Origin of the sequence: Laspinema olomoucense D3b (genome assembly GCF_025370785.1) — a bacterium.
GTDB lineage: Bacteria > Cyanobacteriota > Cyanobacteriia > Cyanobacteriales > Laspinemataceae > Laspinema > Laspinema olomoucense.
Window position 1 is genome coordinate 1 of sequence record NZ_JAMXFA010000014.1, and the last position, 42547, is coordinate 42547.

Genomic DNA, 42547 nt, shown 5'->3' on the forward strand with positions numbered 1-42547 from the left:
GCCCGGGGGGAGATTGGGAAGAATAATCTTCCCCACCTTCCCCATCCTCCCCATCCTCCCCACCTTCCCCACCTTCCCCACCTTCCCCATCCTCCCCACCTTCCCCACCTTCCCAGCTATCCAAGAGGCGTCAAACAGTCTCCTCACTCAAGAGTAAGGCTAAGGCCTCCTTCATTTCCCCTTGAGTGGTGGTGGCGGTGCCAAATTGCCGGACGACAATACTGGCGGCCAAATTGCCGAGAACGGCTGCCTCCCAGTAGGAACCCCCGGCACAGAGTCCTAGGGTGAGTGCAGAGACCACCGTATCCCCGGCACCTGTTACGTCAAAGACATCGGTGCGATTGAACGGGGGAATGTGATGTTCCATCCCGGCGCGATCGCATAATGTCATGCCTTCATCCCCTCGGGTAATTAGCATTTGTTGTGCCTGGGTGAGGGTCAGCAGGTCCTGTGAAGCTTGGGTGACGGATGGGGGGGTAGTAATGGCGTATCCCACCGCTTGCTCGGCTTCGGGGACATTGGGGGTAAAGATTGTGGCACCGGCATAGCGATGGAGAGCCGTTTGAGCATCGACTACGGTCAGTCCATGTCCTAATGCCGCTTCAATCACTAGGGGAGTTAGGACGCCATCGCCATAGTCGGAACAGACGACGGCATCCACTGTGGGGAGTTGAGCGCGGATGTAGTCGGCGAGTTGTTGCTGTAAGTCTAAGCTGGGTAACTCATCGGATTTGCGATCGACTCGGACAACCTGCTGAGTCACCGACTGACGCGCATGGCCGGAAATCCGGGTTTTGGTGACCGTGGGCCGATCGCGATCGATGAAAATTCCCCCAGTATCGATTCCTGCTGCTGCAAAAATACTGCACAGGGCTTTTCCTTGTTCATCTTGGCCAACTAAACCCGCGACTTTAACGTTAGCCCCCATTTTTGCCAGATTGTAAACCGCATTCGCTCCCCCTCCGGGGACTTGACGGGTGCTTTCATGGCGCAGAATTAACACGGGTGCTTCTCGGGAAATACGCTCCACCTGACCCGTGAGAAATTCATCCAAGGTCAAATCGCCAATCACGAGGACTCGCGCGCTTGAAAAGCGGTCGATCAACTCTAGTGAGCGCCGTGCTCCTTCCCGGAGGCGATCGGCAAAGTGGGACTCAATAGCCATTTCGGTCAACTCTCTGTTAAAAGTTCAGACATAAGAATTCTGGACCACAGGGACGAGATCGGCAATAAGAGCGAGCGCACCGGAAACAGAGCGATCGCCTGAGCAAATCTCTCCACAGAGGTCCTGGGGTCATCAAACCCCGGATTCAACCCACAGCAATTCCCCGTCAGGTCAGACAGAAACAAGACGGTGGGATATCCGTGAGTTTATTAACGCCATCCCTGGGCCTAGGGACTACTTCAACTTGGTTTTGATCAGGGTCACCACTTGAGTCATCTGTTTCTTTAAAGCATTAATTTCAGCCTGCATCTTAACGATCTGCTGTTTGAGGGCCTGAATTTCCGCAGCACTGGCTCCGCCACCGGCTCCCCCAGGGGCGGGTTGAGGTACTGGAGCACCTTCCGGGTGCCATTTTTTGGCCTTCGCCATGGAAGTTTTAATCGCTTCAATCAGGGATTTCTTCTCAAATGGCTTTTCGATAAACTCAAAATACTCAAACGGTTCGGCAATTTTTTCCGCAACTTCCTCCTTGCGTCCTGACATCAAAACGAGTGGAGTCATCTTTCCTTCAGTTTTGGAGATCTTATCCAACTGCTGAAACACCTCCCAACCGCTGACCTTTGGCAATAGGAAGTCCAACATAATCAGGTTCGGGCGTTCTTCACGGATCTGTTTGAGTCCTTGTTCGCCGTCTTTTGCTTCTAATACTTCAAAGTTACCGGCAGGCAGCATATCTCTGACCATGCGCCGGATCACTGCACTATCATCGATAACTAGGATCTTGTGACTTGCCACGACTGACTCCTCTGGGGGTGAGTGAAAGCTGTAATTCTAACAAGAGAGTTTTTTCATTATGCCAGCCCCTGGGATGCTGATGCACCCCCGCCAAAACTAGACGGTGGTCCAGGCAGATCCCAAAAATGACAGCTTTCTTGATTGTATTGGGCTTTGGGACCGGGTTGATCTCCCTCTTGGTTCTTTTTACACAAACCCGGTCTGTGCTAACCTCATCATGATTGCAATTCCCTCCCCAGAGAGTGTCTCGGGTTACAGATCAAGGGGCAAAGGCTTAGAGTAGAATAGGTTCGCACCGCTTCAGTCCGGGACTGGAATGGAGCAGTTTTACCCCCCTTCACCCTTTTAACGCCATGTCTGCTCAAAGTAACCCCACGAATCCGACTGCTGCAACTCCGTTGCGGAATGAAATTGAGGCGATGCCGGACTGGTTGCGACGCCGAGGCATTGGCAAGGCGAGTGAGTTGTCCGAGGTGCAACGGATTATCAAGCAGCGGCAGATCCATACGATTTGTGAAGAGGGCCGCTGTCCGAATCGGGGGGAATGTTATGGGAATAAGACGGCTACGTTTTTATTGATGGGTCCGACTTGTACCCGCTCTTGTGGTTTCTGTCAGGTGGATAAGGGTCATGCGCCGATGCCGTTGGACCCCCAGGAACCGCAAAAGGTGGCGGAGGCGGTGCAGTTGTTGGGGTTGCGGTATGTGGTGCTGACTTCGGTGGCGCGAGATGATTTGGCCGATGGCGGTGCGGGATGGTTTGTGGCAACGATGAATGCAATTCGCGATCGCACTCCAGAAACTCAAATAGAGGTGCTCACGGCAGATTTCTGGGGGGGACAGGGGGCTCAGTTGGAACGGTTGCAACGGGAGAGAATTGCAACGGTTGTGGCGGCAAAACCGGCTTGTTATAACCATAATATTGAGACAGTGCGACGGTTACAAGGGCGGGTGCGTCGAGGGGCCAAGTTTGAGCGCTCTTTGGCGGTGTTGAGGATAGTCAAGGAACTGGATTCCAGGATTCCTACAAAGTCGGGTTTGATGTTGGGACATGGGGAAACCCAGGATGAGATTATTGAGGCAATGGCAGAGTTGAGGGTGGTGGATTGCGATCGCCTGACTTTGGGGCAGTATATGCGGCCCTCGTTAGAACATTTGCCGGTGCAAAAGTATTGGACGCCGGAGGAGTTTGAGGAGTTAGGGGCCCTCGCTCGGGATATGGGGTTTTCTCATGTGCGATCGGGTCCCCTGGTCCGCAGTTCCTATCATGCGGGGGAAGAGGGATAAACCCGGCGATCGGCCCCATCGTGTTCCCCCGGACAAGGTGACCACAATGGGGCCATCGGGTTTGCTACCAATCAATCCCTTTTGGTTCTTCCTTCACATCTACCCGCAGGCGGAGAGGATAACCCTGACCCTCTTATGTGAGCCAGATACAAGCCTGTCTAAAGAGAGCCAAGGGAGCAAGATGGAAAGCCAGTAGGTATAGCGAGGGATGTGCGGCATTTACAGATTCTCGGGCTGGGAGATCTTGCCAAAATGATACACAATCCCGTTGATAACAGTCGGCAACAAATCCTCAAGATGTTAATCCGTGATAAGTGGTCAAATTCCTGATTTCGGTTGGCATATTGTTTGGGACAAAACCGCAGCAATCACCTAAGACTTTTTCCAAGTCGTCTAAGGTTTCACAATAGACTTCTTGCCAAATTCTTTAAAGCCGATTGGCGTTTTAAAGGGGGGACAGGGGGATCAATCCTTTTTTTGCAAGAGGTCTAATAAGTATTGACTAATGGCTCATTCCCCAATTTCCATAACCGATCGGCTGGTTGTAACTCGGGAGAATAAAGCGGAATATTTTCAGCTTTTATCCCTAGAGGCAGAGCAACTTTATCGCTTCTATGCGATCGGTGTGCGCCTCGAAAATTAAAATAAGTTTATCTTCAAGAGTTCCAACTTTTTTGGCAAAAGTCTCACTCACTCAATTCACCTATCGAACCTAAACTGGGGGGATTAAATAACTGTGAATAGCAGTGAAGTCCCCCAGTTTTGGGGTTGACAAATCCCTAAAGGTATAATCCCTCGTATCTATAAAAATTAAATAAGAGTTAACCCCCCTTTTGGCGACTTGAGGTCCAGCCCAGACTCGCCCATGTACGGGTCTTTTTTTTCTTTAATTTTTTCAGATATTATAACCGAACTTTCCCAACCGGATTACCTATAAGTTAAACTTAAACTATCAATTTTTTAGAGGGTGGTGCTTTAGTGCCAGTCCGATTTACAGATTGACCCCCACATCCCGACAAGTGAACCTAGCTCTGTGAACTAATTTCAGCCAGGGATGGAGTTGGGATAATTGCCCTAAGCTGCCTCACTCTCGGCTAACTCGTAAGCCAGTTTGTCGCCCCACTCCACTCCACTGAATATTGCTACAATAGTTTAAAAACATGACCCCTGCTGAGTTGAGACTCTTACGATATTCATCAGGTTCAGCGAAGCATCGCTTAATCCCACCCAACTTGATTGTTTACCAACCCCTATTCTAATTATGCTGACTCTTGCTGGTGTTACCATTCAAACTCAGATCTATCAAAGTGCCAATTCCATTGTCTATCGCGGCATCTGGGATGCAGATTCTCTACCGATTATCTTAAAAGTCCTCAAAGAAAATTATCCCACACCCCAAGAACTCGCTCGCTATCGCACCGAATATCAGATTACCCAATCCCTGAATGTGCCGGGGGTGATCAAGGTTTATGACTTGCAGAAATATCAAAATACCCTAGTCATGTTTGTGGAGGACTTTGGGGGAGAATCCCTAAAGCATTGGCTCAGTGAGCGCACCTTTAACTTAGAGGAATTTCTGCATCTGGCGATCGCCATCGCTGAAGGATTAGGACACATTCACGAGGCGAATATTATCCACAAAGATATTAACCCAAGCAATATTGTTTTTAATCCCACCACCGGACAAGTCAAAATCATTGACTTTGGCATCTCTACTCAACTAACGCGAGAAAATACTACCCTGAAAAATCCCAACATCCTAGAAGGCACTCTCCCTTATCTCTCCCCCCAACAAACTGGGCGGATGAACCGCTGCATTGACTACCGCAGTGACTTTTATTCCCTAGGGGTGACCTTCTATGAACTGCTGACTCACCGACTACCCTTTGAGACTACCGACCCCCTAGAATTAGTCCACTGTCACATTGCTAAACAGCCGGTCCCTCCGGCGGATCTTGATACAAATATTCCCACAGTTCTTTCGGAAATCATCCTCAAACTGATGGCGAAAACGGCGGAAGACCGCTATCAGAATGCTTATGGATTAAAAGCGGATTTAGAGGAATGTCTGCGTCAACATAATGCCAACAGCATATTAAATTTTCCCCTAGGTCGATACGATATTTCTGATAAATTTCACCTCCCGCAAAAGCTCTATGGCCGAGAGGCAGAAATCCAGTGTTTATTATCAGCCTTTGCAGAAAGTAGCATCCAAAGTCAACTGATGCTGATTGCCGGATATTCGGGAATTGGTAAGTCAGCTTTAGTGCAGGAACTCTATAAACCGATTACGGAAAAGCGGGGTTATTTTATTGCCGGAAAATTTGACCAATATCAGCGAGATATTCCCTATAGTGGCCTTGTAAATGCCTTTCAGGGGTTAGTGAAACAACTGCTAACGGAAAGTGAAGCCCAGCTCAACCAGTGGCGAGAGAACCTCTTAGCCGCAGTGGGAGTGAATGGCCGCGTGATTATTGAGGTGATTCCGGAAATTGAATTAATCATTGGACAACAACCGGAGGTTCCCGAACTTGGACCTAACGAGTCGCAAAATCGCTTTAATTTAGTATTTCAAAATTTTATTAAAGTGTTTACCGAACCGCAACATCCCTTAGCCTTATTTATTGATGATTTGCAATGGGCGGATGGGGCATCTTTAAAGCTGATGCAATTGTTGATGGCGGGGCGATCGCCCGGATTATTTTTAATCGGGGCCTATCGAGACAATGAAGTTTCTGCCGCCCATCCCTTGATGTTAACCTTAGATGAAATTGCCACAACTGGGGCGATCGTCCGGCACATTTTTCTGACCCCATTGAACTTGAAAACCATTGCCCAATTGATTGCAGATACCCTCAACGCTGACATTCAAATGGTCACCCCCCTCGCCGAGTTAGTCCAGGCCAAAACTGGCGGGAATGCCTTTTTTATGAACGAATTTCTCAAATCCCTCTACACCGAAGGATTGTTAGAATTTGACGTTAAAACCCTAAGTTGGCAGTGGAATTTAGAGCAAATTCAATCCCAGGATTTTACAGATAATGTGGTGGAACTGATGGTCGGTAAAATCCAAAAACTGCCAGCACCGACCCAAGAATTGTTAAAAATTGCCGCTTGCATTGGGAATGAGTTTGATTTAAAAACTTTAGAAGTAATTATTCACCAAAATTCTGCCCAAATCATTAACACTCTCTCCCCAGCCGTTGCCGAAAATTTATTAAATCCTTTATGCAATATGGGAGATGTCGCCTTAGTGGTGGCTGAGGCAGAATTTTTGTTTGTGGGCTTAGGGGGAAAATGGGTTCAATCTTTACCCTACAAATTTGTTCATGACCGGGTTCAGCAAGCTGCCTATTTTTTGATTGAAGACTCGCAAAAGTCAGATTTTCATCAAAAGATTGGGCAAATTATGCTAGAAAATACGCCGGAGGATAAGCGAGAAGAAAAAATTTTTGATATTGTCAATCAACTTAATTTGGGCCGGGGATTAATTGCGCAGAATTCTGCCCACCCCGAACTGGCCCAATTAAATTTAATAGCCGGGAAAAAAGCGAAACTCTCCACAGCCTATCAACCCGCTTGGAAGTATTTGCAAATGGGTATAGAACTGTTACCCCCGAATAGCTGGCAGGAGCATTACCCTCTCACCCTTTCCCTGTATGAAGAATCTGCCGAAGTCACCTATCTCAATGCTGACTTTGCACTGATAGATCAATTTGTTACCACGGTGTTATCACAAGCTCACACGGTACTTGACAAAGTAAAAGTATATGAAGTAAAAATTCAGGCTTATAACGGTCAAGGCCTCCTTGAGGACGCGATCGCCATTGGCTTAGAAGTGCTTAATTTGCTAGGAATCAAGTTGCCTAAGCAGGCAAGTCAACTCGATGTTTTGTGGGGACTACTAGGAACTAAGTTGACTATCGGAACGCGAGAAATCGCCAGCTTGATTGACTTCCCAACCATGACAGACCCTTCTTCTCAAGCCGCAATGCGGATCTTGGCTAAAATTGCATCGGCTGCCTATGTAAGTACACCTTTGCTGCTACCCCTGATTGTGTTTAAACAGGTCAATTTATCCCTTAAATGGGGCAATACTTCAGAATCGGCTTATGCCTATAGTTTTTATGGATTGATTCTCTGTAGCATTTCTGAGGATTTTCAGGGGGGTTTTCAATTCGGACAGCTTGCAATTCAATTACTTTATAAACTGAATGCCCGCGAAGTTGAAGCCCGGACTTTGTTTATCATTTATCATTTTATTCAGCACTGGATAAAGCCCGTAAAAGAAGTATTGAACCCCCTGCGGCAAGCTTATGCAGTGGGGCTAGAAACGGGAGATTTGGAATTTGCGACCTATTCAGCTCTCCAATACTGCGCCTATGGTTTCCTGAGTGGGTCTGAATTGGTGCAACTAGAATCAGAAATGGTCACCTATATTCAAGTCATGGAGCAAATGGGGCAAGAAAGAAACCGGCTTGCACAATCCTTATTCCATCAAAGCGTCCTCAACTTACTTAACGAGGGAGAGAATCCTTGTGCTTTAAGCGGTCCAAGTTTTGATGAACAGGTGATGCTTTCGGTGATGCAAAGCCGAAATGACAAGTCTGCTCTTTCGGATTTCTTCGTTATAAAGTTGTTCCTGGCTTATTTATTTAGGGAAGCAGAGGATGCAGTAGCTTACGCTAAATTATCCGAGCAATATCTGGACGGAATGACAGGCAGTCTTTTTGTGGCTCATTTTTATTTCTATGATTCCCTAGCACATTTATTGGAGGCAAACGATGCTTCTCCAACTCAGCAAAAAGTCATAATCCGAAAGGTATCCCGCAACCAGAAAAAAATCAAAAAATGGATGCATCATGCTCCGCAAAATAATTCCCACAAATATTGGCTGGTGGAAGCGGAACTTTGCCGGGTACAAGGTAAAGATGCCAAGGCAATGGAGTATTACGATCAAGCCATTAACCTGGCTCAAGAAAACGAATATCTTCACGAAGCGGCGATCGCCTATGAACTCGCGGGCAAATTCTATCTCTCCAGACGGAAAGAATTGACCGCTAAAGGCTACATCCAGGAAGCTCGCTACGCTTATCAAATCTGGGGTGCTACAGCCAAAGTCAAGGATTTAGAAAAGCGATATAGCCAGTTTTTTACCGCAGGGGAACGGGGGAACACAACCCGTCAACCGAACCCAGCCATAACTAACACAGGTTCTAATCATAACCTCGATATTGCCACAGTAATGAAAGCATCTCAAGCGATTTCTGGGGAAGTTTTGCTGGAAAAATTACTCTCTAGCTTGATGAATATTCTCATCGAAAACGCTGGTGCCCAACGGGGCTACTTAATTTTATCAATTCAGAGTCAATTACTCATCGAAGCAGCCGGAGGAATAGAAGATGAGCGGGTCACGGTGTTGCAATCAATTCCCGTAGCCAACTGTCAAACCCTTTCCGAATCAATAGTCAATTATGTAGCGCGAACTCAAGAAACCGTGGTTTTAAATGATGCCACGCGCAGCGGCAATTTTACCAGTGATTCTTATATCCAACAGGCTCAACCCAAGTCAATTCTGTGCGTACCCCTGATTGATAGAGGGAAGCTAGTCAGCATTGTTTATTTGGAAAACAATAGCACCACGGGAGCCTTTACCCCGGAACGAGTGGAAGTGTTACAGTTGTTATCGCGTCAGGTGGCAATTTCCATTGAAAATGCCCGGTTGTATCAAACTTTGGAAGAAAAAGTCAAGGACCGGACCGCCCAATTAGCCAATGCCAATGCAGAAATTACCATGCTGAATGAGCGGTTAAAAGCGGAAAATATTCGGATGGGGGCTGAGTTAGAGGTGACCCAGCGATTGCAAAAAATGCTGTTGCCGAACCAAGAGGAACTGGATGCGATCGCCGGGTTAGACATTGCGGGATTTATGGAACCGGCAGAGGAAGTGGGAGGGGATTACTATGATGTCCTCAAAAGTGGCGATTCGCCTGACGGCGATAGCTCCGCTTCACGCATCAAAATCGCCCTGGGGGATGTGACGGGACATGGGTTGCAAAGTGGGGTGGTGATGATGATGGCCCAAACGGCGGTGCGGACCTTACTGGAAGGGGATTTTACTGACCCGGTGCAATTTTTAGAGGTGATCAACCGCACGATTTATAAAAACGTGCAACGGATGAATTCTGATAAAAATATGACCCTTATGCTGCTGGATTATTGCGCAGGAAAATTAACTTTGAGTGGGCAGCATGAAGAGGCGATCGTTGTGCGTTCTGATGGGACCGTAGAGTGCATTGATACTGTTGATTTAGGATTTCCGATTGGGCTAATCGATGAGATTTCGGATTTTGTGAGAACCACGGAGATTCATCTGAATTCCGGGGATGTCGTGGTGTTGTACACCGATGGAATTACCGAGGCGGTAAATAGCAATTTGGTCCAGTATGGCCTTGAGCCCATAATTGAATCAATTCGGCATCATTTACAGGGCAACGCCAGGGAGATTTGTCAAGGCGTGATTGAGGATGTTCGGCGACATATTGGCAAGCAGAAGATTTATGATGATCTCACCTTAATTGTTCTCAAACAGAAGTAACGGTTGCGATCGCATTTGAGTGAGGGATTGGGGAGAGGAAGAGTCGATACCTTGGTGGTAAACCTCCCCCCAGCCCGATCTATTAGTCCCAGCGCAGACTACTTATAAACGGACATTTCGCCACTGTTGAGACGAAGCATATAACTGTCGAGATCGGCCCGAACTTTGTCCGCCAGCAGGAACCCGCCCACCAAATTGGGAAAGGACATTGCAAAGAACATCATATCGGCGAAATCGAGGATGGCACCGAGGTTGATGACGCTCCCGAAGAAGACGCAAAGGACATAAATCACTCGGTAGACAATCAAGGTGCTTTCGCCAAACAAGTAGGTCCAGGCGCGTTCACCGTAGTAACTCCAGGAAATCATGGTGGAGAAGGCAAACAGAAAGACCGCCAAGGTGAGAAGGACGGGGAACCAACTAATCACCGAACCAAATGCGGCAGCGGTGGTTTCTACCCCATGAGTGATATTGGGGTTGGCATATTGTCCGGTGATAATCACGACTAAGGCAGTCATGTTACAGATAATCACTGTATCGATAAAGGGTTCGAGGAGGGCCACAATGCCTTCCCGGATGGGTTCTTCAGTTCGGGCGGCAGCATGGGCGATCGCTGCTGAACCCACCCCCGCTTCATTGGAAAATGCCGCTCGCCGGAATCCCTGGACCACTACGCCAATAAATCCCCCTTCAACTGCTCGGGGGACAAAAGCTTCGGTAAAAATTTGGGCAAAGGCGCTCGGAATCTGAGACGCATTCATCAGAATAATCCACAAAGATGCGGCAACGTAAAGGAGACACATGGCGGGGACGAGTGCCCCGGCAACGTTGCCGATGCGCTGAATGCCACCAATAATCACTAAGCCAACCAGGAAGGCGAGAGCGATTCCGTACAGCCAGTTGGGTAGAGCCGGGAATAAGCCAGCAATGGCGGCAAAGGATTGGTTCGCTTGGAACATATTGCCCCCACCGAAGGCCGCCCCTATACAGAGGATGGCAAACAAACTCGCCATGATATTGCCAAATTGACCCATGCCTTTTTCGGCCAAACCCCGAGAGAGATAGTACATGGGCCCACCGGCAACCCGACCATCGGGCAAGACCACCCGATATTTTTGGCCTAGGGTGCATTCGACAAACTTGCTCGTCATACCGAATAAGGCGGCAACGGTCATCCAGAACATGGCCCCGGGTCCCCCCACGGAAATGGCGATCGCCACCCCGGCAATATTTCCGAGTCCCACCGTGGCCGATAGGGCGGCAGCTAGGGCTTGGAAATGGCTAACTTCTCCGGTTTCGGCAGGGTCATCATAGTGACCTTGGACGACAAAAATGGCGTGTTTGAAGCCACGGAAGTTGATAAAGCCCATGCGAATGGTGAAAAAAATTGCCCCGCCAATCAACCATAAAACAATCAGAGGGACGCCCAACCCAAAATCGAAAAATAGGACGGCAGACATCCAGTTCACCAGTTGAGTAAAGACGGCATCCACGGTGGCGAGGAAGCCAGTGGGTGCAGCCTTTTCAGCTTCTTGGGCGACTGCGGCGATCGGCACAGCCAGTAGAAATAGGATGATGAGTGAAATCCAGCGTTTCTTCATAAGTGCAGTCAGTTAGAGGGAGTGGGATGGGGAATTTGAGTCTTCAAGAGGTGACTATACTGCCTTTGGCGGGTCAAGCTGGGCTTATAGAGAAATATTCCGCCTTGTTATCGTTCAACCTTTAACCCATCTGCGTAGTTATGTCAACAAACTGGGGGTTGATTTTGCTTCCGCGTTGGGACCCTAGTCCGGGGGTACAGTAAGGGTTAGAAACCGGGTTTCTTAAGCCAAATATTGGCAATTAGCAACAGATTCGGTTAAGAAACCGGGTTTCTTGTCCTAGCTGATCTAATCCAGTACCAAGTCCTAGGTCCTCGTCTCCTGAGAACGGAAGGAGGCAGGAGATGGCTCCATTTTTAGGTGGGTCAGGACCCGACTGCCCTCGATTCTTTAAGTTTTTTAGCGCAATGCCTCAAAATTGTTCAGATTTGTAACGAATTTCCCAAAGAAATCTCAGGAATCTCTGATAAAATTTCATAAAAGTTAAAATTTCGTCAAACAATCCTGGATGAGCTTATTGGTTGTCGGTGCCACTGGTACCCTAGGCAGACAGGTTGCCCGTCGCGCCTTAGACGAGGGATACCAGGTACGTTGTTTAGTACGCAGTTTCAAAAGAGCGGCCTTTTTAAAAGAATGGGGCGCTGAGTTGGTCCGTGCAGACTTATGTGATCCACAAACCTTGCCCGTTGCCCTAGAAGGGGTAACGGCGATTATTGATGCAGCGACGAATCGTCCCACGGATTCTTTGAGCATCAAACAAGTAGACTGGGAAGGTAAGGTGGCACTCATTCAAGCCGCCAAAAAAGCCGGGGTCGAACGGTATATCTTTTTTTCTATTCTGGATGCGGACCAGTATCCAGAAGTCCCCTTAATGGAAATCAAACGCTGTACAGAAGTCTATTTAGCTGAATCGGGATTAGATTACACCATCCTGCAATTAGCGGGCTTCCTGCAAGGGTTGATCTCCCAATACGCTATCCCCATTTTGGACAATCAAGCGGTGTGGGTGACTAACCAGACTGCTCCGATCGCCTATATGGATACCCAGGACATTGCTAAATTTGCGGTGCGGGCCTTGTCAGTCCCTGAAACCTCTAAGTCTGTTTTTCCCGTAGTGGGGACTCGTCCTTGGACTCCCCAGGAAATTATCGAACTGTGCGAACGACTCTCGGGGGAAAAAGCCAAGGTGACGCGAATGCCGTTGGGTGTTCTGCGGGCATTTCGCCGGGTGGTGCGATTTTTCCAATGGGGTTGGAATGTAGCCGATCGCTTGGCATTTGCTGAAGTGCTCGCCTCAGAGAAACCCCTAACGGCCAATATGGATGAGGTGTATCCCGTCTTTGGATTGGACCCCAAGGACACGACAACCCTAGAATTGTACCTGAAAGAGTATTTCAGCCGAATTTTAAAGAAGTTGAAAGAATTAGATTACGAACAGAGCAAAACCAAGAAGCAGTCCAAACGAAGAGTCCCATTTTAACCCCTGCTGTGGGGTTAGCTCAGTCAAAGGAGGTAGCCTGTGGAGGGCGATCGCCCTCAAGGCTCTTGACAAATGGCATAGCTTTGTTCAGACTCTAGTTTCACAGGGCTATTTGGCATCACAGATGCCATTCATCCGCCCAGTGCATTCGCGGTGAGTCACCGGGAATGTTATTCCATCCCTAACTCTGGCAATCAATTAACCACTAGCAGGACTTGAGCGCGGTGCCGAAAGCTGGCATTATTTACAACGATATTAAACCCGTAGCTTGTCGTGCTGCTGAAGAATGGAGAGACAAGCTAATTGGGTTGGGTTGGGAAGTTGCTCTCGCCACCGGCATGGGGGGCATTTTGGGCTATTCTGACCCAGATAAGCCCGTCTGTCATACCAGCGTCGAACAGCTCACCCCTCCTGGATTTAACGCTGAAATGTCTTTCGCGGTGGTGTTGGGAGGCGATGGCACTGTGCTGTCCGCATTTCGGCAGGTGGCAAGCAGCGGCATTCCCTTGTTAACGGTCAATACGGGCCACATGGGGTTTCTGACGGAAACCTACCTCAACCAACTTCCCGAAGCGATCGAACAGGTGTTAGCGGGGAACTATCAAATCGAAGAACGGACTATGGTCACGGTGCAGGCGATCCGAGATGATATTGTCGTCTGGGAGGCGCTTTGCCTGAATGAAATGGTCCTCCACCGGGAACCCCTCACCTGTATGTGTCATTTTGAAATTCAAGTGGGACGTCATGCGCCGGTGGATATTGCGGCAGATGGGGTGATTATTTCTACCCCCACGGGTTCGACGGCTTATGGTCTCTCGGCTGGGGGTCCGGTGATTACCCCAGATGTCCCGGTGTTGCAACTGGTGCCGATTTGTCCCCATTCTCTCGCGTCTCGGGCTTTGGTGTTTGCCAATACTGAACCTGTGACAATTTTTCCCGCTAATACCAATCGTTTGGTGATGGTGGTGGATGGGAATGCCGGGTGCTATGTGTTACCCGAGGACCAGGTGCGAGTCCATCGATCGCCCTACTCGGCTAAATTTATCCGGGTGAATCCCCCGGAATTTTTCCATGTTCTCCGAGAAAAACTCGGCTGGGGTCTGCCTCACATTGCTAAACCCACTTCGGTAGAATTGCCTTAATCCCAAAGCCCTCCGGTGCAGTCTGGGCCCAGTCCCCGGGGCGATCGCACTTGAACTTTCCGGGATAAGGCGACTACCGCTCTATACTAAAGGCTACCCTGCCTCTGCGGGACCCGCCTATTCCAGGGTCCCTAACCCCCATCCCGTACCTTTTTTAACTAAAATAGAATCTAAACCTGATGGAAATCCGTCCACAAATTAGGATGAACCTTCTCCCAACCTGTAACCACAGCAGCAGAATTTCAGGGTAACCGTTGCTATATTCTACCTAGTCCGGATTCCTCTGAGGGGTCCCAACAATGGTCGCAGTTCACCCTAGGGCTGATTTCCACAACTCCCTTTTCAATTGATAACCGCTTAGTTTTTAAAACCGATTACATTTGGCTTTGGCTCCCATAATTTGTGCAAATGAACCTTAACGAACGACAACAATATGTTTTATGGGCGACTGTCCGGCACTATATCGCCACTGCCGAACCTGTAGGCTCTAAAACCTTGGTGGATGAATATAATTTAAGTGTCAGTCCCGCCACCATTCGCAATGCAATGGGGTGGTTAGAAAAAGCCGGACTCCTCTATCAACCCCATACCTCCGCAGGTCGCATCCCTTCGGATTCGGGCTATCGCATTTATGTGGATAAGCTAATTAAACCGGACGATGGCATCTCGCGACAAGTGGAACAGGCCCTGAGCGATCGCCTAAAGTTAGAAAATTGGGCCTTTGAAGCGGTGTTGCGCGGGGCTTCTCAAATCTTGGCGGCCCTCAGCGGATATATCGCCTTAATTACAATGCCTCAGACTCACACCGCTTGTCTGAGGCATTTGCAGTTAATTCAGATTGAACCGCGCAAAATCATGATTGTGGTAGTGATTGATAACTATCAAACCCAATCTGCCGTTATGGAACTTCCCGAGTCCCCAGAGGACTCCCTCGCCGATGCGGAAGTGGTCGATCGCGAGTTGCAAATCCTCTCCAATTTCCTCAATCACCATCTACGCGGCCAAACCCTCGCCCAATTATCCGCCCTGGATTGGAGTGAATTAGGCCGAGAATTTGAGCAGTATGCGGAAGTTTTGAGCCATTGGTTACAAGATTTAGCCCTCCGTGCTCAAACCCCAGGCAAAACTCAAATTTTGATTAGTGGAGTTTCAGAAGTATTAAGACAACCGGAATTTTGTGAATTGACCCAAGTCCAGACCCTGATTCAACTCTTGGAAGAAGAACAGGACCAACTCCTGCCGTTGATTTTTGAACCGCCTGCACCGGAAGGTTCGGGACGGCGGGTGCAAGTGCGAATTGGGGCAGAAAATCCCCTAGAACCGATTAGAACCTGTACTCTGGTTTCGGCAACTTATCATCGGGGAAGAGTACCTGTGGGGAGTGTGGGAGTTCTCGGACCGACGCGGATGGTTTATGAAAATGCGATCGCGATCGTGGAGGCGGCAGCGGATTATTTATCGGAGGCTCTCAGCGTTTAAAATAGGGTTCATGTTGTTTGCGATCGCCAGTCGAATTCATGAACTCAACTCACACGCTCCGAGAACTCCTGAAACGCCCTGGAATGCTCGTTGTTCCGGGGATTTATGATTGTATTAGCGCCCAACTCGCCGAACGCGCCGGTTTTGAAATGGTCTTCACCAGTGGATTCGGCATCTCCGCCTCCACCCTGGGACGACCCGATTATGGCTTCCTCACCGCCACGGAAATGCTATATAGTGTAGGCCGCATCGCACAATCAGTCAAAATTCCCGTAGTTGCCGATATTGATACCGGCTATGGTAACCCCCTGAATGTCATCCGCACTGTCACCGATGCCCTACAGCAGGGAATTGCGGGCGTGATTTTAGAAGACCAAGAATGGCCGAAAAAGTGCGGTCACTTCCAAGGGAAACGGGTAATTTCCGCCGAAGAACATATACAAAAAATTCGCGCCGCAGTCCAAGCACGAGGTGAGAGTGGATTGGTGATTGTCGGACGCACCGATGCTAGAGCACCGTTAGGCTTACCCGAAGCCATTCGCCGGGGTCGAGCCTATTATGAAGCCGGTGCAGATATTGTATTTATCGAGGCCCCGCAGTCGGTACAGGAGTTACAAGAAATTGCCGCAGCCTTTCCGGATGTACCGTTGTTTGCCAATGCCATAGAAGGCGGAAAAACGCCGGTGTTATCGGCGCAGGAGTTAGAGACATTGGGGTATAAAATCGCCGTGTATGCGTTATCGGGATTGTTTGCAGCAACGAAGGCGATCGAGGACTGTTTCCAGTATTTAAGACAACATCAAACCACGACAGGGTTTGATAATTTAGTGAATTTTCAGGAGTTTGAACAAATCATTGATGTACCGAAATATCGAGAATTAGAGCAAGAATTTTCGGCGGTGAAAGAGGGGCAGGAATCGTGACCAAGGCTTGTGAGAGTGGGACGGTTGCTTCCCGACAAGCCTGGGAGTGTGGGCCGCTTTCCCTAACGGAAACTAACAGTTTCCGTATCCTCGGTATCACTGTCACTGTCGGTATCACTGTCGCTGGGGGGGTCTAGCTCCGTCGGCAGGCAGCCCGAGGCCGGATCTAGGCCGATCGCAGGAGCAGCAGCCCCTAGGCATACGCTCCCGAGAGCAGCAGTCAGAATCAAGTATCGTGATATCTTTAATTTCATGGCAAGTTACCTGTTTTATTAAATAGGGGCGATCGGGGAAAGGGTTAAGGACTGGATAACGGCTATCCTTTAACCCTTTCACCCCTGAATCAAATCTAGACTAGGTCGGGGTCCTGACCTGTTTCCAGAGGCAGGTCAGGGAACGAGGAATACTCCGTCCAAGACCCTTCATAAATCCGTACATTGGGGTAGTTCAGCAAGTGCTTGAGCACGACATATTGCAGGGTCGCTTCCCGCCCAGTGCTACAAGTTACCACGATTGTATCATCCCGGGTGATTCCCCGGCGATCTAGTATGGCCTGAATTTCATCAAGGGGCTTGAGCTTGTGGAGGTTGTCTTCCCCAATGGTGAAGGTTGGCCAGGGTATATTCTTCGCCCCGGGGATGTGACCATTGCGTTGGAATAGGTCAACTTCACCGGCATAGAGGGGCGCAGGGCGAGGATCAATGAAGGTAACCTTCCCGGTTTGTACAAAGCCACGCACATCGTCTAATGTTACTCGCACGGAGGGATTATCCTTCATCGTGAATGTCCCCGCTTCGTACTGCGGAAAGGCTTTGGTGAGGGGTAATTTGGCATCTCGGTAACCTGGATAGCCACCATCTAAAACCGCAGCTTTGGCATGGCCGCTCCGCTCTAGCAGGTAGGCGACCATAGTAGAACCCAGGAGGTTGTTCCCATCAGAGTACACCACCACATCGCTGTTTGCAGTGATACCCGCTTGGGTGAAGAGGAATTGTAAATTGTCGAGATTCCAATACTGGATGGGCAAACGACCATTGGGACCTCGGAAGGTGTTATCCGCGATATGAACGGCCCCTGGGACATGGCCCTGGATGTAGTCCAAGGGGTTCATCCGAACATCCAGAACCCGCAGGTTTTCGTCGTTGAGGTGTTCAGCTAACCATTGGGGGCTGACTAAACGAATGTGACTCGCGTTGGTTCCAGCAGCCAAATGAAAATTGGGGATGCTGCTTTGCTGGGATAAAGCAGGCATCACCACCGTAACAGCTAACACCGATGTCACAAAAGCCAGAATGGCGGCTGTGACTCCTTTCAGTTTAAAAAAGCGCGATCGCATGAAATAAAGCTCCTGACTCTTCAAAAAAACTAAATCATCGGGACCTGGAGAACCCAGGAAACAGCAGGACCCTATTCCCTCGTATTCCGACCAAGTTACCGTATTTTTCTGATTCTACCCCAATCCGAGCCATAAAATTCTGTTATTTTTCCTGAGTTAAGTTATTTTTCACGATTTGTTAACAATTTGCTCTCAACCCGGATGGGTAAGGCTTGAGGAACCGTATATGTGAGCCGTTATCCCGCTATTTTGCCAGGACCCCCTAAAATTATGTAAATCCTTTAGATGAGGGATAGGTGGATCTCAACAGGGCTTTCCTCATCATTTGGAGCGGTTTTTAGTTCCTGGGTGATGCACTTCCCTTGGGGGGTGGTCAGTAATGCAGTTCAAGGGTAAGAAGTGCTATCGTGAGATTTGACTCTCATCGCTGCTGATTCCAAAACTTATGAAACTGAATGAAATTATCCCTTGGGGCAGAACCCTGGAAGAATATCAATTAATGTTTAATTTGTCTCCAGCCAATTTAAAATTTAAAATATTGGGTTGTGGGGATGGACCAGCCAGCTTTAATGCGGAAATGACCGCTCTGGGACATTCGGTTATCTCCGTTGACCCCCTTTATCAATGGTCGGGAGAACAAATTAAACAGCGGGTTCAAAACACTTACGAATCTGTAGTTTCCCAAGTTCGACAAAATTCCCATGAGTATGTTTGGAATAGATTCCAGAATGCGGATGAATTGGGACAATCCCGTTGGGCTGCAATGGAACGGTTTTTACTAGATTATGAAGCGGGTAAAGCTGAAGGTCGGTATCAACAACAATCTTTGCCCCATTTAGCATTTGATGACCATCAATTTGCATTGGGACTCTGTTCTCATCTCCTGTTTTCCTATTCGGAACATTTATCCCTGGAGTTTCATTTGGATTCAATCACTGAACTTCTGCGAGTCTGTGAAGAGGTGCGGATTTTTCCGCTGATTAATTTGCAGGGTGAGTTATCCCCCTATTTGGAAACAGTCATTGCGAATCTATCCAGTGCGGCGTTTAATGTACAGGTTGAATCGGTGGATTATGAATTTAGAAAGGGTGGTAATCAGATGTTGAAAATTCAAGGTAAATCTTTATCAAATCTGGGGAATTGAGGCATCCAATGAGTATCATCCCAAACCCAACTGGAAAAAGAGTCGGTCCGGAGATCCAAACAAAAAGGCTGACTGATGGCGATCGCGAATTGGCGAGGGGGCTGTTCACCCTAATGGCTGAGGTGTTTGCAGAAGCCTATGAACCCTTGAGCAATGATTACCTGAATTGTCTCTTAAACCGAGAAGACTTTTGGGCGATCGCCGCATTCGTAGGCGATGACATCGTGGGCGGAATCACGGCACATACTCTACCCCTGACTACAAGTGAGTCGTCGGAAGTTTTTATTTACGATATTGCGGTCCGCAGAGACTATCAGCGCCAAGGGATTGGACGGCACTTGCTGACAGCACTCTGTGAGGCGGTAGCAGATGTAGGAATCCTGGAAGTGTTTGTTGGTGCAGATAATGAGGATATTCATGCCCTTGATTTCTATCAGGCGTTAGGAGGTGTCCCCTCTCCCGTAACCATCTTCACCTTCTCGGGAGATGAAGCGTGATCCGTTATTGTTGCAGTTGCGATCGCACCCACTGCCGAAATTCCCGCAGTCGAGCATTTTCTCCTTTTTCCGAGTCTAACTGCATAAAGCGCCCCAATTCTTTCACCGGAAACGAACCAAACGCTAAACTGTTTTCTGATTCTACATACCCCGCCTCAGTCAAACAATAAAGACTGAGTTTCCCCTGCTGCCAACGCCATACCTCGGGAACTTTTAGTTCTGCATAAATATCCATTTGATTCACCGAGGAATGGGTTGTATCAATTTCAATGGCTAAATCTGGCGGGGGGTCTACGGCTAAATTAATCTTTAACTTCCCGCGAATTGCCCGTTCATTTTGAATATAAAAACATTCATCGGCTTCTTTGCCGACTGCCTTGGGTTGCGATCGCCAGGTTGTGGATTTTAACCCGCAAATTTCTAGTTTTAGTTCCTCCGATAGCGCTGTAATCAGACGTCCCAAGGTCCAGCTATAGCGTTCCTGTTCCTGTAACGGTGTCCTCAGTTCTAAAGTCCCCTTGTAGTAACTCATGCGCGGGGTCGGATTTTCCGCAAAAATAGCCAGCAGTTGTTCATACATCTCCCAACTGACGCCATACAAAACCAGATGGGAACCGGCTTCTGGGGGGGTAACTAAGGTTTGAGTCATACAGCAAATTTAGGGCCAGTCGGGTGGCTCCCGGCTTCGGTTTGCGCTCTCCTATTGTATCCGATATTTGAAGAGGCGATCGCGATCGGGGCGAAATCGAAGGAGACGCCCGCCTATTTTGTAAAGATTAGCAGACAGATAAAAACCAATAAAAAAGAACAATTTAATTCAGATACAATACAATTTGCGTCTATCTTATTTCCTCAACCCATGACTCAACGTTGGACTCGTCGTCAAACTCTGTGGATGCTAGTTGGTGCCGCTGGGGGTCTGGCTTTACACGCTTGTACTCCTCCTGCTAATAACCAATCCCCTGCCCTAGGTTTATTTACCTGGGTGGGTTCTACTCCCCTTTATATTGCCCAAGCTAAAGGCTTTTTTCAGAACCGGGGGTTAAACTTAGATATTAAAGTCTTTAGTGCCAATACCGATGCCAATACGGCTTTTATTTCTCGGCGGTTAGATGCGGTTTCTCCGGTGGGATCGGAGGCGGTGACTTTAGCAGCAGCAGGCAAGGCATTTAGAATTGTTTTAGTCCAAGATACTTCTGTTGGGGCAGATGGAATTTTGGCCCGCCGTAGTATTGCCAGTTTATCTGATTTTCGAGGCAAACAAATTGCGGTGGAAGAAGGCAGCGTCAGTCATTTCTTTCTGCTGCAAGTGTTGGATACGGTGGGTTTGGGGGCAGAAGATTTTACGTTAATTAATGCGCCACCGGATGCAGCAGCGGCAGCTTATCAAGCGGGAAATATTCCCATCGCTGTCACTTATGCGCCCTATTTACAACAAGCCAATACCGCCCAACCCGATGGACGAATTATTTATGATTCTTCCCAAATGCCGACGGCAATTAATGACCTTTATGTGTTCGATGCTGAATATGCCGATCGCCATCCTGAAATGGTAGAAGCTTTTGTTGCCGGAGTTTTGGAAGGAGTGGCATTTCTGGAAGCAAATCCCGAGGAGGGGGTGGCGATCGCCTCTCCTCAATTAGGCATTCCTGTTGACGAATTACAAGCAGGATTGCAAGGGGTGCGTCTCCCGGATTTGAACGCCAATATCGAGATGCTGGCGAATGCTGAAAGTAATGTTTATTTATTAAACACTCTGAATTCCCTCGCCCAGTTCTTGCAATCTCGAAATCAAATCCAACAAATTCCCGATTTAACTCCCTTCATTGATCCTAGATTTGTTCTCGCCCTGCGAGATAAACAATCTAGTTAGAATCAGGTGGGGATGATTGCCAATTTTGATTCGCTTCATCCCCTCACGGACGAGTTAGCAATTCTCTAGCTTGGCAATTGCGATCGCACCCACTGCCGAAATTCCTGCAATCTAGCATTTTCTCCTTTTTCCGAGTCTAACTGCATAAACCGCCGCAATTCTTTCACCGGAAACGAACCAAACGCTAAACTGTTTTCTGATTCTACATACCCCGCCTCAGTCAAACAATAAAGGCTGAGTTTCCCCTGCTGCCAACGCCATACCTCGGGAACTTTTAGTTCTGCATAAATATCCATTTGATTCACCGAGGAATGGGTTGTATCAATTTCAATGGCTAAATCGGGCGGGGGGTCTACGGCTAAATTAATCTTTAACTTCCCGCGAATTGCCCGTTCATTTTGAATATAAAAACATTCATCGGCTTCTTTGCCGACTGCCTTGGGTTGCGATCGCCAGGTTGTAGATTTTAACCCACAAATTTCCATCTCCAGTTCCTCCGATAGCGCCGTAACCAGACGTGCCAAGGTCCAGCTATAGGTTTGATGTTCCGGTAACGGCGTCCTCAGTTCTAACGTTCCCTTGTAGTAATTCATGCGCGGCGTCGGATTTTCCTCAAAAATAGCCAGGAGTTGTTCGTACATCTCCCAAGTGACGCCATATAAGACCAAATAGGAACCGGCTTCTGGTGGGGTAACTAGGGTTTGAGTCATACAGCAAATTTAGGGGCGATCGCTCCAATTAAATAATCAGAAAAAAGGACAATATTGGCAATAAAACAAGGCTGGTTTTGTTTGATAAACTCTGCCGCCTGTTTCCACTGTTGCTGATCATCTTGAATGAGGTAGCGAACAAGTATATTTGTATCAATTCCAATCATTCGCCCCCTCAGAGATAGCACTCTCCATTTCTTCGAGGGTCACTTTCTTGATCTCGGGTCGGTGCAAGATTCCGGAGAGTTCTTGCACAGGAACATTCAGGGGGAAAAGTTTAACTTGTCCCTCTTCATCAATCACAAAGCTGATTTGACTACCGCTTACGAGTTTTAGGCGATCGCGGATTTCTTGGGGAAGGGTAATTTGTCCGGTATCGGTGACAGTAGCACTGAGCATGGTAGAAATTGGGGTAAGTTAGGTTTTCTATCCAGTTTAGCGTGAAGTTTAGACGAAATGCTAACCCGTCCCGAAGTCCAGTAATCCCGCTATGGATTCAGGATTTGGGTGGTGTTAAAGAAGGGAACCCGCTTCTGCAAGGGTAACTCGGGTTTGAGTCATAGAGCCAATTTAGGGACCCTCGGGTGGCTCCCCGTTTCGGCTGGGGCTCTACTATTGTATCCGATGTTTGAGGAGGCGATCGCGATCGGGACAAAACCGCACGAGACCCCACCTGGTTTTGTTAAAATACACCCAAAGATAAAAACCCAGAGACAAGATGAGACAAGATGGAAAAGCCTATTTACTTTTCAAACCATGCCCGACAGCAAATGCTCCTAAGAGGTGCTGAGGAAGAGGAAGTCATAACAGCTATTCGTTCCGGGAACTGGCAACCTGCTAAAAATGGGAAGTTGCATTCTCGTCTTCAATTCGGCTACAATAAGGATTCCCCAATAAATCAAGAGTTTTATCTTTATAAAGCTGTTGACGCTATCTTTAAAGAAGGACTGGAGCAAATAGTTGTCATCACGGTTAAAGTTTATTATTTCAATTAAACACAGGAAACCATGAAAATTTATTACGATTCCGAAGTGGATGCACTCTATATCGAACTGTTGCCTTTACCAACAGCAACCGCCGAAACAAGAGAACTCTCAGAAGAAATTATTGCCAATTACAGTCCAGATGGAAAGCTGGCTGGATTAGAAGTTTTGGATGCTTCCCTTGTTCTCGGCGAACAATTGCAAGAAATTATCATAGAAAATGCAGCCGGTAAAGTGCTGCATAAAATGGCTCTTTTATAACAAAATATTTTGGCTTAGGGGCCTAAAAAAATTGTCATTTTTTAGCTAAAAATAAGGAAGGCTTCTAATTTGTTATCCTAATCCCAGTGCAGATGCAATGTAAGGCAACAGTTTTTTAAACTCTTCTACAAGTTTAGCAGCGGTAGGCAAGCTTTCGGTCAGGATACCAAGAAGGGTATATTTGGCTGTCTTAGCTTCTTGCTTTTTGGTGGGATTTTCAGGATTATTTAGTGCCTCCTCTAATTTTTGCACTTCCTGTAAAGCCATATTTTTATTCTCTTCGCTTAGGCTAGATTCATTTTGAATTGATGCTTTCAGAGAATTCAACAATTCTCCAGCGCTTGGATTATCTTCTTTGGCTTCTTGTCTCTCATTTACAGTAGTTTTTATGGTGTTATTATTAGCAGCACCACCGATATAAGTTCCTGTAACAGAGCCAACTTCATTTTTCACTGAATTGGGGTCAGTCATTTTACTTTTATCTCCTATTATTTCACGTACTTATCGAAAGTTTACATTATTTTCATGGGCATTTCCCCCAATAAAATTACCCGTAACATTTCCTTCAACTATATTGACTACATAAGTTCCTAAATCTTTATCGCTGTCCATATATTTGTACAAGGTAGCCACAACAGACTTCAATCCCGCCTTATCGCCGGTTGAAAAAAATATCGACCTTCCCGAGTTAAAATAAATTGCCAATCCATATTTCCGGGGTTGTACCTGATTGTAAACTAAACACACTAAAGCTATTACTATAAAAAATATACCAAAACTTCTTGCGGCGTCATCCGGAAAATTGGCTGCAAACAGACCCAGAAGAAACAGACCTAAAATTAATTTGATTGGTAAAAGCATTCTAGGTATTTCTGACACACCAAATCCAGTCATGTTATGAAATTGATATACCTCTTCACCAAATTGAACAGTTTTGTTCGTGATATATATAGTTGAACTGCCTACAACCTCTTCGTATTTGGAGCTTAACCCTACATTTTTATTGCTCATATCTTCACAAAACTTGGTGAAAATTTGAATCGTTACCTGTAAATTATTCTGGATCGTTATTGGGTTTGTAAAGTCGGAAACATCGGCGGGTTTATCAGAAAAGTCAGTAAATTTATCGGATAGGGCCAATTTTTTGTTGGAAATGTCGGAAAGATCGGATATAATAGGCAAAACCCTAGTACCCTCGTTAAATTATGAACATCACGGAAGTGTTGAATCTGGCGGATGAGCTGGTTTTTGCTCAGACGGGAAAGCATCTGGATTATCTCCAAGAGGCGATACTCCAAGGAACGGTAGAGGGTCAGACTTACTCGAAAATTGCGGAAGAGACTTATGCGAGTGAGGGGTATGTGCGAGATGTGGGTTCGGACCTCTGGAAAATTCTCTCGGAAGGGTTGGGGAAAGAAGTTAGTAAAGCGAATTTTAGATCCGTATTAAACAAAAGTATTAAATTTCACGTTTCATCAACTACAGTAAAAAATTTTGTTGGAATTAATAACGTTAATATTTGTCCGGAACATAGCCGATCGCCCACTCAACCACAACAACCCCAGGCAACTCCCACTGCACTCCGTCTCGACTTAGGCAACGCACCGGAACTCTTCAATTTTTACGGACGAACTGAGGAACTCGCCACACTCGATCGCTGGATTATTCAGGAACGATGCCGTTTGATTGCACTCCTCGGACTCAATGGCATCGGTAAAACCACCCTAGCACTCCGTTTGATTGATCAGATTAAATCTCAGTTTGATTATGTCATTTATCGCAGTCTGCGGTATTGTCCTTCTCTGAGTACAACTCTGACTAATTTACGGGCTGCTTTTTCTCCAGATTCTGAGGGTCCTAATACCCTGGAAACTCAACTAACTGACTTAATTGCTCATCTGCGTCAGTTTCGCTGTTTGATTGTTCTGGATGATATGCAGATGTTGTTTGCTGGGGGTAAGCTGGCGGGTCAATATCAATCGGGGTATGAAGACTATCAGGATTGCTTCAAGGCGATCGCCCAAGTCAATCATCAGAGTTGTCTGATGCTGCTGAGTTGGGAAAAACCACTGATGGTTTCTACCCTAGAAAGCGAAAATTTGCCGATTCGCTCTTTTCTTTTGGGAAGTTTAGGGGCATCCGCTACCGGAATTTTACGAGATAACAAGTTATTGGATGAACCCAATTGGGATGAGTTGATTAATCTTTATCAAGGCAATCCCTTATGGTTAGTACAAACTGCCGGGTTAATTCGTGAAGTTTTTGCGGGTCGAGTCTCGGATTTTTTAGCTTATAAAACAGTGATTTTATGTGAACCCTTGCAAGAGGATTTAGCTGGTCAGTTTCATCGCTTAACGGCTCAAGAATTGGCAGTTATGGGACAACTTTCTCAGGAAGCAGAACCCGTTTGTTTAGCGCAACTCTTGCACCTGACTCAATTCTCTCCGAATGAATGTTTTAACCTGATTCAATCCCTGAGTCGGCGGTTTTTTGTGGGGTCTCAGGAACAGGAAGGGGTCAGGAGGTTCTTTCTTAATCCGGTGTTGAAGGAGGCTGTCAAAAATTGGAGGGCTTCGGCAACCGCTGATCGCCTCTAGGGAACAGGAACTCTCCCCTCTCCTCAAACACAGGGGATGATTGCCAATTTTGATTCGCTTCATCCCCTAACCTTCGGGTTTAATGTTGAGAATGTTCCGCCCAAGGGGTGACTCGTTTGGATAAGGTTTTAAAGGCTAAATCCAGGAGTAAGCCGATCGCCCCAATTACCACAATTGTCACTAAGACGCGATCGGTTTGCACAAACCGTTGCGCCCGGGCAATTCTAAATCCTAACCCGCGATCGGCTGCAATTAATTCAGAAATCACTAAGAAATTCCAAGCCCCAGCTATATTCACCCGCAAGGTATCTAAAATACTGGGTACAGATGCGGGTAAAATCACTCGCGATAAAATATGCCATCGGTTCGCCCCTAAGGTATAAGCCGCATTCAACAATTCATTAGGAATAAACTTTACCGCATCGGCGATCATAATGGCATTATAAAAGACAATGCCTAAAAAAATGATGACAATTTTGGCACTTTCTCCCAGTCCAAACCAGACGATAATCAAGGGAATAAATGCCGCGACTGGCATATACCTGACTGTCCCCACAATCGGGCTAAATAAACTATCCATGCTGTAAAATGTTCCCATCGCAATTCCGATGGGAATGCCAACGGCAGCCGCTGCCAAAAATCCGGCGGTGACGCGCAGGAAACTGGCAACTACATCCCCCCATAAATTCTCTTGCACAAACATTTGAATGCCTGCACTAAAGACAGCGGTGGGGGTTGGCAATAGCATCGGGGATATCCATCCGCCATAGCTTAAAATGGACCAGAGGATGAGGGGAATGGCAAGGGCGCTGATAGCTAACAGAACCCGGAGTCGGTAGGGAAATCCTTGCCGAATACTCCAAAAGATGGAAGGTTTGAGATGGGATTTGGGCGATCGCGGCATAATCTTTCAGTCTCTCGTCGCAACGAATCCCGTCTACTCTATCGCAGTTCCCATTTAGATGATGGCGACTGCCCAGCGATTAAAATAACTTAACAATTGCGGCGCGCCAACTTTTTTAAAAAAAAATGCGCCGCGTCTTGATTTTTGTGCTATTATATATGATAATGAGAATGGTGAGTAAAATTTTAAAATAAGCACCACTCTCATTATCTCATATAATATCACGAACTGCTAGGTTTGCAACCCAATCCTCAAAAAAAAATCGCGCCGCGCCCCAAAATGTAATTTTAAATAACCCGATCGCAATTAATCAAATGAACCAAGCCGCCCCCGAACCTGATTCCCCGAAACTTGCAGTCAAAGGACTTTATAAAACCTTCGATCGCCTGGTGGTATTAGAGAACATCAACCTCTACCTTCAAGGCAATGAGTTTGTCTGTATCGTCGGGGCATCTGGCTGCGGAAAATCGACCCTATTAAACATCATAGCAGGATTAGCAACTCCGACATCGGGGAAAGTGCTGATTGATGGAGAACCCGTCTTAGGACCCGGGTGCGATCGCGGGATGATTTTCCAGAACTACTCCTTATTTCCCTGGCTCACTGTTAGCGATAATATTGGGTTTGGACTCTCCCTCAAAGGCATAACCAAAGCCGAACGACAAGAGAGAATTCACTACTATTTAGAAGTCGTAGGATTGAAAAAATTTAGCAATGCCTATCCCAAACAACTCTCGGGAGGAATGAAACAACGAGTCGCGATCGCCCGCGCCTTAGCTAACGAACCCGAAGTCTTACTCATGGATGAACCCTTTGGAGCCTTAGATGCCCAAACCAAAGAACAGATGCAACAATTCATGATAGAACTCTGGTCCCAAACTCAGACCACCATCTTAATGATAACCCACGACCTCGAAGAAGGAATCTTCCTATCCCAACGCATTTATATCATGAGTGCCCATCCCGGAAAAATAAAAGAAGAACAAACCATCTCCCTACCCCCCTCTCGCACCTTAGACACCAAACTCACACCAGAATTCATAGAAATCAAACGCCACCTCATTCACACCCTTCGCACCTAATCCCCTCCGTGAAAATCAGTGAAATCAGTGGTTACCCTCCCCTCTTAAATCCTCTTAATCCCCTCTAAATTCGCCCCAGCATTCCGCCTCCACATCGCCGGTTTAATCCGACGCAATGCCGACCCCCGAAACCTGCGGTCCCATTCTTCATCAGAAAGATCCGCTAACTCTGCCAGAGTGGGTGAAACATTCTCCGGATAGGGTTGAAACTCAGCCACATCCGTAGGTTGAGCAAAGCGTTGATTCCAGGGACAAACGTCCTGACAAATATCACAACCGGCAACCCAGCCGCTTAAGTGAGGTTGAATGGAGTCGGGCAAAGTTTCTGCACGATTTTCGATGGTATGATAGGCGATGCACCGATTGGCATCGACTACAAAGGGTTGGGCGATCGCCCCAGTGGGACAAGCCTGGATACAACGGGTACAAGTGCCGCAATGGGAAGTATGAGGAGAGTCCGGGGTTAAAGGTAAATTCGTGAGAACTTCCCCAAGAAAGATCCAGGAACCGTACTGTCGAGAAATTACATTGCCATTTTTAGCAATCCAACCGATTCCCGCTCGTTGTGCTAACACTTTGTCTGGTACAGGGCCAGTATCCGCATAATAGCGGGCTTGAATATCGGGGTTGTGCGCTTGCAGCCATAAAGTGAGAGCTTTGAGCTTTTTATGCATGATTTTATGATAGTCCCGTCCCCAGCCATAGCGAGAGATTTTGGCATAGGCAGGGTCTTGGGGGTGTTGGTGTTCCGTGTAGTAGTTGAGGGCAACACAGATTGCGGATTGGACATCGGGCATGACTTGGCGGATATCCTGGCGTCTGGGATTGTTCATCCAATCCATTTCAGCCTGATAGCCTTGGGCTAACCACTGTTGTAGGGCGGCGACGGGGGCGGGGTCTGGGGGGTCGATCGCCGCGATGCCGACTTGATGAAATCCCAATTCTTGGGCTTTGGCTTTAATTTGGGTGGGGGTGGGGTTCATGGCTAGATTTCTGGGTGGGTGAATGCGATCGCCAGGGGGGGTCTTAACCAGTCTCGGTGTCAACTTTTCACTTAGTGGATTCCGAATGCCTTACCCAAAACACAGGGGAGGGGACTGGCGGTAGAGTTTTAATCCGAGTCAATAATGGGCTGGAAGTCAGGCGGTCCCTGGGGTTTGGGAGTCCTATTACTCTAGGTTAAGACAGTGATTGGTAATTCTGATTGTTGAGGGGTGGTCATTTGTAAAGAAATGTTACATAATGGGAGTCAAGAAAGAAAAGCAGAAGCACAAACAACCCGCTTACTGGCTTAAGCGCCTGTGTTGGTGGCACACCACGGCGAATAATCTCTAAATTTTAAACTCTGTAAGTTTTTATCTGCATCTCTAGGAGGAGATAAAACCCTCCCATTGAGATTGATATAAGTTTTCCCAACGTTCTTGCCTCTCCCTAGGCAAACCCCTATCTGGCTTGTGGAAGTTTTGGTTTTCTTCCGCAGCCAGATTTTATTTGTTGACCTAGAATTATAAGAGTTATCAATTGATTCAAAATTTTTAGGAGAAAATTATGACAAATTTAGAGACCCTAACCGGGATAAATTATAACTCCAATCTGGATAATTCTCTGTCTGAAGGAGGAAGACAGGAGGAGTTTGGTGCAACAATTCAGCAGTATTTTAAGGGGTTGAATGAAGGGGAGTTTGAATTAGTCAGCGAGTTATTTGCACCGTTCGGGGAACTGCGGCCACCGTTTGAGGAACCTGTGGTGGGACCGGAGGCGATCGCGGCCTATTTACAAGCCGAAGCTAAAGGAATGAAACTGTATCCGGGAGCGGAATTTCGGGAATCGGTAGAAGGGGGAAATCGGCATTTTGAAATCCGGGGACAAGTGGAGACGGCTTTTTTTAAAGTGAATGTTGCCTGGTTTTTTGTGTTGAATGCAGCAGCAGAAATTCTCAGCGTGCGGGTCAAATTGTTAGCATCCCTGAAAGAATTAGTCAACCTGAGACGGTAGGGGCATTGGTCATTGGTCATTGGTTATTGGTCATTGGTCATTGGTCATTGGTCATTGGTCATTGGTTGATGGGGAGGATGGGGGGATGGGGAGGATGGGGGGATGGGGGGATGGGGAGGATGGGGGAGAGAGCAGAAGCTTTAAGGATCTACTTTACTTTTGTAGCCTGCGTCGGCAGGCTTTGTCCGTAGAGCCAGACCCTTGGGGGTGTGGGTTTTGGATATTTTATTTTTGGGAATTCTTAGACATAGAATGCACCCCTTTTTTAGGGGGAGAGGGAACGTCAAGGGGCGATCGCCTAGAGAGTAGAGTAGCTTTCCCACAGAATCCTCGCCGCCCGAACGGACGATCGGAACCCCGGAAAAAAATAGAGCGATCGCCGTTCCATAGACCGGTAATCGCTTACGCTTTTTGTTCCGACATACTCGCTTCCAACTTGAGACAGTTACGACCATCAATTTGGAGACTGTACTCCACCCGATCCATTAGACGATTCATAATTAACCATCCGTAACCGCCATCGGGCATTTGTTCCGGGACTGGGGCCATATAGGTCGATAAATCGTACCCTTTGCCATGATCCCAAACTTCCAGGGCGATATCCCGTTCCTTGAGTTCCAGTCGAACCAGGACCGGGAGATTGGGTTGATCCCGGTGAGCGTGACGCACCACATTAGAATAGGCTTCCGCCAGAACTAAACGTAAGCGATTCGACTGACGGGGCCACTCAATATGATCTCCAAGCTCCATTTCCAGACAGCCCAAAAGCCAGTTTTCAACAATCGTCAAAAACCGCAAGTCGCTTGGGACGTGCAACTCAGTTCTCATTGCTTACAGAACCTCCAGAGAAAGTATAGTTTGGTCATCTTCCTGCTCTTGAGCAATTTCGCGGACGCGAGCTAATAAGTGATTGAGGTCGAGGGGATGATTTTCCTGACCGATCAACTGCCAGAGACCCTCTTGTTCCAACATCGACCCCTTATGGTGTCCAATAGAGGAGTCGGGATTGGTGATGGTGGCCTCCGTGAGACCATCGCTCGTTAGCAGAAAAACTTCCCCTGGATTTAACTCCATGCTCCCAACAGTGCCTCTCCAGACGGGTAAAATTCCCAAAGGAATTCCCCGAGCTTTAAGGAAATTGGGTTCGACCGTTGCTGCATCAGAAGAAGTTAACATTTGATGAGACCAGACGAGGGGATAGATATGTCCCGCATTTGCATAGGCCAATTCTCTGGTAGAGGGGCGATAACGAGCCACAACCATTGTAATAAAACAGTTATTGCCCATCAGGTCATCTGCCAGAGCGCTGTTGAGATTGGTCATAACCGTTTGGGGTTCTGGCGAAGTTTCTTGCGCCAGTTCACGCCGCATCACCGAAATAGCACTTGCCATAAACAGCGCAGCGGGGACCCCTTTACCGGAAACATCACCCACAGCGACCCAGATATCACCTTGAGCATGAACATAGACCTCAAAGAAATCACCGCCTACGGCGCGAGCAGGATAGCAAGAGGCTTGAACCCGAGCGCTTTCAAATTCCGGCCAACTTTGACGAAGCAAATTGGTTTGAATTTGACGAGCCACCTCTAATTCAGCCATCATTTGCTGGGCTTGCTCCTCAGTGCGCTGATAGAGCTTTGCTTGAGACAACGCTAGGGAGGCTTGTTCAGCAACCCCTTCAATCAGTTGGATATCTTCAGGAGACCAACTGGTAGCGCTGCCATCTTGGTAGACCGACATCACGGCGAGCAGATCTTTTTGGTAGCTTAGGGGGACAACCAAGCGAGTCGAATCCTTGCCCTGATTGTCTCCTTGGACTAATTGAGTCTGACGGCTTTCCAGGACGGTGGCAATCAGGGAATCCTCCTCATCGGGTACATCAATGGAGCCTGTGTCGGGGTTCAGGTATGAAAACGAGTCCGGCGTGAGGCGATCGCCCTCTACAGGTCGCAAAATGCAACGAGTCGCCTCAAAATTTTCGCCGACCGTTTCCACAATCGTCTGCAACATACTGCGGTAGTCCAAAGACTCCCGAATCGCGCTCATCACCGCATTAAATAATGCTTCCCGGCGCAGAGCGCGACGGAGGATATTCGTACTTTGCTTAACAACCTTGTAAGTTTCAGACGCTTGCTGAACCACCGCCTTTAATTCTTCAGGGTTCCACGGTTTGGTGATGTACTTGAATACTTGGCCGGAGTTAATCGCCTCTACCAGGTCCTCTACATCGGTGTAGCCAGTCAGTAGAATCCGAATCGTATCGGGAAACCGTTCTACCGTTTTACTGAGAAATTCTGTGCCGTTCATTTCTGGCATTCGCTGGTCTGAAATAATCACGGCCATTTCGCCGCTTTCGTCCAGCTCCTCCAGAGCTTTAAACGCACTATCTGCTCGATAAACGTCAAAGTCCCGCCGAAACGTCCGGTATAGCAAGTCTAGGTTGTCGATTTCATCATCGACTACCATCAGTTTCAGCTTGCTCCCTTTTCCCCGACTCATGCGATACCCCACTTACAGGCTATATGGATTCAGTGTGACTTGCGCCCTTGTACGGCTGTTTTCGACGGGCCGATCTCAATCGGGTGCCTAACGGGTTGAGAACACCACTGGCAAATCACGCTTTGGGTGGGCATTCCTTTCTCTACAAAAGTACCCGGCGATCGGCAGGCACTAACGGGCTTTCCTCCGCTCAAATGAGCTTAACATAGAGAGCTGGCTTGTTAGCAGCCTGCAATTGAGTTCGGTCGATTTGTTGAAGACCGTTGTTCGTTGGGGTGAGCCAGTGGGTCAGTTTTCTGGGCCCTAACACACCCCGCCGGTGAGTCTTCACCCAGGGGACCTTGCATCTCCTAGGTTAGATCCGGCTCAATACGCTCGAATAATCTCAACTTAGCCGAACGCGATCGCGAGTTGTGGGCAATTTCTGCTTCCCCTGGCGTGATCGGCTTTTTCGTCAGCACCTTAAGCAGCGGTGAATCCCGCATCCGATGCTTGACCAGTCGATCTTCTAAGCTATGAAAGCTAATAATACCCAGACGTCCCCCCGGATGCAACCACTCAGGAGCCTTTTCTAAAAACGTTTCCAGGGCAGCCAGTTCCCCATTCACTGCAATCCGCAACGCTTGAAACACCCGAGTAGCTGGATGTATTTTCCCATGCCGGTACTTCCCTGGCACTGAAGAGGCGATCGCCGATGCTAACTGAGTCGTGGTTTCCAACGGACGCCGTTCCACAATTCGCCGCGCAATCCGGCGAGAAAATCGCTCCTCTCCATACCGATAAAAAATATCCGCCAACTCCACCTCATCCCAATGATTCACAATCTCCCCTGCATTCAACTCCTGCCGTTCATCCATTCTCATATCCAACGGAGCCTCATACCGAAAACTAAACCCCCGTTCCGGGCGGTCTAACTGGGCCGAACTCACCCCCAAATCTGCCACAATCCCATCAAACCGCAGCTTTTGGGGGTGATATTCCGCAAAATTCCCTTGCCAAAATGTCACCGCATCCCCATACTCCGCCAACCGACTCCCCGCTGCATCCAGGGCCAAGCGATCGCGGTCGATCGCCACCAACTGCACCCCCGGGGCCGCCTCCAAAATCAACCGTGAATGACCCGCCCCACCCACCGTCGCATCCAAATAACGCCCCCCGGGACGGATCGCCAACCCCTCCACCACTTCCCGACTCAAAACCGACAAATGGACAAACTCCTCCATTGCCTCCGAATTTACACTCACTCCCTGATTTACCACTGACCCAATCTCCCTATAATGATGAAAGCAATAAAACAAAAAGAAACAATTGGCAAGCAAACTGCCTTACCCCGTCCCGATTTTAGATTGTAGAAAATCCCCCATCGCGGGCCGGTAGGGCAGCCCAAATCTGTCTCAACAGGAGCACCCTCATTTATGGCACCACCAACCCGGATAGAAACCAGAACCGATCCCATGATTCTCAGCATGGGACCGCACCATCCCTCCATGCACGGGGTCCTGCGCCTAATCGTCACCCTTGACGGTGAGGATGTAGTCGATTGCGAGCCAGTCTTGGGCTACCTGCACAGAGGCATGGAGAAAATTGCCGAAAACCGCACCAATATCATGTTCGTTCCCTACGTCAGTCGCTGGGACTACGCTGAGGGAATGTTCAACGAAGCGGTAACCGTCAATGCACCGGAGAAACTCGCCGACATCGAAGTTCCCCGACGTGCCAGCTACCTGCGGGTAATCATGCTGGAACTGAACCGAATCGCTAACCACCTGCTCTGGTTGGGACCCTTCCTCGCTGACGTCGGCGCACTTAGTCCATTCTTCTACATTTTCCGCGATCGCGAAATGATTTATGACCTCTGGGAAGCCGCCACCGGCCAACGCATGGTCAATAATAACTACTTCCGCATCGGTGGCGTCGCCGCTGACATCCCCTATGGTTGGGTCGATAAATGCGAAGACTTTTGCGACTACTTCGATCCCGTCATTGACGAATACGAACGCCTAATCACCAATAACCCCATTTTCCGTCGCCGGATTCAAAACCTCGGCGTCATCTCCCGGGAAGAAGCCATCAACTGGGGTCTCTCCGGTCCCGTCTTGAGAGCATCCGGCGTCAAGTGGGACTTGAGAAAAGTTGACCATTACGAATGCTACGACGACTTTGATTGGGACGTCTGCTGGGCCACCGAAGGAGACTGTTTAGCCCGATATATCGTCCGCATGGCCGAAATGCGCGAATCCCTCAAAATCCTTCGCCAAGCCTTAAAAGGTCTGCCCGGTGGACCTTACGAGAACCTAGAAGCCAAACGGATGATGGAAGGACCCAAATCCGAATGGAACGGATTTGACTATCAATTCATCGCCAAAAAGATTGCCCCCACCTTTAAAATTCCCGCTGGAGAACATTATTTCCGAGTGGAAAGTGGCAAAGGAGAACTAGGAATTTATCTAATTGGTAATGATAACGTCTTCCCCTGGCGCTGGAAAATCCGCGCTGCTGACTTCAATAATTTGCAAGTCTTGTCCTCTATTTTACGCGGCAACAAAGTCGCGGATATTGTGGCAATTCTCGGCAGCATCGACGTGATTATGGGTTCCGTTGACCGATAATTAAACGGTGATGAGTTTTGAGTTTTGAATCCTCGGTTCAGAATTCAAAACTCATCCATAGATACCCACACCCTAAAGGGTCTGGCTCTACGGACAAAGCCCGCCTACGCGGGCTAATTCATAACAATAATGAAATATCCTCTCGTTAGATGCCCGCACCCTAAAGGGTGGGGCTCTACGGACGAAGCCCGCCTACGCGGGCTAATTCATAACAATAATGAAATATCCTCTCGTTATAAACCTCGTGTCATGGCTGAAGCCGTGACACGCCCAATCAGCGGCTCTGCCGCCTAATTGCGGTAGGGAAACCATACCCACCCTACTCTTAAATCCTAGCTCAATATGTCTAACTTGTTAACCCAAATCATCCAAGAAAAAATCCTACAAAATCCCCAACGGCGAATCACCTTTGCCGACTATATGGAATTAGCGCTTTACCACCCCCAATATGGATATTACGCCGCCAATGTTGGAAAAATTGGCGCACAGGGAGACTTTATGACCTCTCCCCACTTAGGCGCAGATTTTGGGGAAATGCTGGCAGTGCAGTTCATCGAAATTTGGGAAATACTCGAACAGCCTACCCCATTTCACCTCGTAGAAATGGGTGCGGGTCAAGGATTAATTGCTGCTGATGTCATCAAATATCTCTATCGCCACCATCGGGATTGTTTCACCGCCACCGAATATCTAATTATCGAACAATCCCCGGCAATGCGCCAGTTACAACAGCAGCAATTCTCCAAACTCTCCAGCAATGGTGCGAATTTGCGCTGGGTGACTTGGGAAGAAATCGAGAAAGATTCAATCACTGGCTGTTTCTTTTCTAATGAGTTAATCGATGCGTTCCCTGTGCATCAAATTCAGGTAGCAGGGGGAAAACTCCAAGAAATTTATATCACCACCTCGGACAAAATACCCGAGTCCCCCGAAGCGTCTCTTTTTCAAGAAATCACCGGGGAACTCTCCACTCCCCAAATTACCGAGTATTTCCAATGGATTGACATTGACATCACGGGAAAACCCTATCCAGACGGATATCGCACGGAAGTCAATCTCGCGGCATTGGATTGGGTGAGACAAGTGAGCGAAAAACTCAAGCAAGGATATGTGCTAACCATTGATTATGGATATCCGGCTCAGCGATATTATACACCCACACGACACCAAGGAACATTACAATGCTATTATCAACACCGCCATCATGATAATCCCTATATTTTGATTGGGGAACAGGATATAACTGCTCACGTTGATTTTACCGCATTGGAACGATTCGGGGAATCCTGGGGATTAGAGAAATTAGGGTTTACCCAGCAGGCAATGTTTTTAATGGCATTGGGGTTAGGCGATCGCATTGCGGCACTCTCCACCACTCCAGGCATGGATTTAGGAACAATGATTAATCGCAGGCAAGTCTTACATGAGGCGATCGACCCTAGAGGATTAGGGGGATTTGGCGTGTTAATCCAAGGAAAAGGATTAAGTGAGGCGCACAAGGAGACGGGGTTAAAAGGGTTGAGAATACCCCCGATGCGGTAATGTCATTGTTCCTTCTGCTTAATGCAGAAACTGGCGATCGCCATAAACAACAACCCAGCAGCGAGACTATATCCCAAGGAGAGAACGGGTGCATTCCAGGAGGCAGAAAGACTGGGATTGCTTTCTACCGAGGCGATCGCCTCCGTATCCGGGGTTACTTCCGTCGTCAGCACTTCCCCCGGGACAGTCACATAGGGAAACTGTGGCGAAAGGGAAGCAACGATCGCCGCTGCTGCTAAACCCCACCCAAAAATTGTGAGATTATTCTGGAACCGCCGTTCTTGCCTAGCGCGATCGACTTCTACCAACCCCCGAATCGTGGCGATCGCAAACTCCAACCGCTGTAAACCCGGGCTCAAATTTTCATAATCTTTTTCCACTTGGAGCAAATATTTCTCCGTGACAAGATTGCTAAAGTTCGCTAAAAATGCGATATCTGTAGGTTGAGTAGCAAATGCCGAAAACTCCTCCGATTTTAATTTTTTAGCAATGATTTCGCTGCGTTTTTTGTAGTTGTCCAGATTAATGGCGATCGTCCGCAATTGATACCCCAACTCATCCACATCAATCGTGTAATCCGAAACAATACTGCGAGCTTGATTGAGAATATCTTTCAGTTGACTTAAAGGTAAATTTTCATGCTCATTCCCGCGAATTTGTCTCAAACAATCTTGAATTGTGATATAATCTTGTTTCAGGTAGTGTTTCAGTTCCCGGGTCTGTCCATAAGCCCAAAGAATTTTAGCGCGATAGGCAAATAACCGCATCCAATCATACATCAACTCCGCCCCTGCTTTAGCTGCATTATCAGTCGGATACAGAATAATTATCACATGATGACTGTCAAAACACCGGGACTTAGATGCCGCAGAATCCTCGGATTTATTGACCGTTTCTTGCAGCAATAGCTTAAAAGAATCCAGTTCAAAAACCGTCCCCCCCAACAGGTGACCTTGACCCTGAAAATCATCCTGCCAATTCGCCCAAGGAAACAACGCATTATAACAAATTTGAGCCACATCTTTCGGATTTTGACCCGGGTGAGGCAATTGCCCATAAATCAACCAAGTTTGACCTAACGTTGCCGAAGTTTCGCGCAGACGACGATTGATTTCCGCCTTAATTTGTTTAATACATTTCGCCGGTTGTGCAGTCCGCTTATCCGATACCGAACAATCCAGCAACAGCCCATACATATCGCTCATCCGCACCGGGTAATAAAACCCTTCGTAACCGCTGAATTGGTAAAACTCGTCCTCTTTCGGTAAAAGTTCCTCATACTCCGATTCAAACCCCGAATCAAACTTGAGCCGATCATGTAAAGTTTCCGGCAGTTTTTGTTTGAAATTATCCCAATTTTCTTGCACTTTATCGGGATTGTCGCCCAACCCGTCGCGCAAATCATAGAGGAATAAATCAACCGTGGGATAAATGATATTGTTCATAGAATTGGATGGGAAAATTATCCCGCCATCTTCCGGTTTGCTCATTCAATATGGGGTAAGAAAACGGCTGGATTATCCTAAAATATCGGTGCTTGCGGTAATTCCCAATACTCCGCTAAACTCTCAATTTTTTTAACACTTTTATCCGGGCGATCGCGCGTCATCACCAGCCGACTCAAATTCACCAGTTCACAGGTCCGTTGATTCGGCTTTCCTTGCGGTCGATAACCTCTGCCGGTAAAGGCAAGACCGAGTAGCTCATCCACTCGGTTGGGCGACGGCAAACGCTGATAAAGTTCCTCCAGTTCCAGAGGCGCTAGTTTTGTCAACGCTTCTTGATAAAGTTGATTTAAAACAGGATTAGCCGAGGCAATTTCGTCGATATTAGTAATCAGGGTCAACTCCTCCTCCGGCGACCAATCGCCCAGAGTATCCCCCAGCTCATCTAAAGCATACAATTCATCATCCGTGAGGGCAGGTTCGAGGCGGTAGAGAGCCAGCAAAAAAGCGAGTAACGTTTTGTCAAGATTAGGTTCCATTGGGCGGGCAAGGGATTAAAATTACGATAAACATTGCAATGGGTCAGCCCCGGAACAGACGGGTTGGGTTTAGCCAACAAGCTAACCCTAGGGAGCATAAGGGCTGGCTAGTCTCATTTTAGCGTTAGTAGGGGAAAATGAAAAGAGCTTTAGTCGTCGGCATTAACTGCTATCTCAATTCCAACTTGGGAAGACTCAACACTCCTGCTAACGATGCCAATGCAGTAGCCCAACGACTGCACGAAATGGGCTTTGACGAAATCAGAGGGTTGCCCTCCCCACGCGGTGAAACAGGGTTATGGGTCGATCCAGGTCGAGATAGCAAGGTATCCAAGGATGAGTTAGAAAATGACATCGACTGGTTATTTGCGATCGAGGATAGCAGCAATATCCCCGAAGTTGCCCTCCTCTTTTTTGCCGGACATGGGTTGCGATATGTCAAAGGTAGAAAAAGCCAAGGCTTTTTAGCCACCAGTTCAGCTAATCCTAAAGAGTTCGATTCAAAGAAATGGGGTGTATCCCTAGTTGATTTCCGACAAATATTAGAACTGAGTCCCGTAACACAGCAAATCGTGATTTTGGACTGCTGTCATGCTGGAGAAGTCTTTAACTATAAGGAAGCGCAAGAAATTGACCCCGGAAAGTCAGAAATTGTGACTCGCTGTTTAATGTCAGCTTGTGCCGCGTCTCAATCCGCGTTTGAACCGATAGAAGGACAAGGAGAACACAGCTATTTTACCGCCACTTTATTGGAAGGGTTGCAACAACCCGGACTGATTAACACCGTCACCTTATCCGCGTATGTCAAGGCCAATTTTAAGTATAAGTTACAGAATTTAAGGCGGAATAATTCAAACAGCCAAGATTTCTACCAAGACCCGGACTGTAGAAACCGAGACGGCGAAATTCTCCTGATTGACCCAGAGGCCGAGCCCCTACCCTATACAGATATTATCGAGACAGGGTTTAATCCTTATAAAGGATTAGAGGCATTTCAAGAAGCCGATGCCCCATATTTCTTTGGTCGCAGCGAGTTAACGCGAGATTTAGTGAATTTGATTCACGACAAAACTTTTCTCGCAGTTTCTGGCAGTTCCGGCAGTGGTAAATCCTCCGTCGTCCGGGCCGGGTTAATTCCCGAATTAAAGAAAGGCAGCACCTTTTCCGAGACAGCAACCTGGAAAATTTATGAACCCTTTAAACCCGGAGACGACCCCCTCGGCAGTTTAGCGCAGGTCTTGGTGGATGAGAAGCTGTCCCTAGAACAAGTCAACGCCGAACTCGCCCAAGGTGCGAAAGGACTACAACGGCTGATTTCCCAGACTAAACGCCCTTGTGTATTAGTAGTCGATCAGTTCGAGGAACTGTTTACCCCACAATGTCCAAATGAGGCCCGTAAATCCTTTTTGGATTGCTTGTGCGGGGCGATCGCTGCCAACTCTTCCTCCCCCCTTACTAAGGGGGGTTGGGGGGGATCTCCCTCTCTGACTAAAACAGATGACGAAGAATCCTCCCTCCGGGTAGTCATCACCATCCGAGACGACTTTTTGGGCAAATGTGCCGAACATCCCCAACTGTTGAAACTGATTAACACCAATAAAACCAATAAAGAAATAGTTGGCCCTATGAACGAGGCGGAATTACGGGAAGCCATCAGCAAACCCATCCAAGAAGTCGGACGCTGGAAAATCCCCTCTGACCTACAAATCCAGATGCTGAAAGACGTACAGGCATCCCCCGGGAGTTTGCCCCTATTACAATATGTCCTCCAGCAAATGGTAGACCGCCTGTATAAATTTGGCCAACGGTTGACCGTCGAAAGCTATAAAGATATGGGCGGGGTCCAAGAAGCCCTACAAAGGCAAGCCGAGAAAGTCTATAAGTCCCTTAGCGACGACCAAAAGAAGATTGCCAAGAGCATCTTCCTCGAACTCACCCAACTGGTAGAAAGCACCACACCCACCGCCCGACAAGTCCGCAAATCCCAATTAACCGACTTACCCCCCTCCCCCAAACAGGTGGAAACCGTCCTCGACCAATTAGAAGCAGCGCGGTTAATCGTCACCCGGGAACTGCAAGCCAGAGGGAACAAAGCCGATAAAATCACCGTAGTGGATGTCGCCCACGAATCCCTGATGAGTAACTGGGAGCAATTAAAACAGTGGGTCAAGGACGAAAACCCCGAAGTCAAGCGCCAAAGAGACGACATCAAAAAGAAAGCGCAAGACTGGGAAGACAAAGGCAAACGCCGCGAGGGATTACTCAGGGGATTAGATTTAGTTGAGGTCGAGGTATTTGTGCGACGCTACGGGGAAACCTTTCCCCTCTCCGCCGTAGCGCAAGAGTTTGTGAGAAAAAGCATCCGCCACCAACGCACCACCCGCATTCTCAGTATTAGTGCCGTTGTTGCCGTGTTGACCTTGGTAACGGGACTCTGGCTAAATGCCCAACGCCAAGCCACCATTGCCAGCTTAGGGGAAAAAGCAGCCCGAGCCAAGAATTTGTTAACCACTAATGAACCTTTAGACGGCTTAGTTCTGATGATACAGGCAACGGGAGAGAGTCAAGGCAAATTGCAGCAGGTTCTCCGTCCTGTTCAAGATAGCTTGCTGAGTGGGATTCAAACTGTCCGAGAACAAAATTACCTTCAAGGATATCATGAGGGTCCGGTCACAGCAGTCTCCTTTAGTCCGGACGGGGAATATATTGTCAGTGGCAGTGTGGACAACACCCTGCGCTTGTGGAACGGCAAGGGGGAAGTAATCCACGAACTGCGCGGCCATCACGATGCGGTCACAGCCGTAGCCATCAGCCCCGATGGACAGACCATCGTCAGTGGCAGCGAGGACAACACCTTGCGCTTGTGGAACCGCCAGGGGGAACAAATTGGGATACTGCGAGGCCATCAGGATTCGGTCTATGCCGTGGCTATCAGCCCGGATGGGCAGACCATTGTCAGTGGCAGTGCTGACAACACCCTGCGCTTGTGGAACCGCCAGGGGGAACAAATTGGGGTAATGCGCGGCCATCAGGGTTCAGTCTATGCCGTAGCTATCAGCTCAGATGGTCAGACGATTGTCAGTGGCAGTGAGGACAGAAGTGTGAGCTTGTGGAACCGCCAAGGGGAGCAAATCCAGTTACTGCTCGGCCATGGTAATATGGTCAGCGCTGTCGCCATCAGCCCGGATGGGCAGACCATTGTCAGTGGCAGTGTGGACAACACCCTGCGCTTGTGGAACCGCCAGGGGGAGTCAATCGGGGTAATGCGCGGCCATCAGGGTTCAGTCTTGGCCGTGGCCTTCAGCCCGGATGGGCAGACCATTGTCAGTGGCAGTTTGGACAACACCCTGCGCTTGTGGAATCTCCAGGGGGAACAGATTGGGGTACTGCACGGCCATCAGCTTGGGGTCGATGCCGTGACTATCAGCCCGGATGGGCAAACGATTGTGAGTGGCAGCGGAGACAACACAGTGCGCTTGTGGAACCGCCAGGGGGAACAGATTGGGATACTGCGCGGCCATCAGCTTGGGGTCTTTGCCGTAGCCATCAGCGACGATGGGGAGACGATTGTCAGTGGCAGTAATGACAACACAGTGCGCTTGTGGAACCGCCAGGGGGAGTCAATCGGGGAACTGCGCGGCCTTCAGTATGGGGTCTTGGCCGTGGCCTTTAGCCCCGATGGACAGACGATTGTCACTGGCAGTAATGACAATACCGTGCGCTTGTGGAACCGCCAGGGGGAACAGATTGGGGAACTGCGCGGCCATCAGAGTTCGGTCAGGGCCGTCGCCTTCAGCCCCGACGGACAGACGATTGTCAGTGGCAGTTCGGACGACACCCTGCGCTTGTGGAACCGCCAGGGGGAACAAATTGGGGTACTGCGAGGCTATCAGGGTTTGGTCAATGTCGTAGCCATCAGCCCCGACGGACAGACGATTGTCAGTGGCAGTGCGGACAACATCGTGCGCTTGTGGAACCACCAGGGGGAAGTAATCCGCGAACTGCGCGGCCATCAGAATGTGGTCTTCGCCCTGGCCATCAGCAAAGATGGAAAGACGATTG

At 48.2% G+C, this 42547-nt stretch carries 36 protein-coding genes; 18 read left to right on the plus strand and 18 right to left on the minus strand.

The genetic code is table 11. The features are described from left to right. Positions 1–130: 130 nt before the first annotated feature. The gene (locus tag NG792_RS12060; protein ID WP_261235582.1) at positions 131–1165 is read right to left on the minus strand and encodes a bifunctional heptose 7-phosphate kinase/heptose 1-phosphate adenyltransferase; all 1035 of its coding nucleotides are present in this window, start codon (positions 1163–1165) and stop codon (positions 131–133) included. Positions 1166–1399: 234 nt separating this feature from the next. Continuing rightward, entirely contained in the window at positions 1400–1960 is a 561-nt protein-coding gene (locus NG792_RS12065) for a response regulator (protein WP_261200980.1), read from the minus strand. A gap of 353 nt (positions 1961–2313) precedes the next feature. Here NG792_RS12065 and lipA point away from each other — a divergent pair, with 353 nt between their 5' ends. The 3 genes from lipA (at position 2314) to NG792_RS12080 (ending at position 9844) form a co-directional block, all read left to right on the plus strand. After that, a complete protein-coding gene (gene lipA / locus NG792_RS12070) occupies positions 2314–3246 on the plus strand; it encodes a lipoyl synthase (RefSeq protein ID WP_261235583.1) in 933 nt (310 codons plus the stop codon). Positions 3247–3751: 505 nt separating this feature from the next. Continuing rightward, a complete protein-coding gene (locus tag NG792_RS12075) occupies positions 3752–3889 on the plus strand; it encodes a hypothetical protein (RefSeq protein WP_261235584.1) in 138 nt (45 codons plus the stop codon). Positions 3890–4507: 618 nt separating this feature from the next. Further along, entirely contained in the window at positions 4508–9844 is a 5337-nt protein-coding gene (locus NG792_RS12080) for an AAA family ATPase (protein ID WP_261235585.1), read from the plus strand. Positions 9845–9942: 98 nt separating this feature from the next. On the opposite strand, the gene NG792_RS12085 is transcribed toward NG792_RS12080, so the two are convergent. Then, entirely contained in the window at positions 9943–11445 is a 1503-nt protein-coding gene (locus NG792_RS12085) for an alanine/glycine:cation symporter family protein (protein WP_261235586.1), read from the minus strand. A 508-nt stretch (positions 11446–11953) separates the two neighbouring features. On the opposite strand from NG792_RS12085, the gene NG792_RS12090 reads away from it, so the two are divergent. The 4 genes from NG792_RS12090 to NG792_RS12105 all read left to right on the plus strand — a co-directional run bounded on the left by NG792_RS12090 (position 11954) and on the right by NG792_RS12105 (position 16469). Then, positions 11954–12925, plus strand: coding sequence for an SDR family oxidoreductase (locus NG792_RS12090; protein WP_261200985.1), 972 nt, complete (start codon positions 11954–11956; stop codon positions 12923–12925). A gap of 224 nt (positions 12926–13149) precedes the next feature. Beyond that, a complete protein-coding gene (locus NG792_RS12095; RefSeq protein WP_261200986.1) occupies positions 13150–14067 on the plus strand; it encodes an NAD(+) kinase in 918 nt (305 codons plus the stop codon). A gap of 408 nt (positions 14068–14475) precedes the next feature. Then, positions 14476–15546 (plus strand): heat-inducible transcriptional repressor HrcA, encoded by a 1071-nt coding sequence (gene hrcA / locus NG792_RS12100; protein ID WP_261235587.1) that lies wholly within the window; start codon positions 14476–14478, stop codon positions 15544–15546. 38 nt (positions 15547–15584) lie between these two features. Further along, the gene (locus tag NG792_RS12105) at positions 15585–16469 is read left to right on the plus strand and encodes an isocitrate lyase/PEP mutase family protein (RefSeq protein ID WP_261235588.1); all 885 of its coding nucleotides are present in this window, start codon (positions 15585–15587) and stop codon (positions 16467–16469) included. A 62-nt stretch (positions 16470–16531) separates the two neighbouring features. On the opposite strand, the gene NG792_RS12110 is transcribed toward NG792_RS12105, so the two are convergent. Beyond that, complete coding sequence (locus tag NG792_RS12110) at positions 16532–16723, minus strand: hypothetical protein (RefSeq protein WP_261235589.1); 192 nt, start codon at positions 16721–16723, stop codon at positions 16532–16534. Positions 16724–16818: 95 nt separating this feature from the next. After that, positions 16819–17829 carry a sulfurtransferase gene (locus NG792_RS12115; RefSeq protein WP_261235590.1) on the minus strand — a complete coding sequence of 337 codons (1011 nt, stop codon included), beginning with the start codon at positions 17827–17829 and terminating at the stop codon, positions 16819–16821. Between the two features lie 421 nt (positions 17830–18250). Here NG792_RS12115 and NG792_RS12120 point away from each other — a divergent pair, with 421 nt between their 5' ends. Together NG792_RS12120 and NG792_RS12125 are read left to right on the plus strand one after the other, a co-directional pair. Next, positions 18251–18949 carry an SAM-dependent methyltransferase gene (locus tag NG792_RS12120; RefSeq protein ID WP_261235591.1) on the plus strand — a complete coding sequence of 233 codons (699 nt, stop codon included), beginning with the start codon at positions 18251–18253 and terminating at the stop codon, positions 18947–18949. 8 nt (positions 18950–18957) lie between these two features. Further along, on the plus strand, positions 18958–19446 hold the full coding sequence (locus NG792_RS12125) for a GNAT family N-acetyltransferase (RefSeq protein WP_261235592.1): 489 nt from the start codon (positions 18958–18960) through the stop codon (positions 19444–19446). 4 nt (positions 19447–19450) lie between these two features. On the opposite strand, the gene NG792_RS12130 is transcribed toward NG792_RS12125, so the two are convergent. Further along, on the minus strand, positions 19451–20095 hold the full coding sequence (locus NG792_RS12130) for a Uma2 family endonuclease (protein ID WP_261235593.1): 645 nt from the start codon (positions 20093–20095) through the stop codon (positions 19451–19453). Between the two features lie 210 nt (positions 20096–20305). On the opposite strand from NG792_RS12130, the gene NG792_RS12135 reads away from it, so the two are divergent. Then, positions 20306–21319, plus strand: coding sequence for an ABC transporter substrate-binding protein (locus NG792_RS12135; protein ID WP_261235594.1), 1014 nt, complete (start codon positions 20306–20308; stop codon positions 21317–21319). Between the two features lie 65 nt (positions 21320–21384). Here NG792_RS12135 and NG792_RS12140 read toward each other — a convergent pair whose 3' ends face one another. The 3 genes from NG792_RS12140 to NG792_RS12150 are packed head-to-tail and all read right to left on the minus strand — an operon-like array spanning position 21385 to position 22428. After that, a complete protein-coding gene (locus NG792_RS12140) occupies positions 21385–22029 on the minus strand; it encodes a Uma2 family endonuclease (protein ID WP_261235595.1) in 645 nt (214 codons plus the stop codon). Beyond that, positions 22026–22196 carry a PIN domain-containing protein gene (locus tag NG792_RS12145; protein ID WP_261235596.1) on the minus strand — a complete coding sequence of 57 codons (171 nt, stop codon included), beginning with the start codon at positions 22194–22196 and terminating at the stop codon, positions 22026–22028. The genes NG792_RS12140 and NG792_RS12145 overlap by 4 nt, the downstream gene beginning before the upstream one ends. Further along, complete coding sequence (locus NG792_RS12150; RefSeq protein ID WP_261235597.1) at positions 22183–22428, minus strand: AbrB/MazE/SpoVT family DNA-binding domain-containing protein; 246 nt, start codon at positions 22426–22428, stop codon at positions 22183–22185. The genes NG792_RS12145 and NG792_RS12150 overlap by 14 nt, the downstream gene beginning before the upstream one ends. A 329-nt stretch (positions 22429–22757) precedes the next feature. Here NG792_RS12150 and NG792_RS12155 point away from each other — a divergent pair, with 329 nt between their 5' ends. Together NG792_RS12155 and NG792_RS12160 are read left to right on the plus strand one after the other, a co-directional pair. Beyond that, positions 22758–23024 carry a DUF4258 domain-containing protein gene (locus NG792_RS12155; RefSeq protein WP_261235598.1) on the plus strand — a complete coding sequence of 89 codons (267 nt, stop codon included), beginning with the start codon at positions 22758–22760 and terminating at the stop codon, positions 23022–23024. A gap of 12 nt (positions 23025–23036) precedes the next feature. Then, positions 23037–23273, plus strand: coding sequence for a DUF2283 domain-containing protein (locus tag NG792_RS12160; RefSeq protein WP_261200998.1), 237 nt, complete (start codon positions 23037–23039; stop codon positions 23271–23273). A 72-nt stretch (positions 23274–23345) separates the two neighbouring features. Here NG792_RS12160 and NG792_RS12165 read toward each other — a convergent pair whose 3' ends face one another. Beyond that, the gene (locus tag NG792_RS12165) at positions 23346–23744 is read right to left on the minus strand and encodes a hypothetical protein (RefSeq protein WP_261200999.1); all 399 of its coding nucleotides are present in this window, start codon (positions 23742–23744) and stop codon (positions 23346–23348) included. A gap of 30 nt (positions 23745–23774) precedes the next feature. Continuing rightward, positions 23775–24455, minus strand: coding sequence for a DUF6232 family protein (locus NG792_RS12170; protein WP_261201000.1), 681 nt, complete (start codon positions 24453–24455; stop codon positions 23775–23777). Positions 24456–24478: 23 nt separating this feature from the next. On the opposite strand from NG792_RS12170, the gene NG792_RS12175 reads away from it, so the two are divergent. Further along, positions 24479–25870 (plus strand): ATP-binding protein, encoded by a 1392-nt coding sequence (locus NG792_RS12175; protein ID WP_261201001.1) that lies wholly within the window; start codon positions 24479–24481, stop codon positions 25868–25870. A gap of 79 nt (positions 25871–25949) precedes the next feature. Here the strand turns inward: NG792_RS12175 and NG792_RS12180 are convergent, their stop codons facing one another. Continuing rightward, on the minus strand, positions 25950–26774 hold the full coding sequence (locus NG792_RS12180; protein ID WP_261235599.1) for an ABC transporter permease: 825 nt from the start codon (positions 26772–26774) through the stop codon (positions 25950–25952). Between the two features lie 314 nt (positions 26775–27088). Between NG792_RS12180 and NG792_RS12185 the strand changes: the two genes are divergently transcribed. Beyond that, positions 27089–27856 carry an ABC transporter ATP-binding protein gene (locus NG792_RS12185; RefSeq protein ID WP_261201003.1) on the plus strand — a complete coding sequence of 256 codons (768 nt, stop codon included), beginning with the start codon at positions 27089–27091 and terminating at the stop codon, positions 27854–27856. A gap of 44 nt (positions 27857–27900) precedes the next feature. Here the strand turns inward: NG792_RS12185 and queG are convergent, their stop codons facing one another. Beyond that, complete coding sequence (gene queG / locus NG792_RS12190; protein ID WP_261235651.1) at positions 27901–28839, minus strand: tRNA epoxyqueuosine(34) reductase QueG; 939 nt, start codon at positions 28837–28839, stop codon at positions 27901–27903. A gap of 565 nt (positions 28840–29404) precedes the next feature. On the opposite strand from queG, the gene NG792_RS12195 reads away from it, so the two are divergent. Continuing rightward, positions 29405–29851, plus strand: a complete 447-nt coding sequence (locus tag NG792_RS12195; protein ID WP_261235600.1) for a nuclear transport factor 2 family protein — start codon at positions 29405–29407, stop codon at positions 29849–29851. Between the two features lie 402 nt (positions 29852–30253). On the opposite strand, the gene NG792_RS12200 is transcribed toward NG792_RS12195, so the two are convergent. From NG792_RS12200 to rsmH, 3 genes are all read right to left on the minus strand, one after another. Then, complete coding sequence (locus NG792_RS12200) at positions 30254–30679, minus strand: ATP-binding protein (RefSeq protein WP_261201006.1); 426 nt, start codon at positions 30677–30679, stop codon at positions 30254–30256. A gap of 3 nt (positions 30680–30682) precedes the next feature. Next, positions 30683–32350 carry a SpoIIE family protein phosphatase gene (locus NG792_RS12205; RefSeq protein WP_261201007.1) on the minus strand — a complete coding sequence of 556 codons (1668 nt, stop codon included), beginning with the start codon at positions 32348–32350 and terminating at the stop codon, positions 30683–30685. A 350-nt stretch (positions 32351–32700) separates the two neighbouring features. Then, complete coding sequence (rsmH, locus tag NG792_RS12210) at positions 32701–33573, minus strand: 16S rRNA (cytosine(1402)-N(4))-methyltransferase RsmH (protein WP_261235652.1); 873 nt, start codon at positions 33571–33573, stop codon at positions 32701–32703. Between the two features lie 192 nt (positions 33574–33765). Here rsmH and NG792_RS12215 point away from each other — a divergent pair, with 192 nt between their 5' ends. Together NG792_RS12215 and NG792_RS12220 are read left to right on the plus strand one after the other, a co-directional pair. After that, the gene (locus NG792_RS12215; RefSeq protein ID WP_261201008.1) at positions 33766–34959 is read left to right on the plus strand and encodes an NAD(P)H-quinone oxidoreductase subunit H; all 1194 of its coding nucleotides are present in this window, start codon (positions 33766–33768) and stop codon (positions 34957–34959) included. Positions 34960–35301: 342 nt separating this feature from the next. Then, a complete protein-coding gene (locus NG792_RS12220; protein WP_261235601.1) occupies positions 35302–36501 on the plus strand; it encodes a class I SAM-dependent methyltransferase in 1200 nt (399 codons plus the stop codon). Positions 36502–36503: 2 nt separating this feature from the next. Here NG792_RS12220 and NG792_RS12225 read toward each other — a convergent pair whose 3' ends face one another. Further along, positions 36504–37946, minus strand: a complete 1443-nt coding sequence (locus NG792_RS12225) for a hypothetical protein (protein WP_261235602.1) — start codon at positions 37944–37946, stop codon at positions 36504–36506. A gap of 77 nt (positions 37947–38023) precedes the next feature. Further along, a complete protein-coding gene (locus NG792_RS12230; protein ID WP_261235603.1) occupies positions 38024–38485 on the minus strand; it encodes a hypothetical protein in 462 nt (153 codons plus the stop codon). A 137-nt stretch (positions 38486–38622) separates the two neighbouring features. On the opposite strand from NG792_RS12230, the gene NG792_RS12235 reads away from it, so the two are divergent. Then, positions 38623–42547, plus strand: a 3925-nt coding sequence (locus NG792_RS12235; RefSeq protein WP_261235604.1) for an nSTAND1 domain-containing NTPase, incomplete at its 3' end; no start/stop codon positions are given.

Coding starts and splice junctions, on each gene's coding strand:
- NG792_RS12060 (WP_261235582.1), bottom strand. CDS start 1,165: ATGGCTATTGAGTCCCACTTTGCCGATCGCCTCCGGGAAGGAGCACGG.
- lipA (WP_261235583.1), top strand. CDS start 2,314: ATGTCTGCTCAAAGTAACCCCACGAATCCGACTGCTGCAACTCCGTTG.
- NG792_RS12075 (WP_261235584.1), top strand. CDS start 3,752: ATGGCTCATTCCCCAATTTCCATAACCGATCGGCTGGTTGTAACTCGG.
- NG792_RS12080 (WP_261235585.1), top strand. CDS start 4,508: ATGCTGACTCTTGCTGGTGTTACCATTCAAACTCAGATCTATCAAAGT.
- NG792_RS12085 (WP_261235586.1), bottom strand. CDS start 11,445: ATGAAGAAACGCTGGATTTCACTCATCATCCTATTTCTACTGGCTGTG.
- NG792_RS12090 (WP_261200985.1), top strand. CDS start 11,954: ATGAGCTTATTGGTTGTCGGTGCCACTGGTACCCTAGGCAGACAGGTT.
- hrcA (WP_261235587.1), top strand. CDS start 14,476: ATGAACCTTAACGAACGACAACAATATGTTTTATGGGCGACTGTCCGG.
- NG792_RS12105 (WP_261235588.1), top strand. CDS start 15,585: ATGAACTCAACTCACACGCTCCGAGAACTCCTGAAACGCCCTGGAATG.
- NG792_RS12110 (WP_261235589.1), bottom strand. CDS start 16,723: ATGAAATTAAAGATATCACGATACTTGATTCTGACTGCTGCTCTCGGG.
- NG792_RS12120 (WP_261235591.1), top strand. CDS start 18,251: ATGAAACTGAATGAAATTATCCCTTGGGGCAGAACCCTGGAAGAATAT.
- NG792_RS12125 (WP_261235592.1), top strand. CDS start 18,958: ATGAGTATCATCCCAAACCCAACTGGAAAAAGAGTCGGTCCGGAGATC.
- NG792_RS12130 (WP_261235593.1), bottom strand. CDS start 20,095: ATGACTCAAACCTTAGTTACCCCCCCAGAAGCCGGTTCCCATCTGGTT.
- NG792_RS12135 (WP_261235594.1), top strand. CDS start 20,306: ATGACTCAACGTTGGACTCGTCGTCAAACTCTGTGGATGCTAGTTGGT.
- NG792_RS12140 (WP_261235595.1), bottom strand. CDS start 22,029: ATGACTCAAACCCTAGTTACCCCACCAGAAGCCGGTTCCTATTTGGTC.
- NG792_RS12145 (WP_261235596.1), bottom strand. CDS start 22,196: ATGATTGGAATTGATACAAATATACTTGTTCGCTACCTCATTCAAGAT.
- NG792_RS12150 (WP_261235597.1), bottom strand. CDS start 22,428: ATGCTCAGTGCTACTGTCACCGATACCGGACAAATTACCCTTCCCCAA.
- NG792_RS12155 (WP_261235598.1), top strand. CDS start 22,758: ATGGAAAAGCCTATTTACTTTTCAAACCATGCCCGACAGCAAATGCTC.
- NG792_RS12160 (WP_261200998.1), top strand. CDS start 23,037: ATGAAAATTTATTACGATTCCGAAGTGGATGCACTCTATATCGAACTG.
- NG792_RS12165 (WP_261200999.1), bottom strand. CDS start 23,744: ATGACTGACCCCAATTCAGTGAAAAATGAAGTTGGCTCTGTTACAGGA.
- NG792_RS12175 (WP_261201001.1), top strand. CDS start 24,479: ATGAACATCACGGAAGTGTTGAATCTGGCGGATGAGCTGGTTTTTGCT.
- NG792_RS12180 (WP_261235599.1), bottom strand. CDS start 26,774: ATGCCGCGATCGCCCAAATCCCATCTCAAACCTTCCATCTTTTGGAGT.
- NG792_RS12185 (WP_261201003.1), top strand. CDS start 27,089: ATGAACCAAGCCGCCCCCGAACCTGATTCCCCGAAACTTGCAGTCAAA.
- queG (WP_261235651.1), bottom strand. CDS start 28,839: ATGAACCCCACCCCCACCCAAATTAAAGCCAAAGCCCAAGAATTGGGA.
- NG792_RS12195 (WP_261235600.1), top strand. CDS start 29,405: ATGACAAATTTAGAGACCCTAACCGGGATAAATTATAACTCCAATCTG.
- NG792_RS12200 (WP_261201006.1), bottom strand. CDS start 30,679: ATGAGAACTGAGTTGCACGTCCCAAGCGACTTGCGGTTTTTGACGATT.
- NG792_RS12205 (WP_261201007.1), bottom strand. CDS start 32,350: ATGAGTCGGGGAAAAGGGAGCAAGCTGAAACTGATGGTAGTCGATGAT.
- rsmH (WP_261235652.1), bottom strand. CDS start 33,573: ATGGAGGAGTTTGTCCATTTGTCGGTTTTGAGTCGGGAAGTGGTGGAG.
- NG792_RS12215 (WP_261201008.1), top strand. CDS start 33,766: ATGGCACCACCAACCCGGATAGAAACCAGAACCGATCCCATGATTCTC.
- NG792_RS12220 (WP_261235601.1), top strand. CDS start 35,302: ATGTCTAACTTGTTAACCCAAATCATCCAAGAAAAAATCCTACAAAAT.
- NG792_RS12225 (WP_261235602.1), bottom strand. CDS start 37,946: ATGAACAATATCATTTATCCCACGGTTGATTTATTCCTCTATGATTTG.
- NG792_RS12230 (WP_261235603.1), bottom strand. CDS start 38,485: ATGGAACCTAATCTTGACAAAACGTTACTCGCTTTTTTGCTGGCTCTC.